The sequence below is a fragment of the Algoriphagus sp. PAP.12 genome, from assembly GCF_026652115.1.
Lineage (GTDB): Bacteria > Bacteroidota > Bacteroidia > Cytophagales > Cyclobacteriaceae > Algoriphagus.
Genome location: NZ_JAPPSQ010000002.1, coordinates 173,014 through 230,684 on the forward strand (window position 1 = coordinate 173,014; position 57,671 = coordinate 230,684).

The 57,671-nt window shown below is 38.5% G+C and carries 52 protein-coding genes (2 of these 52 only partly in view); 21 read left to right on the forward strand and 31 right to left on the reverse strand.

Features of this window, described 5'->3' with window-relative positions; all coding sequences use genetic code 11:
- Positions 1–354, forward strand: partial view of a thiol-activated cytolysin family protein gene (locus O0V13_RS04150; protein ID WP_268033731.1) — the 3' end only. Its footprint begins 1,176 nt before the window's first position; 354 of the gene's 1,530 nt are visible here — the last part of the coding sequence; the start codon falls outside the window, past its left edge; the stop codon is at positions 352–354.
- Position 355: 1 nt separating this feature from the next.
- Here the strand turns inward: O0V13_RS04150 and O0V13_RS04155 are convergent, their stop codons facing one another.
- Positions 356–2,953: a serine/threonine-protein kinase gene (locus tag O0V13_RS04155; RefSeq protein ID WP_268033732.1), complete on the reverse strand. Its 2,598-nt coding sequence runs from the start codon at positions 2,951–2,953 to the stop codon at positions 356–358.
- Positions 2,954–2,962: 9 nt separating this feature from the next.
- Complete coding sequence (locus O0V13_RS04160; protein ID WP_268033733.1) at positions 2,963–3,505, reverse strand: ECF-type sigma factor; 543 nt, start codon at positions 3,503–3,505, stop codon at positions 2,963–2,965.
- 138 nt (positions 3,506–3,643) lie between these two features.
- Here O0V13_RS04160 and O0V13_RS04165 point away from each other — a divergent pair, with 138 nt between their 5' ends.
- The 3 genes from O0V13_RS04165 (at position 3,644) to O0V13_RS04175 (ending at position 7,909) form a co-directional block, all read left to right on the forward strand.
- Positions 3,644–4,096, forward strand: coding sequence for a nuclear transport factor 2 family protein (locus O0V13_RS04165; protein WP_268033734.1), 453 nt, complete (start codon positions 3,644–3,646; stop codon positions 4,094–4,096).
- 26 nt (positions 4,097–4,122) lie between these two features.
- The gene (locus tag O0V13_RS04170; protein WP_268033735.1) at positions 4,123–5,661 is read left to right on the forward strand and encodes a M20/M25/M40 family metallo-hydrolase; all 1,539 of its coding nucleotides are present in this window, start codon (positions 4,123–4,125) and stop codon (positions 5,659–5,661) included.
- A 106-nt stretch (positions 5,662–5,767) separates the two neighbouring features.
- Positions 5,768–7,909, forward strand: coding sequence for a polysaccharide lyase family 8 super-sandwich domain-containing protein (locus O0V13_RS04175; protein WP_268033736.1), 2,142 nt, complete (start codon positions 5,768–5,770; stop codon positions 7,907–7,909).
- Here the strand turns inward: O0V13_RS04175 and O0V13_RS04180 are convergent, their stop codons facing one another.
- Complete coding sequence (locus tag O0V13_RS04180; RefSeq protein ID WP_268033737.1) at positions 7,910–8,614, reverse strand: NUDIX hydrolase; 705 nt, start codon at positions 8,612–8,614, stop codon at positions 7,910–7,912.
- Between the two features lie 81 nt (positions 8,615–8,695).
- Between O0V13_RS04180 and O0V13_RS04185 the strand changes: the two genes are divergently transcribed.
- From O0V13_RS04185 to O0V13_RS04200, 4 genes are all read left to right on the forward strand, one after another.
- Complete coding sequence (locus tag O0V13_RS04185) at positions 8,696–10,333, forward strand: carboxylesterase/lipase family protein (protein WP_268033738.1); 1,638 nt, start codon at positions 8,696–8,698, stop codon at positions 10,331–10,333.
- Between the two features lie 201 nt (positions 10,334–10,534).
- Entirely contained in the window at positions 10,535–11,284 is a 750-nt protein-coding gene (locus O0V13_RS04190; protein ID WP_268033739.1) for a peptidase E, read from the forward strand.
- A gap of 88 nt (positions 11,285–11,372) precedes the next feature.
- Positions 11,373–11,603 (forward strand): hypothetical protein, encoded by a 231-nt coding sequence (locus tag O0V13_RS04195; RefSeq protein ID WP_268033740.1) that lies wholly within the window; start codon positions 11,373–11,375, stop codon positions 11,601–11,603.
- Entirely contained in the window at positions 11,591–11,806 is a 216-nt protein-coding gene (locus O0V13_RS04200) for a hypothetical protein (protein ID WP_268033741.1), read from the forward strand. The genes O0V13_RS04195 and O0V13_RS04200 overlap by 13 nt, the downstream gene beginning before the upstream one ends.
- Positions 11,807–11,918: 112 nt before the next feature.
- Here the strand turns inward: O0V13_RS04200 and O0V13_RS04205 are convergent, their stop codons facing one another.
- Both O0V13_RS04205 and O0V13_RS04210 read right to left on the reverse strand, forming a co-directional pair.
- Positions 11,919–14,177 carry a helix-turn-helix domain-containing protein gene (locus O0V13_RS04205; protein WP_268033742.1) on the reverse strand — a complete coding sequence of 753 codons (2,259 nt, stop codon included), beginning with the start codon at positions 14,175–14,177 and terminating at the stop codon, positions 11,919–11,921.
- Positions 14,178–14,465: 288 nt separating this feature from the next.
- Entirely contained in the window at positions 14,466–16,088 is a 1,623-nt protein-coding gene (locus O0V13_RS04210; protein WP_268033743.1) for a hypothetical protein, read from the reverse strand.
- Between the two features lie 223 nt (positions 16,089–16,311).
- Here O0V13_RS04210 and O0V13_RS04215 point away from each other — a divergent pair, with 223 nt between their 5' ends.
- Positions 16,312–17,178 (forward strand): 3-keto-disaccharide hydrolase, encoded by an 867-nt coding sequence (locus O0V13_RS04215; protein ID WP_268033744.1) that lies wholly within the window; start codon positions 16,312–16,314, stop codon positions 17,176–17,178.
- 76 nt (positions 17,179–17,254) lie between these two features.
- Here O0V13_RS04215 and O0V13_RS04220 read toward each other — a convergent pair whose 3' ends face one another.
- The 17 genes from O0V13_RS04220 to O0V13_RS04300 form a co-directional block, all read right to left on the reverse strand.
- Positions 17,255–18,643, reverse strand: a complete 1,389-nt coding sequence (locus O0V13_RS04220; protein WP_268033745.1) for a Gfo/Idh/MocA family protein — start codon at positions 18,641–18,643, stop codon at positions 17,255–17,257.
- A gap of 133 nt (positions 18,644–18,776) precedes the next feature.
- Entirely contained in the window at positions 18,777–18,989 is a 213-nt protein-coding gene (locus tag O0V13_RS04225) for a YgaP family membrane protein (RefSeq protein ID WP_268033746.1), read from the reverse strand.
- Positions 18,990–19,095: 106 nt separating this feature from the next.
- Positions 19,096–20,076 (reverse strand): glycoside hydrolase family 113, encoded by a 981-nt coding sequence (locus tag O0V13_RS04230; protein WP_268033747.1) that lies wholly within the window; start codon positions 20,074–20,076, stop codon positions 19,096–19,098.
- Between the two features lie 114 nt (positions 20,077–20,190).
- Positions 20,191–20,931, reverse strand: a complete 741-nt coding sequence (locus tag O0V13_RS04235; protein WP_268033748.1) for a DUF6503 family protein — start codon at positions 20,929–20,931, stop codon at positions 20,191–20,193.
- Between the two features lie 15 nt (positions 20,932–20,946).
- On the reverse strand, positions 20,947–21,666 hold the full coding sequence (locus O0V13_RS04240) for a hypothetical protein (protein WP_268033749.1): 720 nt from the start codon (positions 21,664–21,666) through the stop codon (positions 20,947–20,949).
- Positions 21,663–23,009 (reverse strand): glycosyltransferase family 87 protein, encoded by a 1,347-nt coding sequence (locus O0V13_RS04245; RefSeq protein ID WP_268033750.1) that lies wholly within the window; start codon positions 23,007–23,009, stop codon positions 21,663–21,665. The genes O0V13_RS04240 and O0V13_RS04245 overlap by 4 nt, the downstream gene beginning before the upstream one ends.
- A complete protein-coding gene (locus tag O0V13_RS04250; protein ID WP_268033751.1) occupies positions 23,006–23,890 on the reverse strand; it encodes a hypothetical protein in 885 nt (294 codons plus the stop codon). Before O0V13_RS04250 ends, O0V13_RS04245 begins: the two co-directional genes overlap by 4 nt.
- A 39-nt stretch (positions 23,891–23,929) precedes the next feature.
- Positions 23,930–24,619 (reverse strand): glycosyltransferase family 2 protein, encoded by a 690-nt coding sequence (locus tag O0V13_RS04255; RefSeq protein ID WP_268033752.1) that lies wholly within the window; start codon positions 24,617–24,619, stop codon positions 23,930–23,932.
- Between the two features lies 1 nt (position 24,620).
- Positions 24,621–26,093, reverse strand: a complete 1,473-nt coding sequence (locus O0V13_RS04260) for a cellulose synthase family protein (protein ID WP_268033753.1) — start codon at positions 26,091–26,093, stop codon at positions 24,621–24,623.
- Positions 26,086–27,630: a 4Fe-4S binding protein gene (locus tag O0V13_RS04265; protein ID WP_268033754.1), complete on the reverse strand. Its 1,545-nt coding sequence runs from the start codon at positions 27,628–27,630 to the stop codon at positions 26,086–26,088. Before O0V13_RS04265 ends, O0V13_RS04260 begins: the two co-directional genes overlap by 8 nt.
- Positions 27,627–28,979, reverse strand: coding sequence for an NAD(P)/FAD-dependent oxidoreductase (locus O0V13_RS04270; protein WP_268033755.1), 1,353 nt, complete (start codon positions 28,977–28,979; stop codon positions 27,627–27,629). The genes O0V13_RS04265 and O0V13_RS04270 overlap by 4 nt, the downstream gene beginning before the upstream one ends.
- 26 nt (positions 28,980–29,005) lie before the next feature.
- Positions 29,006–29,791, reverse strand: a complete 786-nt coding sequence (locus O0V13_RS04275) for a DUF547 domain-containing protein (RefSeq protein ID WP_268033756.1) — start codon at positions 29,789–29,791, stop codon at positions 29,006–29,008.
- A gap of 22 nt (positions 29,792–29,813) precedes the next feature.
- Complete coding sequence (locus O0V13_RS04280) at positions 29,814–30,329, reverse strand: rhodanese-like domain-containing protein (protein ID WP_268033757.1); 516 nt, start codon at positions 30,327–30,329, stop codon at positions 29,814–29,816.
- A gap of 36 nt (positions 30,330–30,365) precedes the next feature.
- The gene (locus O0V13_RS04285; protein ID WP_268033758.1) at positions 30,366–31,079 is read right to left on the reverse strand and encodes a Crp/Fnr family transcriptional regulator; all 714 of its coding nucleotides are present in this window, start codon (positions 31,077–31,079) and stop codon (positions 30,366–30,368) included.
- Between the two features lie 69 nt (positions 31,080–31,148).
- Positions 31,149–31,532: a type I restriction enzyme HsdR N-terminal domain-containing protein gene (locus tag O0V13_RS04290; protein WP_268033759.1), complete on the reverse strand. Its 384-nt coding sequence runs from the start codon at positions 31,530–31,532 to the stop codon at positions 31,149–31,151.
- Between the two features lie 125 nt (positions 31,533–31,657).
- The gene (locus O0V13_RS04295; RefSeq protein ID WP_268033760.1) at positions 31,658–31,945 is read right to left on the reverse strand and encodes a ComEA family DNA-binding protein; all 288 of its coding nucleotides are present in this window, start codon (positions 31,943–31,945) and stop codon (positions 31,658–31,660) included.
- Between the two features lie 5 nt (positions 31,946–31,950).
- A complete protein-coding gene (locus O0V13_RS04300; RefSeq protein WP_268033761.1) occupies positions 31,951–32,217 on the reverse strand; it encodes a hypothetical protein in 267 nt (88 codons plus the stop codon).
- A gap of 282 nt (positions 32,218–32,499) precedes the next feature.
- Here O0V13_RS04300 and hemA point away from each other — a divergent pair, with 282 nt between their 5' ends.
- Both hemA and O0V13_RS04310 read left to right on the forward strand, forming a co-directional pair.
- Positions 32,500–33,768 carry a glutamyl-tRNA reductase gene (gene hemA / locus O0V13_RS04305; RefSeq protein WP_268033762.1) on the forward strand — a complete coding sequence of 423 codons (1,269 nt, stop codon included), beginning with the start codon at positions 32,500–32,502 and terminating at the stop codon, positions 33,766–33,768.
- A gap of 82 nt (positions 33,769–33,850) precedes the next feature.
- The gene (locus tag O0V13_RS04310) at positions 33,851–35,407 is read left to right on the forward strand and encodes a WG repeat-containing protein (RefSeq protein WP_268033763.1); all 1,557 of its coding nucleotides are present in this window, start codon (positions 33,851–33,853) and stop codon (positions 35,405–35,407) included.
- A 39-nt stretch (positions 35,408–35,446) separates the two neighbouring features.
- Here the strand turns inward: O0V13_RS04310 and floA are convergent, their stop codons facing one another.
- The 3 genes from floA to proS all read right to left on the reverse strand — a co-directional run bounded on the left by floA (position 35,447) and on the right by proS (position 38,488).
- On the reverse strand, positions 35,447–36,451 hold the full coding sequence (floA, locus tag O0V13_RS04315; RefSeq protein ID WP_268033764.1) for a flotillin-like protein FloA: 1,005 nt from the start codon (positions 36,449–36,451) through the stop codon (positions 35,447–35,449).
- A 5-nt stretch (positions 36,452–36,456) separates the two neighbouring features.
- On the reverse strand, positions 36,457–36,915 hold the full coding sequence (locus tag O0V13_RS04320) for an NfeD family protein (protein ID WP_268033765.1): 459 nt from the start codon (positions 36,913–36,915) through the stop codon (positions 36,457–36,459).
- A gap of 91 nt (positions 36,916–37,006) precedes the next feature.
- Positions 37,007–38,488 (reverse strand): proline--tRNA ligase, encoded by a 1,482-nt coding sequence (gene proS, locus O0V13_RS04325; protein ID WP_268033766.1) that lies wholly within the window; start codon positions 38,486–38,488, stop codon positions 37,007–37,009.
- Positions 38,489–38,610: 122 nt separating this feature from the next.
- Between proS and O0V13_RS04330 the strand changes: the two genes are divergently transcribed.
- Together O0V13_RS04330 and O0V13_RS04335 are read left to right on the forward strand one after the other, a co-directional pair.
- Complete coding sequence (locus O0V13_RS04330; protein ID WP_268033767.1) at positions 38,611–39,930, forward strand: hypothetical protein; 1,320 nt, start codon at positions 38,611–38,613, stop codon at positions 39,928–39,930.
- A gap of 80 nt (positions 39,931–40,010) precedes the next feature.
- Positions 40,011–41,525, forward strand: a complete 1,515-nt coding sequence (locus O0V13_RS04335; protein ID WP_268033768.1) for an OmpP1/FadL family transporter — start codon at positions 40,011–40,013, stop codon at positions 41,523–41,525.
- Here O0V13_RS04335 and O0V13_RS04340 read toward each other — a convergent pair.
- From O0V13_RS04340 to O0V13_RS04350, 3 genes are read right to left on the reverse strand one after another with little or no spacing between them, the layout of a single operon-like run.
- Positions 41,515–42,042: a shikimate kinase gene (locus O0V13_RS04340; RefSeq protein WP_326492705.1), complete on the reverse strand. Its 528-nt coding sequence runs from the start codon at positions 42,040–42,042 to the stop codon at positions 41,515–41,517. The two genes, O0V13_RS04335 and O0V13_RS04340, sit on opposite strands and share 11 nt — an antisense overlap.
- Complete coding sequence (locus O0V13_RS04345) at positions 42,042–43,139, reverse strand: BT_3928 family protein (RefSeq protein WP_442780908.1); 1,098 nt, start codon at positions 43,137–43,139, stop codon at positions 42,042–42,044. The genes O0V13_RS04340 and O0V13_RS04345 overlap by 1 nt, the downstream gene beginning before the upstream one ends.
- The gene (locus O0V13_RS04350) at positions 43,132–43,677 is read right to left on the reverse strand and encodes a DUF1599 domain-containing protein (protein ID WP_268033769.1); all 546 of its coding nucleotides are present in this window, start codon (positions 43,675–43,677) and stop codon (positions 43,132–43,134) included. The genes O0V13_RS04345 and O0V13_RS04350 overlap by 8 nt, the downstream gene beginning before the upstream one ends.
- Before the next feature lie 16 nt (positions 43,678–43,693).
- On the opposite strand from O0V13_RS04350, the gene folP reads away from it, so the two are divergent.
- The 3 genes from folP (at position 43,694) to O0V13_RS04365 (ending at position 46,418) form a co-directional block, all read left to right on the forward strand.
- Complete coding sequence (gene folP, locus O0V13_RS04355; RefSeq protein ID WP_268033770.1) at positions 43,694–44,578, forward strand: dihydropteroate synthase; 885 nt, start codon at positions 43,694–43,696, stop codon at positions 44,576–44,578.
- The gene (gene cdaA / locus O0V13_RS04360; RefSeq protein WP_268033771.1) at positions 44,575–45,456 is read left to right on the forward strand and encodes a diadenylate cyclase CdaA; all 882 of its coding nucleotides are present in this window, start codon (positions 44,575–44,577) and stop codon (positions 45,454–45,456) included. The genes folP and cdaA overlap by 4 nt, the downstream gene beginning before the upstream one ends.
- Positions 45,457–45,695: 239 nt before the next feature.
- The gene (locus tag O0V13_RS04365; RefSeq protein ID WP_268033772.1) at positions 45,696–46,418 is read left to right on the forward strand and encodes a DUF5715 family protein; all 723 of its coding nucleotides are present in this window, start codon (positions 45,696–45,698) and stop codon (positions 46,416–46,418) included.
- Positions 46,419–46,493: 75 nt separating this feature from the next.
- Here O0V13_RS04365 and kbl read toward each other — a convergent pair whose 3' ends face one another.
- The gene (kbl, locus tag O0V13_RS04370) at positions 46,494–47,690 is read right to left on the reverse strand and encodes a glycine C-acetyltransferase (protein ID WP_268033773.1); all 1,197 of its coding nucleotides are present in this window, start codon (positions 47,688–47,690) and stop codon (positions 46,494–46,496) included.
- Positions 47,691–47,835: 145 nt separating this feature from the next.
- Between kbl and O0V13_RS04375 the strand changes: the two genes are divergently transcribed.
- The 5 genes from O0V13_RS04375 to O0V13_RS04395 all read left to right on the forward strand — a co-directional run bounded on the left by O0V13_RS04375 (position 47,836) and on the right by O0V13_RS04395 (position 55,373).
- Positions 47,836–48,783, forward strand: a complete 948-nt coding sequence (locus O0V13_RS04375; protein ID WP_268033774.1) for an NAD-dependent epimerase/dehydratase family protein — start codon at positions 47,836–47,838, stop codon at positions 48,781–48,783.
- Between the two features lie 99 nt (positions 48,784–48,882).
- The gene (locus tag O0V13_RS04380) at positions 48,883–51,621 is read left to right on the forward strand and encodes a DUF1553 domain-containing protein (protein WP_268033775.1); all 2,739 of its coding nucleotides are present in this window, start codon (positions 48,883–48,885) and stop codon (positions 51,619–51,621) included.
- 1 nt (position 51,622) lies between these two features.
- The gene (locus O0V13_RS04385) at positions 51,623–53,122 is read left to right on the forward strand and encodes a DUF1501 domain-containing protein (protein WP_268033776.1); all 1,500 of its coding nucleotides are present in this window, start codon (positions 51,623–51,625) and stop codon (positions 53,120–53,122) included.
- A gap of 3 nt (positions 53,123–53,125) precedes the next feature.
- A complete protein-coding gene (locus O0V13_RS04390; protein ID WP_268033777.1) occupies positions 53,126–53,998 on the forward strand; it encodes a sugar phosphate isomerase/epimerase family protein in 873 nt (290 codons plus the stop codon).
- Entirely contained in the window at positions 53,991–55,373 is a 1,383-nt protein-coding gene (locus O0V13_RS04395; protein ID WP_268033778.1) for a c-type cytochrome domain-containing protein, read from the forward strand. The genes O0V13_RS04390 and O0V13_RS04395 overlap by 8 nt, the downstream gene beginning before the upstream one ends.
- On the opposite strand, the gene O0V13_RS04400 is transcribed toward O0V13_RS04395, so the two are convergent.
- Together O0V13_RS04400 and O0V13_RS04405 are read right to left on the reverse strand one after the other, a co-directional pair.
- Positions 55,370–55,723 (reverse strand): Spx/MgsR family RNA polymerase-binding regulatory protein, encoded by a 354-nt coding sequence (locus tag O0V13_RS04400; protein ID WP_268033779.1) that lies wholly within the window; start codon positions 55,721–55,723, stop codon positions 55,370–55,372. The two genes, O0V13_RS04395 and O0V13_RS04400, sit on opposite strands and share 4 nt — an antisense overlap.
- A gap of 93 nt (positions 55,724–55,816) precedes the next feature.
- A protein-coding gene (locus O0V13_RS04405) for a M14 family metallopeptidase (RefSeq protein WP_268033780.1) crosses the window boundary here: on the reverse strand, positions 55,817–57,671 show its 3' portion. The gene runs 905 nt beyond the window's last position; 1,855 of the gene's 2,760 nt are visible here — the last part of the coding sequence; its start codon lies off the right edge, out of view; its stop codon occupies positions 55,817–55,819.

The following is a 57,671-nucleotide window of genomic DNA, read 5'->3' on the forward strand; positions in this document are numbered from 1 at the left end:
ACCACAGAATATCAAGTAAAGACTTGCACTGATGTAAAGTATCCGGCAAAGAATGTTTCATTGAATAATAAAAATGGATTCTTGGGAGTAACTATGAGATTCACTATCGCCTATAAGACTAAATCTGGAGGAAATACATATAATCAAACAATTGCCAGTGGAGACATCTCTACCAATACGAAAAAAGTCAAAACCGTCCCTGCAGGTGCATTTGATATTCGGATCACAGTCGAATACAAAGATGGCTTTAAGTGGAAATTCCTAAGTGATTATGAATACAGCAAACCGACAGAGCTGTGTTTAGAATCAACTCAAACGTTTACATCGGTTACAGTCAGAGGAGTATCTTGCTAAATCATTCATTAGATGCCAAGCCCCGATAATATTCAGCTTTTTCTTTATTATCGGTTGCTTGGTAGGCTGATGCCAAAGATGAATTCAATGAAAGTATTGCCTCTTTGTTCGACTCTTTATCTTCTTGATATGCATCCCGGGCTTTCTCTAAATATTCTATGGCGATAGGATAATCCCCCATTGCTAGCAGGCACTCTCCTACCGTCTGTTGGCTTTGGGCGATATCCGGGTGGCCGTCAGAATAAATACTTTCCCTTATTTCAAGCCCTTTCTTGTAATAAGTGAGGGCTTTTTCATAATTACCTTCTGCTTCTTCAACCTTACCCAAATTGACATATGGCGAAGCTTGCCTTGGGTTATTGGCATCCATGGTTACTTGAAAGTTTTCAGCAGCTTTCAAGTAATATTTTTTAGCACTCGGATAATCTTTTAAACTAAAGTATGCATTTGCTAAAGATCCAGACAATGCGCCAAAATAATAATGACTTTCTCCCATCAAAGAATCTATGATCACCAATGCCTTTTCATAAATGGGAATTGCTTCCTCTGCCTTTCCCAATCGAATCAAAGTTCTGGCGGTATTTCCCATACTAGCAACGGTCTCCACATGGTAGTCTCCCAAAATTGTCCTTCTCTGCCTAAGGGACTCCTGAACGTACCCGAGTGCTATTGAATCCTCCCCTTTTTTCTGATTCAATGTCCCTAGGTAATTATAGGTATAAGCAATTTCTAAATGAGGTTCTTCAAACAATTGCTTTTTCATATTTAAAGCCTCCATCAAATACTTCTCAGATTCATCTAATTCACCCATGTCTATCAAATTTGCACCGATCATATGAAGACTTGTTGCTAAGTCTAAATTGGGAGGATCAAAATAAGTGAGGTATATATCATAAGCTGCTCTGTAGGAAGAATCAGCCTCGGCATTTCTTCCCAAATCATACAAGGAGTTTCCTTTTTGGTATAATGTGATGGCCATCATTTCTGAATTCCCAAGCCCATTTTCTTTGAGCAACTGAACAGATTGATTCACCAAAACCAGGGAGGTATCTATGTTTCCATAGTAATAATACCCACTTGAAAGCTGAGTCAATCGTTCAGCAGTAATCTCTGGATTTGTATTTGAGAGTGAGCTATTGATTTCATATGCTTTTTCAGCAGCCTCCATTCCTTTATCATATTGACCGAGGTTAAAAAAAATCGGAGAAAGCCTGGCTAGCATATCCGCATACAATTCAGGATTGTCACCTGTGTTTTTCTCCAAATCTTCCAACCCTTTATTAAGTAACTGAACAGCAGTAATGGTATCTGCACCGCCTACATTTGGATCAGCAGCCAAGAACACATCCGACATTAAATCTGTAATCTGGTTTGCCCGTTTGGCCTCTTCTTGAGCTATATTTCTTTGCTCAGCTAATTGAACGGTATAATAGACCCCCATAGCCAAAAGCAAAAGAAACGCCCCTCCAAGTGAGGATAACATTGCTCTATTTCTTCGGAAATACTTTTTGCTTTTGTATGACCATGTGGTCTTTTCAGCAAGAACTGGATAATTATTCAAGAAAGCTTTGATATCTCTAGTCATCTCATCCACAGACCCATAGCGCTCCTCTGGATTGATTTGCATGGCTTTGGAACAGATCATTTCCAAATCATCTGCAAAGGGAACATTTCCAAAGTCTGAGAAAAGAGAAAAAGTTAAGCTTTCTCCTTTCAAAATTGCATCCTTCAGGTTTTGTCGTTCATCAAAAAAGTTGTGAAAAGGATGTTCTCCTGACAACAATTCCTGAAAGATTACTCCCAATGTATACAAATCAGAGTTGGTTCCAACGTTTGTCTTTTGAATTTGTTCAGGTGACGCATAGGCCAATGTAAAACTACCCGATTGATCTTCTCCTTCTTCCATCATCTTAGAAACCCCAAAATCCAACAATTTCACCTGCTCACCTTCATGAACGATGATATTTTGAGGCTTTAAATCAAGATGGGCTATTAAAGATTGGTGTGCATATTTGACAGCTTGGCAAACCTGAAGAAATAAGTCAATCCGATTATTTAAACCTAGCTTCTCTGCATTACTATGTTCGATTAGATTTTTACCAGAGACCCATTCCATCGTAAAATAAGGTCTCTCATCATCTGTAAATCCCCCATCATAAAGTCGAGCAATATGTGGATGATTAAGCTTAGCAAGTATCTGTCTTTCCTTTTGAAAAAATTCGCGAAATGAACTATTCATCACAACTGGCTTCATTAATTTTATTGCCACCGTCTGATCAAATTGCCTGTCTATTCTTTTTGCTTTAAAAACGGACCCCATAGCCCCTTGCCCTACCAAAGATTCTAATTCAAAAGCTCCAATTTTTGAACCTACAAGGTCTTGATCATTTTCCAGAACATTAAATATACTTGGCGCAGAAATATTAAAAATAGGATGAGCTTCCCGATCTGCTTCTAATAATAATGTCAATTGACTATAAAGGTCTGGATCTATCTCTTGAATTTCATTCAATAAAAGTACCTGATCCTCTATGGATAAAGCTGTCAGTTTGTGAAAGGCATTTTCCAATACCTTCCACCCCTCTTTCCTCTTACTCATGGTATTTGCCTAGTTTTTTAACTCTTTGCTTAGCCAAGCCTTTGCTAAACGCCAATCTCTACGGATCGTATCTATAGACAGCCCCATCATTTTGGCAATCTCTTCATGCTTGTATCCTCCAAAAAAATGATACTCAACGACCCGACAATGTCTATTATTAATAAATTTTAGACGGGTTAACGCCTCATTGAGATTAATAACCTCTTCTGGAGTAGTAAAAATAGCCTGGTTAACTGCCCCGTAGGTCAGTTGGATCTGATCTCCTCCTCTTTTTTGTCTCTTTTTCTGCCGAGCATAATCCACTAAAAACCTTCTCATCACAATCGCTGCAATGGCCATAAAATGAGATTTATTCTGAAAACCACTTTCATGATTTTCCAATTTCAAATACGCTTCATGCACCAAAGCAGATGTATCCAAAGTGTCTGAATTGTATTCAAACTTCAACTTTTGTCTCGCCATTTTTGATAACTCATCATAGCAAGTCAAAAATTGAGATTTTAAAATTGAAAAATCGGAAGGTCGAGAACTGATAGTAGCAACTGAACTCATATAAATCAAATAAATAGTTTAAAAGAACAACTCTAAAGTACAATTTGAAACAGTAAAAGCCTAATTCACAAGGAATTGAACCCTTTAAAACCGAAAGTCAAGAAAATTATAGAAATTAAGCAGATAAAACACCTCTATATGAACACTCGATTTTTATTAGTTTTTGCTCTTTGTATATTCCTTTGTTCCAATTCCGCATTTGCTCAGATTTGGACAGATGACCAATTAAAGAAAATTGACCGATCTTGGGAAGAAGTGAATCTAAGTCCCGATCCCGACTTTTTGGAGGCTTTTCTTGCAGAGGATTTCATTTGGGTACACAATCATATGTCAATGGTAGACTCCAAGGAAGATGTAGTCAAGAGAGCAAAAAATGCAGTCAAAAATCCTAATAACAATACTCGGTCCCGCGATTCCAGAGATGTGAAAGTCATCATCGATGGATCAACAGCTATCGTCACAGGAATCACCGTAGTTGACCGGGGTCCAAAACCAACCACCTATCATTTCATGAGAACTTATGTTCTCAAGGGGAACCAATGGCAATTGCTTGCCAATCATACCATGGCAATCCCAGACGAAGAAATATAACCACCAAATAGAACCTTTAATCCTTTATGAAAAAACCTTTACTCCTATTAGGCTTACTTATCCCCATACTGGGATATTCCCAAACTCCAACCCAAAAGCAATTGGAGGAACTAACCACTCAAAGTTGGCATCATGGACTTGACCTCCTTAAAGAGATTGTCTCCATGCCAAATGATGCCACTTTCCCAGAACAGATTGAAGTAAATATTGCTTGGTGTGAAGATCAGTTTTCCAAAAGAAACTGGACATCGGAAAGACTGGATACGGGAGGCATACCTCTCCTTCTTGCGGAGAAAAAAGAACCTAATGCGACTAAAACTGCACTTTTGTATTTCCACATTGATGGACAGGCTGTCGACTTATCCAAATGGAATCAAGAAAGTCCCTATAAACCTGAACTCAAATCTCAAGAAAAAGGTGGGGACTGGAAAAGCATTCCAATGTCCCTTTTGGATGAAGAATATGATCCAGACTGGAGAATTTTTGCAAGATCTTCTTCAGATGACAAAGGACCATTTGCTATGTTTTTGACAGCATGGGATGCCATGATTGGAGCAAATTTATCCCCGGATTATAACATCAAAATCATTTTGGATTTCGAAGAAGAACAAGGCTCTCCCCTCCTACCAGCGGCAGTTTCCAAATATAAAAATGAATTGGCATCAGACATGATGCTAATCATGGATGGGCCACGCCATACTTCAAATCTTCCAACATTGAGCTATGGAGCTCGAGGAATTTCTCAAATGACTTTGACTACTTATGGGCCAAAAACTCCTCAGCATAGCGGACATTATGGAAACTATGCTCCCAATCCAGCATTTCTTTTGGCACAGCTATTAGCAAGTATGAAAGATGAGGAAGGAAGAGTGATCATCCCGGAATTTTATGATGGTATCAATTTGACTCAAGCAGAAAAAGAAATACTAAAATCAGTCCCAGATGATGAAATCGCTATCCAAAATCGATTGGGATTGGGAAGAACGGACAAAGTGGGAAATACCTACCAAGAAAGTATTCAGTATCCTTCGCTGAACATTCGAGGTATGGAATCAGCTTGGGTAGGTTCTGAAGCAAGGACAATAGTACCAGCGACTGCTTTGGCAGAAATCGATATGCGTTTAGTTCCTGAATCTGATCCAGTAAGGCTTTTCGAATTGATCAAAGAGCATATTAAAGAGCAAGGATTTCAAATCCTAGATCATGACCCAAGTGATGAGGAAAGAATGAAGTATCCAAAAATCGTAAAAATGGATTACTCAATTTCTTATCAGGCATTCCGGACACCAATGGATTCTGAAACCGGCGAATGGTTGCGCACAGCTATGAGAAGAGCATTTGATGAAGAACCGATCCAAATTAGAATTTCTGGAGGAAGCATTCCGATCTCACCTTTTGTCGATGCTTTAGGAATACCTGCAGTGACAATCCCAACAGTCAATGCAGACAATAATCAACATAGTCCCAATGAAAATATTCGTTTAGGGAATTATCGAGAAGGAATTAAAACCATTTTAAGCATCTTGACGCAACCCTTAGAACCAAAATCTATAGAAAAAAAGTAAACATCTGAAGGAGGTTCAAATGACCTCCTTTTTACTTTAAATCAAATTAGTTAGAATAGTAAGCTGGTATTTTTTAATTTTAATCAGTTCAGAAAAACCAATTGTTATGAAAAACTACAACAGAGTTTTCACTTTTTTCATATTCATTTTTTTGATTTCAATCTCCAACTCTTTCGCACAGGAAGAAAATGAATATGATCAGATTTTAGGGAAAATATATAGAGAATATCAAAGCTCCCCAAGAGTTTCGGATCTAAATAAAGAAGCTAAAATATTAATGGCGTCCCTCAAATCCAATGGATCATGGGAAGGAATTAATTATAAAGACCAAGCTGGAACACGTTGGCAGCCTGACAAGCATTTAAAGCAATTAGGAATCTTGGTCAAAGCCTATACTAGGACAACCAGTGATTTATATGAATCCTCAGATCTTTATGACAAAATAATTACTGCCATGAACTATTGGGTCAACCTAAACCCAGCTCCAAAATCAAGCAATTGGTGGTGGTTGAGTATAAGTGTTCCTAAAGAAATTGGAAATATGTTGGCTTCAATGCGGTTTGGAAAAAAGAAGGTCCCTCAAGATCTTGAAAAAAAGCTTATCGAATGGATGAATAAGACAGTTTCAATTACCAAATCTCCGGGTAAAGATGGGGCCAACCTCACAGATATGGCTCAACATAGGATAATGCAAGCAGCACTCACCAAAAATGAAGAATTATTATCTCAAACGGTCCATTTGACATCTGAATCCATCAAATTCTCCAATGGAGACGGAATCCAAAAGGATTATTCTTTTCATGCGCATGGTCCCGAATTGTATATCCATGGTTATGGAATGGAATATTTATCGGGCATTCGAAATATTCAAGTCTATGTTCAAGGAACCAGGTTTTCCTATACAACTGAGCAAATGGATTTGATCTCAGATTTTGTAAAAAAAGGGTACCTCCAAGTAATCCGAGGAAAATACCTTGACTACAGTGTCATAGGAAGGGGGATCGCAAGAAATAATGCCAGTCGAACAAATTCTACTTTAATCAAAAACTTGAAAGCGATAGTTCCAGACGGGGACAATCCAGCCTATGAAAATGCCATCAAAAGAATAGATGGTGATGAACCTCCTAATTTTGGAGTAGAGCCCTCAAATACACATTATTGGAGATCGGATTATACCGTACATAATCGGCCGGGATTTATGGCAACAGTAAATATTGCATCAAATAGGAGCATAAGAACGGAATCTGGTAATGGAGAAAATCTTGTAGGACAATTTTTGACAGAGGGGGCTATGTATTTAGCAACAGGAGGAAATGAATACTTCAATATTTTTCCTGTATGGAAATGGTATATGATTCCTGGCACCACTACGCCAGCAGTAAAAAATCTGAAAAAAAGAACCAATTGGGTAGCTGTTAAAGGATTAGCTGACTTTGTAGGTGGAGTTAGTGATGGACTAAATGGTGTCACAACTTTTGCAATGGATGCTTATGAAACCAAAGCTAAAAAAGGCTGGTTTTTCTTTGATGATAAAGTCATTTGCTTAGGCGCTGAGATTTCAGCAAACCGAGATGAACCAATTTATACCACAATCAATCAATCTCTCCAAAAAGGGGATGTTCAATATTCTGAAAATGTAATTTTTGAAAAATTAACTGAACCAGAGCATCATTTCAAACAAGGTATAAAGTGGGCATTTCACGATGAGATCGCCTACTTCTTTCCTCAATCCCAGGACATTTGGTTATCTGCAAAGTCTCAATCTGGTTCTTGGAAAGAAATTAATTCCAATTCCTCAGATAAAGTGATTGAAATGGATGTTTTTTCTCTTTGGATCGATCACGGTAAAAACCCTAAAAATGATAGTTACGAATACATTATCATTCCTGGTATTGAATCTCCAGATGCTATTTCATCTGCTTCTGTTTCATCAATAGAAATTGTAGAAAACTCCTCCGATATTCAGGCTGTTTGGGATAATTCTAACAAGCTTTTGGGAGTAGTATTTTATAAAAAGGGCAAATTGGAATGGGATGGAAATACTATAAGCATAGACCAACCGGGCGTAGTCCTTGCCTGCCAAACAAATGATAATGAATGGACCATAAATTATGCTGATCCTACCCAAAAACTTACTGGATCTGTAAAAGCAGAAATAAAAATTGATTCGAACTCAGAAAGTCTAAATTTCCAATTACCTACAGGAAATATGGCGGGATCTACAGTTTCTGAAAAAGTAAGTTTCTAATTATTCTCCTTTAAAGCTATACAAATACGGAGCTTTGTGAGATCCTCCTGAAAAGAGCTTTTCATGTCTTTCCAAAATCCCCAAACCAAGCATCTTCCTTTGGAAATTGGCTCTGTTTAGGTTTTCTCCCAAGATCGCTTCGTAAACTGTTTGTAATTCTTTCATCGTAAATCTTTCTGGCAACAGATTTACTGAAAGCAGCTTTTGATCCAAATGAGTCCTCAAATGCTCTAAAGCCTTTTCTACAATAAAATTGTGATCAAAAATCAATTCAGGGATTTGATCTATTGCATACCAACCTATTGAATCAGAGAGCATGTCCTTTTTAGGCTCAACTTTTTCATAATCTATCAATGCATAGTAAGCCACTGAAATAAATCGATCCAACATCCAGTAATCATCCGGAACATCTTGATTTCTGGCTTTAAAAATCTTCTTCATGACCTCTGGCTTCACTCGCTCCATAGATCCAAAAGTGTGAAACTGCTCTAAATAAACTTCGTCCAATCCAGTTCTTTCTCTAAGCCCTCTTTGTACTGCATTATCCAAAGCCTCATCTATTTTCACAAAACCACCTGGCAACGCAAACCAACCAGTATTATGGTATTCCATCAACAAGATCTTGAGTTGATCTCCCGAAAATCCAAATACAACTGAATCATAAGCAATGTGGGGAAGAAAGTCTTTTGGGTCTGGCTTGTTCATGGGCTTTTTCTAATAAATAATCTAGGATTTCAATCGAATTGCTAGTACTATTGTCTCTATTCGAAACAATAATCCCAATCTATGAAATCATATCTAGTTTTCTTTCTAATTATGGTGATTTTACAAGCAAGTTCAATAGAAACTTCTGCTCAGATCAATAACTCCTTTGATGTCCAAACGAAAATCAAAAATGGAACGATTGAAGGAATGTATGACACCAAAACCGGAGTACAAAAATATCTAGGTATTCCATTTGCGCAACCGCCTGTAGGTGATTTAAGATGGAAAGCTCCACTTCCGGCAAAAAATTGGTCTGGAATCAAAGAGACAAAGCACTTTGGTCCTCGTGCGATGCAAGCTCCTGTTTTCGGGGATATGAATTTCCGTTCCGATGGAATCAGTGAGGATTGTCTGTACCTCAATGTCTGGACTCCTGTGAAAAGGAACACTAAAGACCTACCAGTTCTAGTCTACTTCTATGGTGGTGGATATGTCGCTGGAGATGGTTCAGAACCTCGATATGATGGTGAAAGTATGGCCCAAAAAGGTATCGTAGTAGTAACAGTGAATTACAGATTGGGAATTTTTGGATTCTATTCACATCCTGAATTAAGTGCAGAAAGCAACTACAAAGGATCTGGAAATTACGGTTTGCTGGACCAAAACATGGCATTGCAATGGGTGAAAGAAAACATTGCTGCATTTGGTGGAGATCCTAAAAAAGTAACCATAGCAGGAGAATCTGCAGGTTCGATTTCTGTCAGCTATCAGATGGCTTCTCCCCTTTCCAGAGATCTGATAGCAGGAGCAATTGGAGAAAGTGGTGCAGGAATCAACCCTACCTTGGCTCCTATGCCATTGAACGAAGCTGAAGTAGTGGGGAAAGAGTTTGCCGAAAATGCTGGCATCAATTCCTTGGCAGAATTAAGAGCAATGTCCACTAAAGAAATCTATGAAATCTACAATGAATCCGGCAGATTTGGGTTTCCCGTTACTATTGATGGGTATTTCCTTCCAAAAACATTGCCCGAGATTTTTGAAGCAAAAGAGCAGGCCCAAGTCCCATTGATGGCTGGATGGAACTCCGCTGAGATTCCTGGAATGGCTTTTATGCAGGGAAAACCTTATACCAAAGAGGCATTTATAGAAAAGGTCAAAGAAACCTATCCGGAGCAGTGGGAAGAAGTATTGGCTTTACATCCTCATCAATCTCCTGAAGAAGTAGAATGGGCAGCGACGAATTTAGCAGCTGATAGATTTATCGCATATTCTACCTGGAAGTGGTTGGATTTGCAGGCAAAAAATTCAGATCAACCTGTTTATCGCTATTTGTATAGCAAACTCAGACCTGAGTTGAAAAATCAAGATCTGATTCCTGGACTGGCGGGAGGAACAATGGAGAGAAATGGTCAAGAGGCTCCAAAGGCTTTGGGAGCTCCCCATGCTTGCGAAATAGAATATGCAATGGGCAACCTACCTTTGGTGCATGAGTATGCTTGGACAGCGGATGACTATGCAGTATCCAAACAATTCCAAAATTACTTTGCAAACTTTATCAAAACAGGCAATCCAAATGGAGAAGGTTTAGTAAATTGGAACCCTGTAAAAGGAAATGATCCCCACCCACCCTATTTGGTCATCGATGTGGTGAGTGAAGAAAAGAAATCAGAAGTAGAGCCGAGATATCAATTTCACGACCTATACTTCAATAAAAAATAAACCAGCTACCCGATTCATTTATAGGGTACGGGCCATCCAGAAATGGGTGGCCTTTCTTTTTTTCAAGGTTAAAATTGAAAAATTCTTTTCGAAACTTATAGAACTAAACAACTGACTAAAAGACCATTTGAAGAATATTAGCTAAACAAAACGTCCACATTCGTATATTCAGTCTTCCACAAACCAGCAACCTTTACTAAGATGAAAAAGTCTCTACTCCTATTAATCTTTTCTGTTCTTTTCTTCGCAGCTTCCTATGCTCAAGACCAGTACATTTTCCCTTTTGGAAGTGGCCCCAATAAGTTGTTTATCAATGAAATCATCAAGCTAACGGGCAAAGAAAAACCTAAGATTTGTTTCTTGCCAACAGCCTCAGGCGATAGTGAAAGAAACATCATTCGCTGGTATGAACTGGTTTCTGATCTATCGGTAGAACCTTCTGTTCAACGAGTTTGGATTAGTTCTTACAATCAAAAGCAGACATTCGAAGAGGTGCTATTGAATGTGGATGCAATTGTAGTAGGAGGAGGAAACACACTAAATATGATGGCAATTTGGAAAGCCCAGGGAATCGATGTGGTACTAAAAAAAGCCTTAGAAAAGGGAATTGTTTTGGCCGGAGGAAGTGCCGGATCTCTTTGTTGGTTTGAAAATGGAACCACAGATTCTCGTCCAATTGAACTGAGTGTGGTGGAAGGGTTGGGTTTTCTACCCTATAGCCATAGCCCACATTATGATGCGGAAGAGTATCGAAGACCTCTATATGAGAAAAACATCGCCAATGGCATTTTCAAAGCCGGCTATGCCATGGACAATAATGCAGGAATCATTTTCAAAAATGGAAAGCCTTTCAAAGTAGTTTCCATTGACGAAAATCATAACAGTTACTTCGTTTCTATCAAAGATGGCAAAGTTGTAGAGGAGAAATTGGAAGCTGTTATTTTGAGGTAGGTTTTGTATGGAATAGCCCCTGAATTCCCAAATTAATAATTTTCGGAATTCAAAATTTCACTTTTTGAATAATTTGATTTTAATGCCTATGAATGAAATAGAATTAATATATGCGGAATTGATTTTCAGTTTATTAAAATCAAAATGGGTTTATAATGAGCAAATATTGATAGATGATATCAAATCAAAGGCAAAAATAGATGGAACCCCAAATATCCAGGAAATGAAGCACCTAATTTCATTTAAGCAGGAAATGAATATTGTTAAAAGAAATGTTTTTGGATCTAAAACTCATGTTTCATTGCAATGGAAGCATTGAAATTCTCATCTTTTAATCAAGCCAAAACACACTTTGATATTATAAACAATAAAAAATCAAAGATGATTGATCTAGAAATTAAAAGAGCGGAGAACGATATTTGGTGGGGAACTTGGGGAAAACTAGTCTCTATAATTGGTACATTTTTAGGAATAATACTTGGTGCAATTGCAAATCAATATAATTGGTTTGGGCTATTTTAAACACAAAGTGACTTTGGTTAATAAATAAACCAATATATTATTCTATATTTTTTCATATTATTTTTGAATAAAAAGGTTTTTGATGTCACAAATCTGAACCCCTCTTCAATTTTCAAATATCCCTATTCCCTGCAAAAACCATCTTGAGGGTTCCGTAGTCATACTTGTTTTGAAAGTGCTCACGAAGCTCCTTTATAGTCTTAAACTTCTCCAAGCTTGCCATAATCTCTATGATCACTTCCTGAGGCAAGCAATCCTCCAATTCAAATCTTCCTGCAGCAATTGCTTCTGCCATATGGCTTTTGATCGTAGAAGGTGCCAGTCCTCTTTCCATGGCAATTGCCTCAATATTTTTACCGGATTCGAAGAGTTGGAAGGTCACTTCTTGAGAATCTCCTTTTTGTCTTTTAGGTGATGCAGCTCCCTTTTTTCGCTTGCCGGTTTTGGATTTAATAGCCTTGAGTTTTTCTTCAGAAATCTCTTTTGCACGCAAGAAAAACTGCTTTCGTAGATCCTGAATTGCCTGCTCCACATTTTGCATTTTCCCAGGAACTTCTCCATTGCTGACAGCATTGACGATGTTTCTTATTTTACTGATATCCAAATACTTTCGCAATATCAACTCTTCAATAGCTTCCAATTCTTCTTGAATCTTTTGAGTCTTGGTAAAACTGGAAACCATCGTCAATTGAAGTGCTATTTCCTGCAATCGGTTGGCTAAGAAATTCCGGTAGTACTCCCCTCCTTTATCCAATCTTTCATTGAGTTTTTCAAAGTCCCCCTCATGCAATAAATACAACAATTGTCTGCTAAACTTCTGAGTTACCTCCGATTCTCCTCGAAATTTCTCCAACATCTTCGGCATCGTAGCCTGCATATCCTCATCTTCAAATTCCATGGTTCCATGCTGGTCCTTGGTATGCTGACTGAGTTCACGGATAATCGGCGTAAAGTTAAACGTCAATTCCAGCAACTGATGAAGGTATCTTTTCTGATGAATCTGAAGCAATTCTCCCAGCTTTTGATGGGCTTTAGAACCAGAAGAAAACTCAACAACCTGCTGATCGGAATGCACCAAATTGGATTGTATTCTACTTCTCAGGAATAGCCCATCCAAACTTCTCAATCTACTCAATGCCACATACACCTGTCCCGGAGCAAAAGCTTTCCCCACATCAATGATTGCCTTATCAAATGTCAAACCCTGGCTTTTGTGAACAGTTACCGCCCAGGCGAGTTTGACAGGGAAATGAGAATAGGTTCCCACCACTTCTTCATCCAATTCCTTCGTATCTGGATTCAATACATACTTTTTGTTTTCCCAGGTTTCCTTTCTCAGCACATACTCTCTATCCTCATCCTTCATGATAACAGTGACTGAGTCTTTGGACAATTCAGTGACAGTGGCCAGTTTTCCATTGAAATAAGATGCCATTCCGGAGCTGTCATTTTTGACAAACATGATCTGAGCACCTTCTCTTAGTTCCAATGTTTCAGGCAATGGATAAAGCGATTCTGGAAAATCTCCTTCCACCTCAGCTCGATAAAAGAAAGTCTTACTTTCCAAGGCATCCAACTCACTTTGATTGATTTGATCTGCTTTATAATTATGGGTGGTAATCGTGATGCAGTCTTTTTCAGCCTGAATCTCAGCGGCACTTTTATAATGTCTATTCAAAAGGCGGACATCCTCATCTGTCAGTTGATTATCCCTCAAGTGATTGAGCAAATCAATAAACACATGATCCTGCTGACGGAAAATCTTGTCCAACTCCAGATAGACCAAACCTGAATTCTGAAGAGCTTTCGCCTCAAAGAAATGAATGCTGTTATAAAAACGATTTAAAACTCCCCATTCTTGGTCTCTCACAATCGGAGGCAACTGATACAAATCGCCAATCAGAAGAACCTGAACCCCTCCAAATGGCTCATTGAAATTACCTTTAACACTCTTCAAGCGATAATCAATCGCATCCAGTACATCGGCTCTCAGCATACTGACCTCATCAATCACCAACAAATCAATGGCTCTGAGTACTGATTTCCTCACTTTATTGAGCGGATGTTTTCTTCCCAAAGTATGCTGGGTAAAGAATCCATATTGATCGGTATAATTGCCTTCTGGCTCACGAACAGGCAGAAAACTACCCAAAGGCAATAAGAACTGAGAATGAATTGTCACACCTCTTGCATGCAAAGCAGCTATACCTGTTGGAGCCACCACCACATAATTTTTATGAGTTTCCTTGGCTAGATTTCTCAGAAAAGTCGTCTTCCCCGTTCCTGCTTTCCCTGTCAAAAAAATCGGAGCTGAGGTACTATTTACAAATTGAGCTGCAAGCTTGAGTTTGTCGGTGGTAATGTCGGTCATTTGGTAATCTTTGAAAAAATCCGTCTGGATTAAAGAACAAAACTAAAAGGAATAAACCTTGAAGCCATTAATCTCACAATTTTAAATAGTGTTGAATTATTCCAGCAATGAATCTATATAAGATAATAATAGTCCTATGGCTTTAACTAAAATCAATTAAATAATTAGGTTGAAGCCGGGTCAAAAAGTTTTTTTGTGATCCACTAGGTAAAGCAGGTGGCTTTCCAATCTATTTTGTCCAATATTATATCTCTCTTCTTCTATCTCGAATCCTTAATCTCTTTTTTCCTAGTCCCCTTTTTTAAAATCCTTCCCTCGCCCTGATAGTAATTTTACAACCCCACCAGGAGTGATATCCATTAAGCCGGTTTTGGTAGTTTCCCAGATGAAATTGAATGGCCCTCGGTATTGATTTCTGGTTGAGTGAAACCTCGCTATTCGGTGGTTATTCTTTCCAGGAATATTGTCAGAGCGAATGGCAATATTGGCTAAAAATGAAGCAGTCCCATGTTTCTGTCCTCTTAATTGCCCTGGTTTTCTAATTTCAAGTTTCAGGTCTTCATAGTCAAATTCCACAGTGGAATAAGCTGAGTTTTCTCTAGAATCCATATTCAATCTTAACCTTCTCATAGTACCTGACTCAATGGAGATGTTCGCCAAAGGAAGTAATATTGGGTTCAGCTCTGATAGATTTATTCTGGATACATCCAAATCCAATGAAAAGTATTCTTGATTATAAGGAACAATAAAATGTGCTGAAACTGGAGAAATACCCATAAAATCAGCCTTTACATCCATAGTCAAATGATTCTGTTTTTGGAGAGAATCGATCGTGATTAGGCCTGCCACTTTTGCATTCAATTGATCAAAAAGAATTTCACCTCCAACTTGGTTACCTTCTGGAATTTCTATGTAGGTAAACTTTGAATTTCTTATCTCCAGGCTATCTATATCCAAAGGAAAAGGAATTCGCGAAAGCATCCCAGCAAACATAGGTTTTTGCTCATCATCGCCTCTGACCTTATTTTTATTTCTCAGGTCCACCATCACTAGGCTATCGATCAACATCTTATGAGAAATCACCGACCAGTTTCCATATACATCACTGGTTGTATCTAGTTGATCAAACCTGACTTCTTTGATCCCTATTTCAAATAAATCTGCCTGGTAGTCCAACTGATGGGAATAGTCCAGTATTTCATCGTCAAACTTCAAAGAAATATCATGAAGGGACAAGTAGGATTCTGAATAATTAAAGTCAACTTCACCTACCTTAAACTCCTGTTTATCTGATAATCGAATCCTCAAATTCTTGACGCCAGTTCTGATTTTATCCAATTGAAAAGGAACCATATTGGTAACCAAAACGGAGTCAGTTTCGATTCCTTCTGCATAAATGGTCAAATCGGTAAAACTTCCAAAGCGCCTCAAACTATCACCTTTCATCAGAAGTTCTGCATTTCCCCCTTCGACAACAAAGTTTCTTATAATTCCTCTCCTGATAATATCTCCAAACACATCTTGAAATGCTTTTGAACTCTGTTTGACATTGGTCAAGCTATCTTTTCGTATTAATCTAAAGGAGGGATTTTCCAGTCTTAGTTCTCCGATTTCAATATCCTTTTTAAAAATATATTCCAGCAATTTCACATTGCTCATTTTCATCCGGTCCATGGACCCCTCCAATTCAAAAGGCAAATTATCCTGAAGAGGAACCAATAAAATATGATTTAAATCTACTTTACCCAGCAATAATTTGACATCCACACTCTCAAACACCAAGTCATAGTTTCTAGATTCTCTGGTATTTAAAGAGTTTTTGATTTTATAAGCAATCCAGTATTCAGCACCGAAAAAAAGCAGGGCAAAAACTCCGATTAAGAAAATGGAAATAAAAAAGATTTTTTTCATAGATACAGGATAGAAAGATAATGATATCTCCAAACATCACGGTCTTCCAATCCCGCCAATTCCCACATATTGAAAAACTTTCAATTCAAAAACCCCAGATTCTTAACCGATTGCATAGAATTACTTGGCTATTCAAATAATCATACCAAAATTGTCTTAAAGAAGATTCCTATCTTCCGATTGAAAATGAATCTCAACCTTTCAACATTTTAGAATTCAAACCATGAAATACCCTGCAATTTTTGCCTTATCCTTATTTGCACTTACTTCTTGCCAAAAAGGCTCCAGCACCGAAGAAACAGCTGATTCTACCCCAGTAGAATGGATTCAGTTGTTCAATGGAAAAGACATGGACGATTGGAAAATCAAAATTAGAACCCATGAATTGGGAGATAATTATGCCAATACTTTTCGAGTGGAAGACGGAATGATGCAAGTCCGATACGATGGGTATGAGGCATTTGATCAACAGTATGGGCATATTTTTTACAAAGACCCCTTTTCTTATTACTTACTACAGGTAGAATATAGATTCACTGGAGAGCAAGCTCCAGAAGGTGAAGGATGGGCTTGGAGAAATAGTGGAGCCATGCTTCATTCCCAAGATCCGAAAACCATGTTGAAGGATCAAAACTTCCCGATTTCTGTTGAAGCACAATTCTTAGGAGGAAATGGTACTGATAAAAGATCAACTTGTAATCTTTGCACCCCAGGAACCAATGTGGTCTTAGCTGACACCCTATTTACTCCTCATTGCATCAATTCCAGCTCTGAAACTTACCATGGAGATCAGTGGGTTCAGGCGAATTTCATTGTTTTAGGAGACGAAGTGATTCATCATTTGGTAGGTACTGATACTGTTTTCAGTTACAACCAACCTCAAATCGGAGGAGGAAGCGTGGACCCTTATGATGAAAAAGTAAAAATTGACGGAAAACTTTTGGATTCAGGATACATTTCCTTGCAAAGTGAATCCCATCCAGTTGATTTTAGAAAAGTGGCTTTGATCGATCTGAGCCCATACAAAAATGATCCAGCTAAAATGAAAGAAATCGTAGATGAAGCTTTTGCAACTACAGTGATGAAATAATCTCTTCAATCCAAAAAGAATGGGACGGTGAATAATCATCGTCCCATTTTTATTTTCATCTAAAAGATAATTTCCATTAACCTCTCAAAGTGATTGGAACTGGTTTGTTTGTTTTCCAGCTTCCTCCTGTAAAATCAGGTACATCAATCGAGTTAGCTCTGTTAGCAACAGACCACTCACTCAATGGTGAAATACAGCTCCAAAGTGCTGCATCATACACATCCTGATCCAAAGGCAAACCATTTCTCAAGCAGTCGATCAATCTCCAATCCATCATGAAGTCCATTCCTCCATGACCTCCCACTTGCTTGGCCAATTCACCTACTTTCAAGACGATTTCAGGAGTATATTTCTTTTCAAGCTCCTTCATTTCTTCCTCTTTCAGCCATCCATGACCTTTTGCAACACCCGGCTTTGGATATTTCTGAGCATATCCTTCCGTTCCACTCACTACGTGAAGACGACTATAAGGTCTTGGTGAGGTCACGTCATGCTGAATCATGATTGATTTACCATTCTTGGTTTTCACCATGGTAGTGTTCATATTTCCTCTAAAGCTCTTAGCAGCGAACTGACCAAAGAAATTATCAGTTTCAGCTAATTTTTGAGCTTCTTTCTTCATTTGAAAATCATTAGAGCTCAAAGAAGATAAATAATCCATCTGATCACCACGGTTGATATTCAAAATCTGGCAAATCGGTCCTAAACCATGAGTCGGGTAAAGATTACCATCACGATAGTTCTCTTTCAATCTCCACATTCCTTGATAGCCTTCTTTGTTGAAATTAAGGGCTAACAAATCGTGAATATATGCTCCTTCTGCATGAAGTACTTCTCCGAAATAACCCTCACGAGCCATTTTCAAAGTCATCAATTCAAAGAAGTCATAGCAACAGTTTTCTAACTGCATACAATGCTTTTTAGTACGCTCTGAAGTCTCAACCAATTGCCAGCACTCATCCAAAGTTCTAGCAGCAGGAACTTCAACAGCAGCGTGCTTTCCAGCTTCCATGGCATAAACAGCCATCGGAGTATGCCATTCCCAAGGCGTAGCGATATAGATCAAGTCCAAATCCTCTCTATCGCACATTTCTTTCCATGCATAAACACTTCCTGAATAACCAACTGGTCTATGGTCAGTGTCTTTTGCTAGTAATTCCTTTTGCTTTTCTACTCTTTCAGGAAGAAGGTCGCACAATGCTTTGATTTCTACTCCCTCAACTTTACTTAGGCGGTTTACAGCACCGGGACCTCGCATTCCCAATCCAACAATACCTACTCTTACTGTATCCAATTTTGGCGCTGCAAAACCAGACATATTAAAATGTTGTACTCTGGAGGCTCCATATTTTGCCTCTAATGGTAAAATATTTGACTCGCTGGCAGTCGCCGCTCCAGCTCCAAAAATCCCAAGTCCAAGGAGACCTGTTGATTTCAAAAACTCTCTTCTGGGGTTATTCTTCATTTGTAAATATTGTTCAATTTCGAACCCCTAGTTTACCAAAATTTTTAAAGAAGAAAGGCATAAATTAGATAATTTGCTCAAAAAAAAACCGGAAGCATTACTTCCGGCTTTTCCCAAACTATTACGCATTATTCTATTTTGTATGCGGTTTTGGGCATGTATTGAACCCAACCAATGTGTAAAGCGGGCAGAACCCCACCAATGTGGTCAATGTAAATATTCCAGCTACAACCATCCCGATGATACCGATGGTACCTGTCAATGTTCCGGAAAAGTAAAGTGCTACAAGGACAGCGGCGATGATTAAACGAATCAACCTATCTGTATTTCCCATGTTCTTTTTCATGATTTCTGCGTCTTAGTTTTAGAAAGGACTGTTTGATTAATATGAACTAAAACTAAGCACATCAGATGGAAACATCCATGACATAAGTCACATAACAGACTGATTTTCAATCAGCCAAAAAATATTGCTTCATTACGTTTTCAGCTTTCAAACCTTGAGGGCTGAAATCAGGATCTCTGTGTTTGCCTTCAGGATACCATTTCCAAAAATATGCGCCGGCCATCCAGGTTTTGTCCCAAACACTCTCAAAAAATGACTCATAACATAAGGCCTGAATCTCCTCAGAAATCTGAGCTTCTCCCCTTTCATTTGGCCAAACCCAAGGTTCTTTTGCCGCATCATGCGTATTGCAATAGCCAATTTCAGTGAATATGACTGGCTTTTGAAATTTCTTAACCACAGATTCAATATCCTTCAAATGAGCTTTCCAAGCCTGATTCATATGATTCAGGGTTGGCACTTCTTTATCAGACAAAGGAAAATAAGCCTGAATACCAATGAAGTCCAATGCATCCCAAAACTGGATATGCTCAAACTCGGTAAAATTGGCAGCATAGACGATTTTACCCTTGTAAACCTGTCTTACTGCTGCAATTATTTTTCTCCAGTCCTCTTCACGACCTGAAGACTTTTCCAATTCTGTCCCTATGCACAAATAAGGAATAGAAATTCTTTCGGCGAGCGTGGCATAATCAAGAATGAAGGTTTCATAATTTTCAAACCATTGATCCCAGTCTTCCTCAGATTTCATTTCAATTTCTCCTGGCCAACTTCCTCTCACCCATAGGTGAGGCTTCAGCATATTGGAAATTTGATGCGATTCAGCAGAATCTAGTGTCACTTGGATACCCGTTCCAGATTCTCCCCACCATTGTCGATCTCCCTCTACTTGCCATCGGATCCCAGGGCTGTCTGTCCCCTCCTGCCAGCCAAACGGAGTTTGGGAAATCGCATTGGCTCCAGTAGCTTTCAAGGTTGCGAACTCCCCTCCTGATAGAGGCTTCCTACTTCCCACCCAACAAACGCCCTTGAGTTTTTGAGACCAAACAGGCATTTCCCCTTCGGGAAAAAACCAGATGAATCCCATGATCAAAAAAATAAGACCAACAGAGCTGAATAAATAAGTAAAATGAGATTTCCTCAAGGTCATTCGGGTATTTAAATAACATCAAAGACCTTGGCTCACAACCCTTTTAAAAACCTATTCTTCTAGTGGTTTCACTTGGATGTTATCCAAATTGATCTCTGACAACAATTCCAATTTACCGTTTTCAAAGAGTTCTTGCATACTTTCAACAGGAGTATTTTTATCTTCTGGCTTGAGATTCAGATAATTTTGGAACCTAATCCCTCCAACTTTCTGAACTTTGCTCACTTCTCGCATTCTAACGCCACCACCATCGGTATGGTAACTATAGGCCATGAAATCAACAAAATGATCATCAGAACCTATCCAGTATAAAAATTCATCATCAAAATCATCTCCTCCCCCTTCTTGGTGAAACGTCACTTTGATCATTTCATAATTTTCACCATTGATTTCAGTAGTACCCAGATGAGACTTTATTGCTGCAGCGTCATTCAGTCCATAGGGTAAAAATGCAAAATAGGCCACCGAATTAACTGAGCGTGAAAATGCGCCAATCCTTTCTTCTGTCAGTGTATCGATCTTTATGTCATTGACAGTTCGGACAAATCCTTCATTATTTAATACATCTTTTACATTTCCAGTAGAGTCAGAAAACTCCCGGATGTATTCAAAACCTGAAGCTGATTTATAAATCGAATAATGTATATTCCTGAAGTCGAATTCAATTTTAGAGTTCTTGTATGCTTCTCCTCCATGTGCTTGGATGGCCAAATCAACAATTTTTTCAGCCTCAGATTTACTTTCACAAGAAATCAAATAAAAACTTAAAACAACTAGTATCAAATATCTCATTATCAATTATTTATTTTATTTCAATTGGAAATCAGAATAACTATAAACTGCTCTAAGATACAATTTGTTTCCATTCTCATCTACACGGTAACTTTCTCTTTGACCGTAAAATATAAAAGGCAAAATTTGGCTAAAACTCAAATTCTCTATCTGGCTTCTATGATCTTTTAACTGAACTTCATTTCCTGCCATCAGATTAGAATTTGGATCAAAATAATACCACCAAACATCTTGATCAGGTCCATATTCTACTTGAATTGATTTGACAGTTTTAGAAAAAACCTCTTTCTCTCCTTCATAAATCAGCTTAGCTCCTTCATCTTGAAGTAACTTCCAAGGTTGAGCTACCACATAATATGCCGCATCAAACTCCTTCTTTTTGGCTTCCAGAAAATCAACATTCTGAACAGAGTTTCTTCCCAAAGAATAAAAGGTTTTCTCTCCATCAAATTCAATCACATGGCTTAGGCTATCCTTTTCCCAAGTGATTTTCCCAGTGAGTTGAGGCTTTAATTGAAATTGAATCATTTGGTCCGTTTCTGACTCAACTTCTCCGTTTTCATCAAGCAATTGAGTCCACTTTCTAAATTGGATTTCATTCAGATCTTCGAAAGCTTTCTCCCCGCCATGGGCTTCAATGGATTTTTCCAAAAGATCTATTGCCTCTCTTTCCTCCTTGGGTTTACAAGAGAACGCGGTGATAAATAGAATGATGAAATACGAGGTGATTCTCATTTAGAAACTGATTTTTTCAGAAAATTAAATGTTTGAGGCCGATAATCCCACAGCAATCCAATAAGGACAATGCAATATTCCATTGTCAAGAAAATTGGATGTTCAAAATTAGTTTGATTTCCATAGGCTTGGTAAGAAAATATTGCTGAAAAACTCCATAATAGGAAAGTTACTCGTCCGGTAATCACACTCAAACCCAATCCTGGGATCAAGTACCAAGGATGAACAATCGGCTGGATCAATAAGTAAAGCAAATAAATCCCAATCCATAAATCAGTCAATTTGAACAAGGATTGTGGCTTAGATTTCCATGACATATACCAAACTCCAATGACTAAGACTATTGCCAATAGTTTGGTCAAATAACCAATCGTATTGTAACCTTCGATCCAATATCCTACTTCTCTCAGTAGGTAGTAAACCGAGGCATTGAATTCGAATTTTCCCTGATAAAGTTTCAAACTTTCAAAAAAATTTACCCACGCATCATCCCAAACCAATGGAACAAAAGCTACAATCAATGCCAATAAAGTACCGATCCAGAAAAAGGGGCTTGCCTTGATTTTTCGAAAGAAAAACCAAGCAGGAAATAGAATCAAGGGCAATAATTTCATTCCGATTGCCATTCCCCAACTGATTCCTGAGATAAACTTTTTGTTTTTGGAATAGGCAATCAAAGAAAACAAAAGGAAAAAAAGCACTACCCCCTCAAAATGGAGATTTCCAGTGATTTCAAGTATCACAAATGGATTGAGCCAGTATAAGACTAAATGACGAATGGGTACTTCAAATCGCCTCATTAGCTTCAATAGGGAAAAGAAAGTCAATACGTCAAAGAGGATCAAAATCGATCTCAAAGTGTAATATCCATTCCAAACAAAACCATTCATTGCTTTGGCTGAAACCCAAAAAATGAGCTGATTGAGAGGTGGATAAACTGAGAAATAACCTGGAGAATTCATCACCTCAAAAAGCTGAGTTTGTAAAGCGGTGACGTCCCCCTTTTCCTCAACCCATTCTGATGGTTTTAGCTTATAGGGGTCTTCACCCAATCTCACTAATTCTCCATCCCACAAAAATCTCACGTAATCCTCTGACAAATTGGGAACAGCCAACATCAACAAAAGCCTCAAACCCAATCCTGCCAATAAGATTTTCTTCCAGGAATTATCCGATTTTGAATAGGAAAAATAGATGGCTAGCATCCCAGCAAAAGCCAGTGTAAAAGAGATAAAAAGAGATAAAAATTGCTCTCTAAATACCTGGTACCCTATCCAATAGATCCCAAGAATTAAAGCTATAATTCCAACTGGTTTACCAGCTTTTATCAACCAGGAATTCAAAGTCCTAGGTCCTTTCTTAGAGGTTCAAATACCTTTTCATTTTTGTTCCAATAATCTGACAATTCCAGTTTTCTTCGAACAGCCTTTGTCACTTCCTGGTCTCCATTGGCCTTGGTTTGGATCTCCTCCCAGGATAAAATTTCATAGGGAAAAAAGCTCTTGTACTGGATTTTAAGAGTCCTTTTCAAGCTTGGATAATCGACTACCAATTCAGAGCTATTATTCCCAATATCTTCTTTTGAGATTTTCGCTCGGTAATCATTCATTTCCACATGTGCAAAGCGTTGATATACCAAACTCGGAATCAATCGTGCATCTCCTTCAGGAATCAATTCTGGATTGATTCGAATCAAATTAAAGAGCTCATCCTCAGCTTGTGCTTCAATGTTTAGTTCCTGATCACCTTCGGATTCGAAATAAGAAAAAGACTGAATCTGATACTTTGAGTTCTTCCAGTTCATCTGGGTAAAAGCTTGACCACACCATTCGGTCACAGTAGAAACCAGTTTATAAGAATTGACCTCATCATTGACCGGTGTAAAAACAGATAACATCGTATGATAAGGATATATCCCAGTTACAAACTCACGGGTCATATTCAATTTTAGAACTTTTCTGGCATCGGCTCCTACTCCTGAAGGATCATCGAGTTTCACCTGCTTTCTTCTCGAAAAATCTTCTGTCACAAAGATCATTACAGCATTCCCTTCCCTTACTTCCCCATAGCGGCTTTGCTGTAGGTCAAAGACATTGATTTCTGCTTTTCCTTGAAACCAATAAGAAGAAAATTGATCCAAATCCACTCCATCCCTGCTTTTTGGAGTACAAGAGGCTATCAAAAACATGAAACTTGAGATAATAAGGTAGGAAAGCCTTTTCATAGGGAGATTGTTAGAAAATCGAGACTAAGGACGACAAATTTACCAATACTTGAAAATCGTCAAAATGATCTTATATCCAGCACCAAAAACACCTTTGACTGTTCCACTGACTTTGGACACACCGATGCGTTTTCTATAATTTACTGGGACTTCCAGGTATTTCATACCTGCTTGATGAGCTTTGATCTGCATTTCGATTGTCCAGCCATAATTTTGATCTACCATATTCAGGCTCAACAGTTTTGGCCAATCAATCGCTCTAAAAGGACCTAAATCAGAAAACTTGGCACCTTGTATGTATTTCATCATCGTGGTTGCCAACCAATTTCCAAAAACCTGAGGGACAGTCATGGACCCACTTTCTCTTTCTCCCAAAGCCCTGGAACCAATCACCATATCGGCTTTTCCTTCCAGAATAGGCTGAACCAAATCAGTCAATTCCTCTGGATAATCACTGTAATCCCCATCCAAGAAGACAACAATATCTGGATGTACCTCTTGATTTTTGATCCAATCCATTGCTGTCAAACAGGCCTTCCCATACCCTTTTTGTCCTTCAAACACCACTACTGCTCCTGCCTTTTCGGCAACCGCAGCTGTTTGATCGGTGGAATTATTGTTAGCCACTACTACATGCCTAACAAATTTGGGAATATCATGAATGACTTTTGGAATGGATTTCTCCTCATTGAATGCAGGAATAATGACGTCAATGATGGCTTGGGACATATTATCGGCCTAATGCGTAGGAATTAAATGAAGTGATAAATACAAGGGTGTAGCCAAATGCGAGCATCAGGTGGAAGGGTAAGAATAGATAGTTATGATGCAAAATCGCCAACACAACCATCGCTATAAATACAAGGGCCAAGAGACCTTCAAACCAAGTGGTTACAGGCATTTTAAATGTGAGATACAAATTGTTTTTCAGTTTGCTTTTCCCTCCTTCCAGATTGAATTTGGGAGTTCTGATAAAAGGTGATTTTTTACCTGTTAGCCCTTCCCATACAGCCTGGGCATTGTGGAGCCCCAGCCCCATGGAAACCGATAAGAAAATTGGTAATAGTACTATGGCTTCAAGCAAACTTTTGGATTTCTTTTCCTCTCGATAAACATAAGAAAACAGGTAAACCAAGGCAATGATGGCAAATCCAATCAAGAATATCCCCGCTATTTTCAGGCTTTCCCTTGGCAAGAGACCTTGATCTCCCATCCACCAAACACCCAAACTAGACAAGCTTACCAAAAGTACCGCAATAAATATGGTGCTATTGAATAGATGTGCCATTGCATGAAACTTCACTACGAAAGGGTGTTTTTCTCGAAGGACATTTCCGGCATGCTTGGCAGCGCATTCAGCTCCTCCTTTCGTCCATCGAAATTGCTGAGATTTGATCGCAGACATCACAGGTGGTAATTCGGCAGGAGATTCGATTTCAGGTCTATAAACGAATTCCCAGCCTTTTCTTTGCGCCCTATAGCTCAGGTCCAAGTCTTCAGTCAATGTGTCATCATGCCAGTTCCCTGCATCCAGAATACATTTTTTCCTCCAAACTCCTCCAGTCCCATTGAAATTGATGAATGCTCCCTGATGATTTCTTCCAGTTTGTTCGATCAAGAAATGAGCATCCAATGCAAATGCCTGAAGCCTCGTCAATAAGGAATATTTTTCATTCAAATGAGTCCATCTTGACTGGACCATACCGATATTATCACTTGAAAAATAAGGCAAAGTATGAAGTAGAAACTCAGGCTCCGGAATAAAATCCGCATCAAAAATTGCTATAAAATCTCCCGATGCTTTTTCTAAACCTTCACGCAAAGCCCCAGCTTTAAAACCCTGTCTATCAAACCTATGAATGTATTGAAAGTTGATATTTGGGAACTCTTTAATCTTTTCCTGAATGATCTGAACAGTTTCATCGGTACTGTCATCTAAAATCTGGATTTCCAGTTTATCAGTTGGATAATTCAATTTGGCTACAGACTCAATCAACCTCTCCACAACAAACAATTCATTGAAAATAGGTAGCTGGACTGTTACCATTGGGAAGTCGTTCTTCAGGAGTTTTAATTCTGATTTATTCCTCCTTGCTTTCAAAAAATGTAGCAATAAATGTCCTTGGGCTAGACTATACACAAAAATGAAAGTCATCCCTAGAAGATAAATTCCCAATAAAAGGTATGCGATAAATTCAGGCATTAATTTTCACAGAGTCATTTCCGATAATAATCGGTAATTCATTGATTCGACCTTCCTCTGGGCCATTTTCTAATTTCAAAACTCCTCTTGGGCAAACAGCTGAACAAACGCCACATCCCACACAAGAAGATCTGACAATATTTTGTCCTCTTTGGGCATACCATCTTACATCAATCCCCATTTCACAATAAGTAGAGCAATTTCCGCATGAAATACACTGTCCTCCATTGGTGGTGATTCTAAAACGGGATTTAAAGCGCTGTACTATTCCCAAATAAGCGGCCAAAGGACAACCAAATCGGCACCATACTCGATTTCCCATAAATGGATAAAATCCTGTTCCAACTACGCCCGCAAAGGCAGAACCGATAGCAAAACCATAAAAGGAATGTAATTGGTTGGTGGCCTCGCCTAATAGCCAGAAGTCAGAGAAGTAATTGGCAATGGTTAGGATTGTCATGACAACAGCCAAAACCAAGACTCCATTAATCAGATATCTTTCAATTTTCCAGGATTTGACACTTTTATCAGATAACTGGCGATAGGGATCACCTACTGTTTCTGCCAATCCCCCACAGCCACATACCCAAGAGCAGTACCATCTTTTCCCAAAGAAATAAGTAAAAACAGGTACTCCGATGATGATCAATAAAATACCCCAAATCAGCATAAACATCCCCACAGAACCACCAGACAAAAAGCTATCCAACTGATAGGAATAGAAAAAGTCATAATCCAAAGGCCAGATATTCTTGAAATCAAAATAGGGCTGGTTCAAAAGAACCAAAATTTCTGGAATCAAAAAGGCGAAGGCGGTTTGGAAAAACATAACCGAAGCCGTTCGAAGCTGCTGATACTTGTTTCCACGGTATTTTCTAAACATTCGAATCCCCATCACAATGATGGCCAGCGTATAGACAAAGCCATACAAAAACCACTGACTAGCAGGATTTCCGGAAAGTATCATGCTCAAGGGATCAACCATCGCAACCAAATTCACCAGGTAAGCAGGAAACCAATAAAGAATGACATAGAACAAAATCAAATAAGAACCAGTCAACATACCTAACCAGCCTCGATTCTTCATTTTAGAATGAAAAATCCCATTGTTTTTGATTCCTTCAGGTTCGTCCTTGTATTTGGGGAGGTTGTACAAAAGACCTCCCAAAACAGCCAAACCAATGGAAAGAAACATCCATAGCCAAGGATTATCCTTGACAGGACTTGACAATGCAGCTTTCCCCAAAGAAAAACTATAGTCATCCCAAATCACTTCATCCCATTTCGCTTCTGCTTTCAAAGCATCATTGTAAGTGCCAAATTCCTGATTAAATTCACTTAAAAACTGGAAATTGGAAGAATAAGACTGATCATAGATTGGAGTCAAAATCTCCAACATTTTCTCCTCATGAATATCCTTGGTATTGGCTGACACCATTTCCTGGCTCAATTTATAAGTTCCCAGGAAAGGAATAGCAGTAAAAACACCCAAACCGATCAAGAACAAAATCAGCCCAATTTTCTGAATCACTTTCATACGCTGGCTCCAAATAGTTTTTGAATAAACGACCTCTTTTCAGGCTTAAAACCTCCTCCATACTCCTTCAAAAATGCTTTTTGAATTTCAATATAAAACGGCGCAAAAAACTCAGGATCAAAATTGGCCTTCTCCAATTTGGAGATTACTTTTTGACCTGTCCATTTCTCTTTGATAGCCTTATCAAAAAATTCATGTCTGAGTCGGAAACCAAAATTATTTACTCCTACAATGTTGCCATTAGAATCCATCAACATTCTGAATGCAACTTTATTTGACCTATGTTCCCAGTAAAAACTTTGGAACTCATCCCCATCCCAATCAGCTGGAACGGTTCCATATGTTTGGTATTCCACATCCAAAAACTTAGCAGAATTAAACCAGACACCAGGTTGATAGTCTGTGGCTTGACCAGTCAAAGTTAAAGCCAAAGTTTCGCCATGCATTCTGCCTGTATACCAGACTTGCTCAATGTTTTTTCGGTCAGCTGCAGGCTTCTCCTTAAACTCAGCACAATCTCCGATTGAGTATACATCTGGGATATTGGTTTCAAATTTAGAGTTCACCACCACCCCACGATTCACTTCTAATTTCGAATTTCTCAGGAAGTCAACATTTGGTGTCACGCCAGCAGTTAAGCCTACAAACTCACAAGGAATTTCTTCTCCATGATTGGTTTTGATAGCCTTTACCTTACCGTTTCCATCATCATTTATTTCGACCAACTCGGTTTCCAATCTTAAATCGATATGATGTTCTCGGACATGCTTGCTGATCAATTCAGATTCTTCCTTAGGCAACACATTCCTCCAAAAGCCCTTTTCTCTAACCAAAAAAGTGACAGGAATCTTCTTATAAGCCAACATCTCAGCCATTTCAATTCCAATCAAACCTCCTCCAACTATCACTGCTCTTCTTACATCTTTGGTATTCTCTTCCATGAGCTCCAAATCCTGTTTGGAATATAAACCTTGGACGCCTTTCAATTCTTGACCTGGCCAACCAAACTTATTAGGTTTGGAACCAGTAGCAATCACCAATTGATCGTAGGTTAAGGTTTCACCAGATTGGAACTTGGCACTTTTCTGAGCAAAGTCAACAGACTCAATCCACTCTTCTATTAACTCAATTCGGTTTTTTCCCCAGAAAAAGTTCTCATACGGTTGTGTATGCTCAAATTTCATGTGTCCCATAAACACATACATCAAGGCTGTTCGGGAGAAAAAATACTTGCTCTCACCGGAAACCAAAGTGATCTTCACCGAAGAATCCCGTTTCCGAATGTGTCTGGCAAGTGTCACTCCTGCTATGCCATTACCGATGATAAGAATGTGTCTATTTGGGTCCATAAATCAAAAGAATCTTCAAATTAAGACTATTCGTTTAGACTCCAATTGTAATCCAGATAACTAACCTTGGCGTTTTTTGAAATTTGAATCTTGCTGTAACGATTCAAGAAATCGATGATTGAACCATCTTTTGTGAAATCCCCTGAAAACCAAGAAAAAATAGATGAAATTTCAACTTTATCTTTTTGAATTTTATTTCGGAGAGTATCATTAATGAATTTTACGGAAACCGATTCTAGTTGGGATTCCAATTGATCTGATGTAAATGCAAAAGGCTGTAAAGGAGGGCAAGAAATCGATGCACAATTGATCGCAAAATGGATTCTAGGCTCGTTAAATTCCTTTCTCAATATCCCATGCTCTATTTCATCCAAGCTAGTTTCGACACCTCCAATTTGAAAAAACTTATAGTGCCAGACATCATTAACCAGTGGAATTTTCAGTTTTGGTCCAAGATCCCGAATACTTTCCACAGGATAATGATCTACAATCAATTTGACGGTAAAAGCATTGTAGGCATTGATCCAATAAGCCAACTGCTCTTCTTTCGACCAAGTTTTCCGATCAGGAGCATGAGTTGACAAAAGATCAAGATAGGTTTCCAATTGACTTTTGTCCTTGACAAAGCCTTTGTAATCCACCATTCCATTAGATTTGACATGTTTTTCGAGCAATTGATTCCAAAGTTCATGACTTGGTGGAGTACTTCCTTCTTTACCCAAAGATGAATTGCCACATGCAAATAACACGAGTGAAAAAGCAAGGAGAATAAATGACTTAAGTGGAGAAAAAGATGCTTTTGAAAAATTCATTCTATGAAATTATAGCTTTTAATCAATAAACTTTTTCTCCTTTTTTCAACCAAATACCCCAAGATTGAGAATAGGTATGCACTTGGTTGGTCATGGAACTTTCATTGAATACTGGATGATTTTCATTGACCCAATGGATGATTCCGCCATAGAGATTGTAGACTTGAAAACCTTCCTTTTGAAGTTTTTGCCCTATTTCTTGAGACCGAGCTCCAACTGTACAATAGACTAAAACTGGTTTGTTTTTATCCAACTCTTCAACATCAAACTCAGGGAATGAATTGAATCCAGCCCAATGTGCTCCTTCAATATGACTCACCTCATATTCCTCCTTTTCTCTGGTATCTAAGATTTGAAAATTATCTAAGCTTTTCAATTCACCTGGTTTCAAAACAGGAAACTCTTCGTCATAAAGGACTGACAACAAGGATTTGTAAGCTACAGACTGACCGTAAACCTCATTGGAAAGAAAGAATACGAAGAATAGACCTAGCAAGGGGAATCGCAAGGCAGAAATGATTCTTTTGGGTGATATCATGATGGTAGAACTTGAAAACCTACCTTAGGGTTCTGATTAAGCGTAAAAATCAGAAAGTCGGGCTAATCCACGCTTGTCCTTAATGATGATTTTCTTTCCTTCAAATTCGATCAAATCATCTTTTTTGAATTCAGAAAGTAGGCGAATCACTGATTCAGTTGCAGTACCAACAATACCCGCAATCTCCTCTCTACTCAAAATCAAGTCAATTTTCTGGCTTTCTCCTCCTTCTACACCATAGCAACTAGCCAAATGAAGTAGTACATAAGCCAATCTTTCTCTAACACTTTTCTGTGTAGCGTCGGTCAATTTCTCTTCCATCACTCCTAACTCATGACTCAATTCTTTGGTTACTCTTTTAAAAAATTCAGAATTTGTCATCAATGTCTTTAAGAATGCCTCTTTTGGAATAAAACAAATTTTGGCATCCTCTACAATCATGGCAGAATTGGTATAATTTTCTTCTCCCAACAATGCCGCATATCCCAAAAAGTCCCCCTTCTGAGCTAAATGGACAATTTGTTCTTTGCCATTAGAGGCAGTTTTATAGACTTTAACCACACCTGAATTAATACAAAAAATACCCAATGGCTTGGTTCCTTCGTAATACAGGATTTGTCCTTTTCTATGCGAAATAAGATTCTTATGATCAGAAATAGTGCAGATCTGGGTGTCTGTCAATCCTGACATCATCGAAAATTTGCGACTAGCGCAAAGTTCGCATGGAGTATTATGTGGAGAACTGGACATGCTAAGTAGGTATGATTATTCGGTGATTGAAGATAAAAAATGACTGATTAATATCATAAAACATTGGAATCAATTTGGTATTGGAGGGAAGCTTTTTATTTGTTCAAACCTCTTTTCATCTAAAATCCATTGCAAACATAAATGGTTCATTCCATTCGATAATATTAAATATTCAGATTGAAGTTGACTATGATATAAACACGCTTGCTCCACCGTTTTTTGTGACAAAGGAATTTTTGGGGCTTTACATTCAATTAATAGATGAACCTCGCCGGATGTATTATAAACCAATAAATCGGTTCTTTTCTGCAACTGATTGTATTTCAATCCTTTTTCCAAGGAAAGAAGTCCCTTTGGATAATTTTGCTCTTTGATCAAAAATGAAATCCAATGCTGCCTTACCCATTCTTCTGGGGTTAAAACAAGATCTTTTTTTCGAAGAGAATCAAACACCCATAGTTTCCCTTCTTTCTGAGAAAGCCTGGGTTCAATATCAGGAAGATTAAGTTTGGGCAATTTTATTCCTTCTCCATGAGGTATCATCCCTCAAATATCTAATGAATTTGAATAAATAAGGTCTAAAAATCGAGATATGGTGAAATTTTATTTATCCAATCTGGGGTAAATATTTTCACGTTCAATAAATCATCGGCATTTGTATACTTTCCATGCTGATTTCTATATGCGACAATAACTTTAGCTTCTCCATAACCGATATAGGGATGTTTTGCAAGTTCACTCACATCCCATTCATTGATTTGTACTTTCTTCAATATCCCACTTTCAAAATCGAAATATTCCCAAATTCCCTTAGCAACTTCTTCTTTTAACCCATAAACATCCTGAAGCTGATTTTTGGAATGCATACCGCCTAAAGATACTTGATAATTCTGGACGCCATTGCTGGACCTATACCAGGAACAATTTGAAGTGTAATAGAATCAGCTTCCGAAAAAGGAATCCTTTTCAAAGAACTTTGGTTAATGGGTGGAGCAGTATCTAAAGGTGCTTGAATCGGCATTGGAGATTTCACAAATTCAAATCCTACTTGATCCAGAGAATCTATTAACATTTGAATTTCACCACTTTGAGCTACCCGAGATTTCGCATTGATCTTTTGAATCAACTGTGGAATCATAGCGAGAATTAAAAGGACAGGAATCAGTAGAACAAAACCTTTAGACTCCTAATTTGTAAAGCCCAGATACTGTTTGAGTTGGTAAAAAAATCTACGGTACATAAGCAAAAGCTAATAGATAAAATCAATAACTGATAATTTAAGAATATTGGACTTGAATAACAATTTTCAAGACCTTTGTAAAAACAGTTATTTAGACATATTCTAAATTCATATTAAGCTTATATAAAAACAGGCATTAGAGTACATTGTCTGTTAAATTTGCGTTGCAAGACTAAATCTATGCAGAATAAGTTTAGAGCCTTAAGTTTATCCCACAAGACTGCTCCCGTTCAAATCCGGGAATTGATTGCGCTAGATGATCAATCAATTCATAGCATCCTATTGAAGCTAAAAGAGTTTTTTAGCCTTCAAGATGCACTCATTCTATCTACCTGTAATAGAACTGAGGTGTACTATAGTCATGAATTGGAACTGAGTACTGAAATCATCAAATTGATCGGATTGGAAAAGGGAATGATGGATGTAGTGAACTACATTGATTATTTTGAGATTTTCAGTGAAGATCATTCTGCCATTAACCATCTTTTCAGAGTATCCATGGGATTGGAAGCTCAAGTGGTTGGAGATATCCAAATTTCAAATCAGGTAAAAAGAGCTTATCAAGCTTCTGCTGATTTGGACATGGCTGGTCCATTTTTGCATCGACTGATGCACACGGTCTTCTTCACCAATAAAAGAATCGTTCAAGAAACTGCATTTAGGGATGGAGCCGCTTCATTATCGTATGCATCTATTGAATTAATAGAAAGTTTGACCTCAAACACCTATCAACCAAGAATTCTGTTGATTGGCGTAGGAGAAATAGGTGAAGATGTAGCCAAAAACATGGTCTATCTTCCTGAGGCGAAAGTCAAAATTACCAATAGAACACAATCTAAGGCTGAAGCAATCGCAGCAGAGCTTGGATTTGAGGTAGTTCCTTTTGAAAATTGTTTCGAAGCTATGCAGGAAGCTGATGTGATTGTCAGTTCCATTCATAGATCTGAGCCATTTATTACCAAGAAAATGGTTAGTCAATTTGAGATCCAATCCTACAAGCTATTAGTTGATCTTTCTGTACCAAGATCCATTGAAACCACTGTTGAGGATGTTCCAGGAGTGATTCTCTACAATGTGGACAATATTAAGAGCAAAGCTTCTGAAGCATTGGAAAAAAGATTGGCTTCAGTTCCTCAAGTAGAAACTATCATTGAAGAAACCATACATGAATTTTCCAGCTGGAAAAAAGAAATGATGGTCTCTCCTACTATCAATAAGCTAAAGCAATCCTTAGAGCAAATCCGTCAGGAGGAGTTGGCTAGATTCTTAAAGAATTCAACAGCTGAAGAATTTGCTGTGGTAGACAAAATCACCAAAAGCATGATGCAAAAGGTATTGAAAGTACCGGTTGTTCAACTTAAAGCTGCTTGCAAAAGAGATGAAGCCGAGGAAATGATAGAGTTTATCTCGGATCTTTTTGACTTAGATAGGGTTCAAGAAGAAAAATAAGGGCAAATCAAAACATTTTTAATGCCCAAAAGGGGAATTCCTCTTTTGGGCATTTTATATTCGGGCTTTAATAAGATTATCGATGTTTCGAAAAAGCCCATTATTAGTACTGTTCTTTACTATTTCTTCCCTTCTCCAAGCCCAAACCTATGAGGTCTATGATTATGACATGAATCTCAAAACTCGGTTGGTTTATAAATCAATCGCACTTTTGAGTGAGTCTGTCAAGATTGGAAGTAATGAAGAAGGATTATTTCTCCTTTCCAATGATTTTAAGCCTGCTGTTAATTTAGAAGGCGATGAGATTTATCAATTTTTAGAGCCATGGATATTAATAAAAGGTCCGAACGGAATCGGAGCTTTTCACGAATACGGGCAAAAGGTTTTAGATCTTGAGTATGATGAGATTGAAACCTATTTCAATTTTCTTTTGGCAAGAAAAGACAATGAATATTGGTTATACAAAAGAGGAAAAGGTACCACAACTTACCTCGGAGAATTGGAATCAGCTGAGATCACGAATGTCGGTCAAATCATAGCTAAGCGAAACAACGAATATTTTCTTCCTTTGGGAGAAAACCCTGACGAAACTTTCGAATATCTGGAAGGAAATGAAGGAGAATACATTTTGGTTAAAACGCCAACAGGTTTTGGCTTAATCAATATGGAAGGAAAGATCGTACTGGATCCTGTCATTTCAGAACTCGAACATAATCGAGGTAATTTTTATTATGGGTTTGATCAAGACCAGTATCTATTGATCGAAGGAGATCCTATTAGGGCCAATATCCGCTATAACTCATTTCATAAAATCACTTTTGAAAATGACTTGATGCTGGAATACATCCATGGCAAACTCAGAAGAGTCATGGAGGAGGACGGAATTTTATTGGATGCTGTAGGAATGACAGAAGTCAATCTTATGGAGAGAGATCTATATCAGATAAAATTCAGAGATGGCAAACTGGGACTTTTAGGTAAAAAGGGATGGATTGTCCAACCAACGGATAGTTTGGAGTGGATCAACAATGGAAATGAAGGCTATTTCGCAGCAAAGAAAAATGGAGCTTTCGGCTATGTGAATAAAGACGGAAGTTGGCTAATTACTCCCTCTTTCCAGGAGGCAGGACCTTTTTCTGAAAACTTCGCAAGCATCAAATCAGGTCTTTATTCTGGACTCATTAATTCCAATGGCCAAATGGTATTGAGTCCAGAATGGGATGAAATCAAAGCATTTCAAAACGGTTGGGGAGTTGGAAAGAAAGACAATAAACTTTTCCTCATCAATGCTTCAGGGGAAATCAAAAACCCAGAAGGATACACTAAGGTATGCAGAACAGAATCTGGTCAATTTCTGGTGGAATCCAATGAAAAAGTCGGACTCTTAAGTTCTAATGGTGACATCATCCTCAATCCTGAATATGACTTCTTAAAACATGAAAGAAGCAATTGGGTGTTGGCCATCAAAGACAGCAAGAGCGGTTTGATTCAGGAAGATGGAGAGGTTATCATTCCCTTTGATTACGAAGAAATCATTGTAGATAATCAAAACCGTCAAATCTTAGTAAAAAGCAATTATGAACCTGTTTTGGTCATCGAACCAGAACCAGAAGGAAAGAAAAAGAAAAGGGGCCAATAATGATGTGCCCCTTTTTTATTTTTCCAACTATGTCGCCTTTTACTTCTTATCACTTTTTCCTTTGGAATCACTATCAGAATCAGATTTAGCGATAGAATCCCTCATGGATGTATCAGATTTAATGTTTTCCATTCTATAATAATCCATCACCCCTAATTGACCAGATCGGAAAGCTTCTGCTAGTGCTTTAGGAACTTCTGCTTCTGCTTCTACTACTTTCGCACGCATTTCCACATTCTTCGCTTTCATTTCCTGCTCCAAAGCAACCGCCATTGCTCTTCTTTCCTCAGCTTTTGCTTCAGCTACCTTCAAATCAGCTGATGCCTGATCAATTTGTAACTTCGCACCGATGTTGGTTCCGACATCAATATCAGCAATATCAATAGAAAGGATTTCGAAAGCTGTACCAGCATCCAAACCTCTTTGCAACACCAGTTTAGATATTTTATCAGGGTTTTCTAAAACGCTTTTATGTGTATCTGCTGAACCGATTGAAGTCACAATCCCTTCCCCTACTCTAGCCAAAATAGTATCTTCTCCGGCACCACCTACCAATTGGGCAATGTTTGCTCTAACCGTTACTCTTGCTTTTGCTACCAACTGAATCCCATCTGCAGCAACTGCCGCAACACTTGGAGTATTGATTACTTTTGGATTTACAGAAATCTGAACTGCCTCAAACACATCTCTTCCTGCCAAATCAATTGCTGTGGCTTGTTTAAAGGACAAACTAATATTGGCTTTATCGGCAGAAATCAAAGCTCGAATAACATTGGGAACGTTACCACCTGCCAAGTAGTGAGTTTCCAATTCATTGGTCGTCAAGTTCAAACCTGCCTTCGTAGCAGTGATCATGGAATTAACAATTACACTAGGAGGAACTTTCCTTATTCTCATCCCTATTAATTCACCTATTCCAACACGAACATTGGCAAATTGAGCGGTGATCCAGAGATTAACTGGAACAAAATAAAGGAAGATGAAAAGTAATACGATTCCTGCAAACGCAGCAACCAGAATGAACATTGAGCTAGATGGGTCCATAAAACTTATTTAACTAAAATTTGATTATTTTCTACTTTGGTTATAGTGATATCCGAATCTACTGAAATAAAACCAGACTCTGATTTGACTTCATAAATTGATTCTCCAAAAGATGCCTTTCCTATTGGTTTAATATCTGAAATTGCCTTACCGAGCATTCCAGCTTCAAGACCTGCTGTTCTTCCATCAAAAGTCCCTCCCTGAAGTGAAGATTTTAAAGATAGCTTTTGCCAAACTCCAGATTGAAAACTATAAACAACTGCAGCAACATTTAAGACTGCCGCAATGGCTGTAATCCACCAGGCAACATTAGTAGGGAAAGTCAAAAAAGCATAAGCCACACCGGCAAGGCTAATTACCAATCCTAAAACACCCACAATAGTGGTTCCGGGAATAAATAAGGTCTCTGCCATTAAAAGAACCAGACCGATCACCAGTAAGCTTGCTAATATTAGAATCGTCATTTGGGTTTGTGTTTAGATTCCTAAAATACGAGAAACCTAGGAACCATGGATAATAGAAATAAAAAAACCCTGATTTCTCAGGGTTTAAATTTTAATATGCTTTTGCAAAATATACTCGGCCTTTGGAAGCTTTGCCTGTCAAAATACAAGTTCCGTCTTCTTCTTTTTGATCCAAAGGAATACAACGGATAGTAGCCTTGGTCAATTCTTTGATTTTATCTTCTGTCTCTGAAGTTCCATCCCAGTGCGCTGAAACAAACCCACCTTTATTTTCTAGAACATTCTGGAACTCTTCCCAAGTGTTTACCTCGGTAGTTTTTTCAGTTCTGAAGTTTAATGCTTTGTCATAAATTCCTTGTTGAATTTCATCCAGTAATCTTGGAATCATTACTTCAATTGGCTCGGAAGCAAGGTCAAAGCTTGATTTGGTCAAGTTGTCTCTTCTAGCCAATTCAATTGTTCCATTTTCCAAATCTCTAGGACCTATAGCAATTCTCAATGGAACTCCTTTCAATTCATATTCGGCAAATTTCCAACCTGGCTTATGAGTATCTCTATCATCAAATTTGACAGAAACACCAACTTTTCTAAGAGCCGCCATCATTTCATGAGCTTTCTCAGAAATAGCATTCAATTGCTCTTCACCTTTATATATAGGGACAATCACTACTTGAATTGGAGCCAATTTTGGAGGAAGGACCAAACCATTATCATCAGAATGTGCCATGATCAATGCTCCCATCAATCGTGTACTCACACCCCAAGAAGTACCCCACACGTGGTCCAAACCACCTTCTTTGGTTGCAAACTTTACATCAAAAGCCTTTGCAAAATTTTGTCCCAAGAAGTGAGAAGTTCCAGCCTGCAGAGCTTTCCCATCTTGCATCATAGCCTCAATACAAAATGTTTCATCAGCCCCAGCGAAACGTTCGTTTTCAGTTTTTCTTCCTTTCACAACAGGTACTGCCATGAATTCCTCTGCAAACTGCGCATAGACATTCATCATCTGAACCGTTTCAGCCATTGCTTCTTCTTTGGAAGCATGGGCCGTATGTCCTTCTTGCCATAGAAATTCGGCAGTACGAAGGAAAAGTCGGGTTCTCATTTCCCATCTTACCACATTCGCCCACTGGTTTACCAGCAAAGGCAAATCTCTATAAGACTGAATCCAATTTTTATAGGTACTCCAGATAACCGTTTCAGAAGTAGGACGAACAATCAGTTCTTCTTCCAATTTTGCTTCTGGGTCAACAATCACTCCTGAACCATCTTCGGCATTTTTCAACCTGTAGTGTGTTACTACCGCACATTCTTTCGCAAAGCCTTCTACATGAGAGGCCTCCTTACTGAGATAGGACTTGGGGATGAATAGCGGAAAATATGCATTCGTATGACCAGTTTCTTTGAACATTCGGTCAAGTTCAGCCTGCATTTTTTCCCAAATGGAATAACCGTAAGGTTTGATTACCATACAGCCTCTGACTGCAGAGTTTTCTGCCAAATCAGCTTTTTTTACCAACTCATTGTACCAAAGAGAGTAATCCTCACTTCGCTTAGGTAGTCCTTTACTCATTCTATTTTGATTGAATATGAAATGTCTTTATTTTTACTAAATTAAGCGTGGCAAATATAAGGTAAAAATATAACCCTACACCCCGAACAACGTATAACTAAGTAACAACTCAAACTTCAACCATGAAGAAATTATCCGTATTACTTACACCAGCAGTCCTAGGAACACTTGTTCTTGCTTCGTGTAGCTCTTCACAGCTAGCTACAAATGGAGCGAGTGACAATATGTATTTCATGGCTTCTGATGCAAAACTATCTACTGAATACGCTGTACAGAACAACAAACCAGAAACATTTCAAGAATTCAATTCTTTGAATGATGTTCCTGAAGAAAGTTTTTCCAGCAGAAATGTCAATCCTGATTATATCTCCCGATATCAAGCGGACACAGAGGAAACAGGAGATGAAGTAGTTTACTTCGATGAAACTGCTGCAGTTTCTGAGGGTGAGCCAGACATTGATGTTTACAACAATTATTATGTTGGAAATTCAGGAAACAGTTCTTGGGCTAATCCTTCATTTGCTTTCAATATGGGATTCATGTATGGCTTTAACCCTTGGGGATTTGGCTATTATGATCCATTTTATGGACCAAGTTGGGGTTATAGACCAGGTTTCAGCATGAGCATTGGCTTAGGTTGGGGATTTGGTTATGGTTTTGGTTCACCATTCTTCAGGCCAGGTTTTGGTTTCGGAGGATTCTACCCTAGCTATGCTTGGGGAGGAGGATATTATGGTGGAGGATATTATGGTGGATATTATCCAGGTTATGGATTCCCAGGTGGTCCGGTTTATGTCTTACCAGGTGGTGAATATGGAGACAGAAGAGTAGTTAGAGGATCTAGACCTACAAGAGGAGCAACGCTTGCCACTGCTGGAAATAGAGCTGTTGCTAATGCTGCATTGCCAAATACTGCAAGAGCTCAAGCAAGGAGAGATGTTATGAATAACAATAGAAGTATTGTTTCTTCTGACAGAGCTAGAACAAGTTCAAGAGATTTTGGAACCAGTCAAAATGATTACTACAATTCCAATAGGTCCAGAATTGCATCCACGAGAAATTCTAGAACAACTAATTCTGCAGCTATGGACAGATCTTCCTCTGTAAGATCAAGAAGTGCAATGCCATCAGCGAGACCTAGTACTAGATCAATTGGAACTTCAAATAGAGGAGTAAATACAAGAAGTATGGATGCTTATAGAAGATCAACTACTTCAAATCCTTCTTATAGAAGAACTACTACTCCATCTTATAATAGAAGTACGATGCCTGGCAGAACATCCAGCCCAAGCTACAACAGAAGCAATACACCTACAAATCGAACATATACACCATCTAGAAGTTCTTCAGGCAGCATGAGTATGCCAAGTAGAAGCTCTTCGGGAGGTGGAGGGTCCAGAGGCTCAGTCTCATCCGGATCCAGAGGAGGAAGGGGGAATTAATATCCCCCCTTTTTTTTGCCAAAAATTAACCAATCGGCCTTTTCTTATCGTTATAATAGGCAATCAAATGTTATTAATTAATGAAGATTAAAACTTCAATTTTATTACTATCGAGTATTCTTACTGCTCAAGTGGCTTATTCCCAAAGTGGATATTATGAAGATGCTTTAAGGTTTAGCCAAAACATGCCAGCCGGATCAGCTCGAATAATGGGTATTGGAGGCACTCAATGGTCTTTAGGTGGAGATGTCTCAAATATCGCTGGTAATCCAGCTGGATTGGGTTTCTTTAGAAACTCGGAAGCCAGTATTACATTGGGTTATTCTGACTGGGGTGTAGACACATATTATCTTGGCCAAGCCAAATCATATAATACTTCCAATTTCAACCTTCCTAACCTTTCTGTTGTCTTTGCAAATCCTAAAGGAGAGTTTGAAAGAGGAGCTTTTAAAGGAGGTTCATTTGGGATCAGCATCCAAAGAATTGCCAACTTCAATACTGAATATGGATTTTACTCCGATCAACTTGGAGAAACTTCAATCATAGACTTTTACCTTCAGGATGCCTTCGGAATCCCTGAATCTCAAATAGAATCATTCGGGTTGACAGGTTTGGGTTATTTAACCTATCAAATTAACCCAGTTGCCTTTGATGAAAATGGAAACCCAATAAATAACCCTGACACTTATGATTCCTTTGTAACTGGATATCCTTTTCAGGATGAAAATGTAACTCAGGAAGGTTCTGCTAGCCAAATGACATTCTCCTATGGAGGCAATTTCAATCATAAGTTCTTTATTGGAGGATCTATTGGAATTCGTTCTTTGAGTTTTTCTTCTTTGAAAGAATACAACGAGGAATTTCCCGATGGTCCATTAATCAATTCTACCATCAGAGAAAGTTTATATATTAATGGCACTGGCTTCAATGTGAATATGGGCTTGATCTATAAGCCTATTGATTATGTCAATTTGGGTTTCAATTTCCAAAGTCCAACCTGGTATATGTTAAACGAGGAGTATGAGGCCTCTATGTTTGCGAATTATGACAATTATTACTTCGAGGAAGAAGACATTACTTTAGGAAATGTCAGTGCAACTTCCGATTATATTTTAGGGCGATATAACCTTAATTCTCCATTAAAAATCGGAGGTGGAGCCACATTCTTTTTAGGAAAAAATGGATTTATATCTGCTGATGTGGATTGGGTTGATTATAGTGCAGCTCGTTTAAGCTCACGCGACTTCGACGAAGGCCCAGACAATCAAGCCATCAATAACTTATATGGTAGTACGATTAATTTTAGGGTTGGAGCTGAAGCCAGATTGAACCTTTTTAGACTTCGTGCGGGATATGCCCATTTTGGAGACCCTTATACTAATTCTGATTTTGATAGAACCACACAGCAAATTAGCGGTGGTATTGGCGTGAAATTGAATAATTTCTCTATGGACTTTGCTTTAGTCAATCAGAAATACAATGGGCTTTACAGCTCTTATCAAGTATTAGATAATCAAAACAATAATATTGGTCCAGTTACAGAATTGGACAATTCAATAATTAATGGAGTTCTAACGCTTGGGCTTAGTTTCTAAGCCTGTGAATTAACTCAGATACCAAAAGCTCAGTGGAAAAATCAGATCCGCTGAGCTTTATTTTTGACTGGTTGTAATAGGATTCTCTATCAGCTTGAAGGCTTTTCAATTTCAGGATAATTTCCCCTCCTCCCATTCCTTGAAACATGGGTCTATTTTGAATTTTAGTTCCTACCAACCTTTGAGAGATATCTTCTAAAGGAACATCAAGGTAAACAGAAACCGCTTTCTCATTAATTCGGTCCATATTGTCATTGAAGCAAGGACAACCTCCTCCAGATGCCAATACAAAGGACCTATCCCAACTCAAAACCTGTTCTAGGGCTTCAGTCTCCATTTCCCTGAATTTCCCCTCCCCCATTTTTGAAAAAATATCTGGGATTTTCATCTGCTCTTTCTGCTCAATCTGAGTGTCCAGATCATAAAATGGAAAGTCTAAAGCCTGAGCCAATTGTTTGCCAAATGTACTTTTCCCTGAGCCTGGAAGGCCTACTAGGACAACTTTTAGAAATTCCATTATTGAATAAAATAGTCTAAAACTTGAGATGCTTCAGGTGTATTGTTGTGATGGAATTTGGCTAGAACAGTTCCATCTTTTAAAAGCATTAGGCCCGGATTAGAACGAATCATAGTCTTTACAACAGTTGCATCGGCTTGTACAGCCAAAATATCCCAGCCTCTTGAGGTCAAAAGATTATTTATTTCTTCTTCAGAAGCAGCTGCAGCCAAAACCACTTGAATTGGAGAATTAGATAAACTTTGAATCAATGCATCGATTTCATCCAAATTTGCATCACTCATTTTGGAATAATTACTCACTAAAACCACCAATTTGTTCCCCACAAACATCTCTTCAGAATAATCACCATCATTGTTCCAAACTGCAAAATCAGAGATTTTAGGTAGGTTCTCAGGATTCTTCAAATTCATCTCCACAAATTCATAGCTTTTATCTGTAGGGTATTGATCCAAAATTATCTCTTGCCCATCTTTTTTCATCACATAAGAATATTGCAATGGAGCAGATGGCTGCATATTCTCAGGAATATTCACTCCAACTTTATAAGCTCTAAAATCAATGAATGGCAAATTTCTAATTGCTGTAATAGAAAGAACAAAAGATAAAATACCAATGACCGTTACCACCCTTTTTGCCCAAGAAGGAGATGATTCAGGAAGAAATTTTCTTAATGCAAAAATCCCCGCAATCATGACCATCAAAATCACATCTTTATAAAAGGATTCCCATGGGGTCAATTTGATCGCATCTCCAAAGCAACCACAATCAGTCACTTTATTAAAATATGCAGAATAGAAGGTAAGGAAGGTGAAAAACAAAATCATCAGACCTAAAGCCCAAACAGTGAATTTGGACCTAACTCCAAGAATAAGCATTACTCCTAAAACCACTTCAACTACCACTAGAAATACCCCGATATAAAGAGCAAAAGGCTTGAGGTAATAAAAGAATCCCGCAATATCATTGGAAAATACATCGAAGTATTCTTCCAGTTTAATAGCCGTTCCAACTGGGTCATTTACTTTGATTAACCCAGAAAAAATAAAAAGACCTCCAACTAGAAGTCTCAAAATCCATAGTAATGCTTTACCCATGATATCCTAGCTTGATTAGACAGAAAACAGAATAATTGATCATATCTTGATAGTTGGCTTCGATCCCTTCCGAAACCAAAGTCTGACCTTCATTATCTTCAATTTGCTTAACTCTCAGTAATTTCATCAAAATGATGTCAGTCATTGAACTCACTCTCATTTCTCTCCAAGCTTCGCCATAATCGTGATTCTTGTTTTCTAACAGTCCCTTTGTATCACTCACCCATTTATCATAAACAGGCTCCAAATCATCAAAAGGGATTTCCATCCTTTCATCTTTTGAAAAACTAATCTGTAACAAGGCAATTAGGCAATAGTTGATGATACCAACGAATTCATCAACTATTGGGTCTCCAACTTTTTGATTTCCTTTCTCTTGAATGGATCGAATTCGTTGCGCCTTGATAAAAATCTGGTCTGTAATGGATGATAATCTTAAAATCCTCCATGCTGTACCATAATCTATAGTTTTCTTGCGAAATAGTTCTTTACAACGGGCAATAACTTGCGTATATTCGTTACTGGTTTTCGTTTCCAATCTTAGTTTAATTTTAATGTTGTCGGCTGCGAGTGCATCTTCCTCGATCGAAGATAATTTATTTCCCCAAAAATATACACTTCAAATTAAGGGAAGGCTTATTGAATGGGAAAAGCCGCAAATAATGGGGATAATCAATACTACTCCTGATTCATTTTTTGAGCAAAGCAGGGTTTTTCCAGAAAAAGAAGCAATTCTCCTTCAAACAGAAAAAATGATTCATGATGGCGCCTCTATATTGGATATTGGAGGTTATAGTAGTAGACCAGGGGCAAAAGATGTGAGTGAAGAGGAAGAATTGGATCGAGTTTTACCAGCTGTCCATTGGATCAATCATGCATTTCCGGAAGTTTTGATTTCCGTGGATACATTTCGATCTAAAGTGGCAAAAGATGCCGTAAATGAAGGTGCCCATATTGTAAATGACATTTCAGGTGGAGAATTGGATTCAGATCTGATACCAACAGTAGCCGAACTGGGAGTTCCGTACATTTTGATGCATATGAGAGGAAATCCTCAAACTATGCAGGCAAAAACGGGGTATTTTGATTTTCTTCCTGAAATATTGAACTATTTCGCTGAAAAACTGGATGTAATAGTAAAGTTTGGCATCAAAGATGTAATTATTGATCCGGGTTTTGGTTTTTCTAAAAATCTCGATCAGAATTACTTTCTTTTGAAAAATCTGGATGTTTTGAAATCGTTAGGTCTGCCAATTTTGGCTGGTCTTTCCAGAAAATCTATGATTTATAAACTATTGGAATGTGAACCATCAGAAGCTTTGATTGGTACCACTGCCCTGAACATGGTGGCACTTCAAAAAGGTGCTAACATCTTGAGAGTACATGACGTTAAAGAAGCAAACGAAACCCTGAAATTATATAACCAACTTTACGCTTGACCTTACTTTTTAAAATAGGATTCCTGGATGTATCCATCGTCAATATGATAGATATTGCGTTGGTGTCATTTCTATTGTACCAGGTTTACAAACTCTTGAAGGGAAGTGTTGCAATCAAGATTTTCCTTGGATTCCTCTCCATTTATTTGATGTATCTTTTGGTGAGAGCACTTCGAATGGAATTACTGTCATCCATTTTAGGTCAATTCATGGGAGTCGGTGTGATTGCAGCTATTATCATTTTCGCACCAGAGATCCGAAAGTTCCTCCTAATGATCGGTAGATCTTCTTTGCTGTCCGATGACAATGCCTGGAAAGATGTACTTTTCTTCTGGAGAAAAAAGGACAATGAATCTTTTAACATCACTCCTATAATTGATGCTTCCAAAACGCTGGCTGGATCTAATACAGGTGCTTTGATGGTTATCTCCAGAAGTACCGAACTTAAATTCTATGCTGAAAGTGGGGATATATTGGATGCAGAATTATCAAAAAGACTCCTTGTATCTATTTTTAACAAATACAGTCCGCTTCATGATGGTGCGGTGATCATTCACAATGGCAAAATCAAGGCTGCAAGATGTATTCTTCCAGTCACAGAAAGAGAAGTTCCTGCCCAATTTGGATTAAGACACCGAGCTGGGATAGGAATGTCAGAAGCCACTGACTCTATTATTTTAATTGTTTCTGAGGAAACTGGTCAGATTTCCATGGCTAAGAATGGAAAGATCCTGCACAACATGTCTTTCCAAGAAGTTCGCGAAACATTGAATGATTACTTAAACAGTCATGATGTGGATGCGAGATTTGAGAATCTGGAAGATTACCAGCAAAAGAAAAAGAAGAAACTGGCAGCTATGACAAGTAAGTCTTCATAAAAATCACTTATTTTATTAGGTGAAACACTCAAATTAAAGCTCGACCATCTGTATTTTTTTTATCCCGATAAGACTAATTACCTAGCCTAATTTGTAAAAATTAGCCAAGTTCAATTATCTATCTTATTTAACAGAATCACCCTTCAAGTATTAAAAAACTAGTAGCAAAGTGGATTAATCTTTGCTATCACAGCGTTAAGATTATCAGTACCCCTGACAAATCACCCCCACTCTTAACAATGAAAAAACCAAATAGAATTCAAATTGCCATTTTATTGATTCTTTTTTCGGCAGGAGCCTGGGCTACCCAAGCTTATATGCCTGAAATCAAAAAGCAATTGAAAGACACTTATTCTTCATTGGTAGAACCAGATGAGGAAACTATTCGAGCAGAAATAATTCAAACGATTGAAATAGAAGTTCCAGAGCCAAGAATTACACCTCCCGTTCCCAAAGAGCTAATCACTAAAGAATATGACAAGCATTTATTCGCGGCAGAATACAATGGCTTCGGGCTGATTGAAAGTGAAGATCATTACAATAGTTTGGTCAAAGACGGGAAATTAGTTCTTATTGATAAAGGAACTGGATACGAAGTAATGCCTTTAACGCATAGCCAACCTTACATCACTCCCTACTCAAAGACGGTTTTGGAAGAAATCGGAATCGCTTTTCAAAGTCTAACAGACTCCAAAAGCTATATCACACTCACCTCAGTTACCAGAACTCCAGAACAACAAAAGAGCCTAAGAAAAAGAAATACAAATGCAACTAACGGGGTTAGTTCTCATTCCTATGGAGTGTCTTTTGACATTTCATACATCCGATTCAATGGTAAAAAGAATTGGAGCCGAAAGAATCAAAAAAAGCTTGAGAAAATCTTAAAGGAATTTGAAGCTGAAAATAAAATCTTCTTTATCAAAGAAAGAAAGCAGAGCTGCTACCACGTGACAGTCAGGTAAATTTCTTTCAGGTATAAAACAAAAGCCAGAATTCAATATTGAACTCTGGCTTTTGTCATTTATAAAGAGAGAGGATTATTTGATCACTCCCAATTCTTTTCCAACCTGCGTAAAGGCTTGAATAGCCTGATCCAAATGCTCTCTTTCATGCCCTGCAGAAATCTGAACACGGATTCTAGCCTGTCCCTTTGGTACCACAGGGTAATAGAAACCAATCACATAGATTCCTTTTTCCAAAAGTTTCTCAGCCATTTGTTGAGAAAGAACTGCATCATATAACATCACTGGAACAATCGGATGTGTACCCGGCTTGATATCAAAACCTGCAGCCGTCATTTTCTCACGGAAGTATTGAGTATTGACCTCCAATTTATCTCTCAACTCAGTGGTCTCAGTCAACAAATCAAAAACAGCAATAGATGCTCCGGTTATTGATGGCGCCAAAGTATTGGAGAACAAATAAGGCCTGGATCTTTGACGAAGCAATTCGATAATTTCTTTTCTACCTGAAGTAAAGCCTCCAGATGCTCCACCCAAAGCTTTCCCCAAAGTACCAGTAATAATATCCATTTTGCCCATGACATTACAATGCTCATGAACTCCTCGCCCTGTTTTACCCATAAAGCCTGTAGAATGACACTCATCGGACATTACCAACGCTTCATATTTCTCAGCTAGAGCTACAATCTTATCCAACTGGGCAATGGTACCGTCCATGGAAAAAACTCCGTCAGTAACGATGATCTTTTGCTTGGCTCCTTTTTCGACAGCATCCTTCAATTGAGCTTCCAAATCCTCCATATCATTATGCTGGTAACGGAATCTCATTGCTTTACAAAGTCTGACACCGTCAATAATGGATGCATGATTCAATGCATCAGAAATAATAGCGTCTTCAGGACCCAAAATAGGTTCAAATACACCACCATTGGCATCAAAAGCAGCGGCATAAAGAATGGTATCCTCTGTTCCCAAAAATTCGGAAATCTTCTTCTCCAATTCTTTATGAATATCCTGAGTTCCACAAATAAACCTCACAGAAGACATTCCAAAACCATGGGAATCAATCGCAGCTTTTGCCGCATCGATTACTTTAGGGTGAGATGAAAGTCCCAAATAATTATTGGCACAAAAGTTCAAAACTTTCTTTCCGCCAGTTATTGTAATCTCTGCCGCCTGAGGAGAAGTGATGACTCTTTCATTTTTAAAAAGACCCGCGTCCTTGATAGATTGGATTTCCGCTTCCAATTTGGGTTTGATCTGATCGTACATGTTGAGAAGTATTAACTAATAATTTTCGGTTTTCCTTTGGTCAAAAATTCTTTTCGACCCTCTAATTTTTTATACTTTTGCGCAAGCAAATCCAAATATAAACAAAAAGCCTCGGAAGGAAATCGGGCAATTTAATCTCCCATCAATGGAAAAAATTCTTGTAATCGGCGCTGCCGGTCAATTGGGTTCTGAATTAACAAAATCATTAAGTGACATTTATGGCGGTGACAGGGTGATTGCCACGGACTTAAATGAGTCAGCCAGGTCAAAATTCGACTATTGCCAATTCGAAGTATTGGATATCATGGATCAGGCAAAAGCCAAAGAACTGATCCAAAAAGAAAATGTAAAGCAAGTTTATCATTTGGCTGCAGTCCTTTCAGCAACCGGTGAGCAAAAACCGCTTTTTGCGTGGAACTTGAATATGGACAGCTTATTGTTTGTCTTAGAAATGGCTAGAGAATTCAAAATGGAGAAAGTTTATTGGCCTTCTTCCATTGCTGTTTTCGGTCCAAACACTCCTAAAATCAATACTCCTCAGTATTGTGTAAAAGAACCCAACACCGTTTATGGGATTTCTAAGCAAGCTGGTGAAAGATGGTGTGAGTATTATTTCCAAAAATATGGAGTCGATGTACGCTCCTTAAGATACCCAGGTTTGATTGGATACAAATCTTTACCAGGCGGAGGCACCACAGATTACGCGGTAGATATTTATCATAAAGTATTAGCTGGAGAAAAATTCAGCTGTTTCTTGAGAGAAGATAGCTCTCTTCCTATGATGTATATGCCGGATGCCATCAAAGCAACTTTGGATTTGATGCATGCTCCTTCAGAATCGGTAAAAATAAGATCCAGCTACAACTTGGCAGGCATGAGCTTTACTCCAAAAGATATCTACGAAAGCATATTAAAATATTATCCAAATTTTGAAATCGAATACAATCCTGATTTCAGACAAAGCATTGCAGATAGTTGGCCAGATAGTGTTGACGACAGTTGCGCAAGAACTGATTGGGGATGGAAACCAGACTTTGGATTAGATGAAATGACAAAGGATATTCTGGAAAATTTACCAAATTATTCTTTTTAAGTAACTTAAAGACCCGAAAGACACCTTTCGGGTTTTTTGTTGAAAATACCTTTCGAATTTTAGGTCATTTTACCTATTTTTCGAGTTCGCAATAGACTCATGACAAAAGTTAAACTATATAGTGTAATTACTTCCCTGGTTATTTTGGGGATTTTGGCTGCATATTTTTTTGCTCCAAAAAAGAAAGTAGACTTCAGTACGGAAATCAAACCTATCCTTAACAAGCATTGTATAGCATGCCATGGAGGAGTGAAGAAAAGTGGCGGATTTAGTGTATTATTTGAGGACGAAGCTCTCGCTATTACAGAATCAGGACATCCATCCATTATTCCCGGAGACGCTAATAACAGTGAATTAATCAAGCGATTATCAGATCCTGATCCAGAATTAAGAATGCCATATGGCAAACCTGCTCTTGCAAAAGAGGAGATTCAATTATTAAAAGACTGGATCATTGAAGGTGCAAATTGGGGGAAACACTGGGCATACGAGTCAGTTCAGAAACCAGCTGAAGCAAATCAAATCCAATCAGCTGGGATTGGTTCAAGTGATTCCAATTCCCCTTCCAATCCGATTGATTTTTTTGTTGCAGAAAAATTAGAAGAACAAGGTCTAACATTTTCTCCACAAGAAGATCCGAATAAACTTTTAAGAAGAGTATCCTTAGATATAACCGGCTTACCTCCTACTGATTCATTGTTGAACTTATATCAAGGTGGAAAAATCAATTATGAACAAGCAGTTGACTACTTACTTAACCAGCCGAGCTACGGTGAAAATTGGGCGAGTTGGTGGCTGGATTTGGCAAGATACGCTGATACCAAAGGTTATGAGCGGGATGTTTCAAGAACCGTTTGGCCTTATCGTGATTATGTGATCCAATCTCTAAACAAGGACAAGCCTTTTGATGAATTTACTATCGAGCAATTAGCTGGAGATCTTCTTCCAAATCCAACTCAAGAACAACTCACCGCCACTGCTTTCCACCGAAACACCATGAATAATGACGAAGGTGGAACACAGGATGAAGAGTTTCGGGTTGCCGCAGTTTTGGATCGGGTAAATACCACTTATGAAGTTTGGCAAAGTACGACCATGGCCTGTGTCCAATGCCATAGCCATCCCTATGATCCCATCCGACATGAGGAGTTTTATGAATCCATGGCTTTTTTCAACAACACCCGAGATGAAGATACTCATGATGAAGAACCCAAATTGAGATTCTATAATGTTAAGGATCAAATTAATTTAGGTAAAGTAGTCAATTGGGTAGAACAAAATGATTCCAAAGAAGCAGCTAAGAAAAGGGCAGATTTTCTCACTTTTTATGAGCCTAAATATGAATCCCATATTGCCACAGACTTTAATAAAGCTGAACTTATTGACACTAAATGGTTGGGGCTGTGGAATGGGGGTTCAGCCTATTTTAGAAATATAGATACTCAAGGTTCAGACCAAATGCTGCTCAACTACCGAAGTGGCTTGAATGGAACACGAATAACCATCAGAATCGGGGGACCTGATGGAGAAGTATTAACTCAATTCACTTTGAACCAGACTAGAGGGGATGAGATTCATTCCTTTCCTATCAAAAAAATCCAAGGGAAAAACGACCTATATATATCAGCGGTAAGTCCTAGTGCCAAACCCCAACAAAATACTTCGGCATTAGTATGGTTTGCCTTTATCCCAAGTCTTCCAGGGAAATCCGAAGCTGGATTTGCTGAAGTAAAAGATTCTTGGGAATCCATTCTCAAATTCAATGGAACGAAGCTTCCTATTTTAATTGAAAACCCAGAATACATGAAACGTGAAACCAAAATCTTCGAGAGAGGAAATTGGTTAATGTTAGGCGATAAAGTAGATCCTGACACACCTTCTGAATTCAATGAATGGAATCCCCAATGGCCAAGAAACAGGTTAGGCTTTGCATACTGGCTGACCTCTAAGGAAAACCCTTTGACTTCCAGAACGCTTGTCAACAGAATCTGGGCACAACTATTCGGTCGAGGAATTGTGAGTTCTGTTGAAGATATGGGAACCCAATCGGATACTCCTTCACATCCAGAGCTTTTAAACTATTTGGCTTGGACCACGATGAACGATTATGAATGGAGTCTCAAAAAGCTCATTAAATCTATCGTCACTTCTGAAACCTACAAGCAAAACTCATCAGTTTCTCCAGAATTGTATTCTCAGGATCCTCAAAATAAGTGGTATGCTAGAGGCCCAAGAATAAGATTAAGTGCTGAACAAATCAGAGATCAGGCTTTGGCTGTTTCTGGATTGCTTAGCCATAAAATGTACGGCCCTGGAGTCAAGCCACCTCAACCGGAAGGAATCTGGCAAACAGTTTACAATGGAGAATCCTGGAATGAATCAAATGGTGAAGATCGATATCGACGAGGCATTTATACTTTCTTGAAAAGGACCAGCCCTTATCCTTCTTTTATTTCTTTTGATGCTGGAAGTAGGGAGGTTTGCCTGAGTAATAGAATTGTTACCAATACCCCTCTCCAAGCGCTAGTAACCTTAAACGATCCAGTTTACTTAGAAGCCGCAGCCCAATTGGGTAAGTGGATGTTGGATTCTGATTCAGACCCTCAAAAGGGAATCTCGAATGGCTATCAAAAACTGATGCTAACACCAATTTCGAAAGAAAAACTCAAAGCATTGGATGAATTGTATTTGGTATCCTTGAAAGAATTTGAGCAGAATCCAAAATCCCTTCAGGAGTTTATGACTGCCAATTTTGAGCAAATAACCCCTGAATTGGCATCCATGTCTGTGGTGGCCAATGCACTTTTGAACTTGGATGAATTCCTAACTAAACCTTGACATGAAGCATTTAGATAAATTAATTCAAGAGCTTTCCCAGCAACAGCTAGAAAAGAAAACCAGAAGGCATTTTCTAATGGATTGTGTCAGCAAAATGGGAGGACTGGCCTTAGCCCCTCTGATGTTCGGCTGTGGATTGGAATCCAAACCTAAAGGATTGGAGTTAAGCCAAAGAGACTTGAATCCCCTAGCTCCACTTCCACCTCCTTTCAGAGGAAAAGCCAAGTCCATCATTTATTTACATATGGCAGGGGCACCGTCCCAGTTAGAATTATTTGACTACAAGCCAGAATTGGCAAAATACCATAATCAACCTTGTCCAGAGTCCCTTTTGGAAGGAAGGACTTTTGCCTTTATCAGAGGAGTTCCTAATCTATTGGGTCCACAGGCAAACTTCACTCAAAAAGGTGAATCTGGTGCTTGGGTTTCTGACTTTTTACCCCATTTCTCTCAGGTCATTGATGATGTGGCATTCCTAAAAGCTGTTCATACTGATCAATTCAACCATGGACCCGCTCAGCTATTTATGCAAACGGGAAGCCCAAGGTTGGGACGTCCAAGTTTGGGAAGTTGGGTAACATATGGATTGGGTACTGAAAATCAAAACCTACCAGGATTTGTTGTTTTGACTTCTGGAGGTAAAACTCCGGATGCTGGAAAAAGTGTTTGGGGAAGTGGATTTCTTCCTTCCGTTTACCAAGGTGTCCAATGTAGATCCAAAGGAGATCCTGTGTTGTATCTCCAAGATCCTGATGGCATGTCCCGAGATATGAAGAAAAATCTGATCTCGGCTATCAATGATGTCAATAAGGAAGAATTCAACCAATATGGGGATCCAGAAATCCTAGCCAGAATCAATCAATATGAAATGGCTTATAGAATGCAGATTGAGGTACCCGAAGTAATGGACATCAATGATGAACCTGAATACATTCATGAGCTGTATGGAACTCAGCCTGGAAAAGAATCCTTTGCAAACAATTGCCTTCTTGCCCGAAAATTGGTGGAGAAAGGCGTAAGAGTTGTTCAACTTTATGATTGGGGTTGGGATTCTCATGGAACAGATCATGATGGTTCGATTGACATGGGGCTTAGAAATAAGTGCCGTGAAATCGATCGTCCTATGACTGCCTTACTTTTGGATCTCAAACAAAGAGGCTTGTTAGAAGACACTCTTGTAGTTTGGGGAGGTGAGTTTGGAAGAACTCCAATGCAGGAAAATCGGGAAGGAAAACAACAAAGTTTCTTGGGAAGAGATCATCACGGAGATGCCTTTACCATGTGGATGGCCGGAGGAGGTGTGAAAAAAGGCGCTTCTTATGGAATCACAGATGACTTTGGCTTTTCAGGAATTGATGAACGCGTTTCTGTTCATGACATCCATGCCACCATACTTCATTTGATGGGCTTTGATCACGAACAGTTCACGTATGACTTCCAAGGTCGACCTTTCAGACTAACAGATGTGGAAGGAGAATTAATTAGAAAAATTATCGCTTAATACATGCACCCATTTTCCAGATTGCTACTAGCAATTGCTTTTATTTCGATTTCATTCAATTCAATTGCCCAAAAACAAATTCTCTTCTTCCAAACAGATTGGGGGAATGAACTTCCAATCGATGACTTTTTAGCCAAAACCAAAGCAGACGGATACGATGGTATCGAAGTCTGGATGCCTAGGTCCGACGAAGCCAAACAAAAGCTAAAAGAAGGTCTTGAAAAGTATGATTTGAAAGTCCTCTTCCTTCATGGAACGAACAAAGGCTTGCCTTTTGAAGAGTCCTTAAAAGCCTATGAGGAGGGTTTAAGATATATCTTATCCTGGAATCCAGTCAAAGTAAATAGTCATACAGGAAGTGATTTCTGGACCTTGGAGCAAAATCTTGCTTTCATTAAAGCTGGACAAAAAATAGCGCAAGAAGCAGGTATTCCATTAATCCATGAAACCCACAGAGGTAGATTTTCCAATACACTTCCAGCAACCTTGGAAATGATAGATGCATTTCCTGCTTTGAGATTGAATCTGGATATCAGTCATTGGATGGTAGTTCATGAGAAACTGATCCAAAAAGAAGACCCATTCTTAAAAAAGGTTTTGCCTCATATAGATCACATTCATTCTAGAGTTGGATTTGCAGAAGGCCCACAAGTCAATAACCCTGCAGCACCGGAATGGAAGCATGCTGTAGAAGTTCATATGGAGATTTGGAAGGAAATCATCCAAAATTATCCTGAAGATACTTTTACTATCACTACCGAATTTGGTCCTCCCCCATATTTACCAACCGTTCCGTTCTCCAACGTTCCGATTGCTGACCAATGGGAAGCGAATGTTTACATTATGAATTTGATCAAAAAGCATCTAAATGATTGAGTTTATTTTTCCTCTTTTTGGAAGGTTTCATCCCATCCTAGTTCACCTTCCTATTGGCTTTTTAGCATTTGGGATCATCTTAGTTTTCTTGAGTAAAAAAGGAGACAACAAGCACCTAGATTCCATTCGCCTAGCCTTTTTACTTGGAGCTATTTCGGCTGTGCTTTCTTCCATTTCTGGTTTCCTCCAGTATCAATACGAAGGATTCAGCTGGGATTCGGTTCAGTTTCATTTCTATTTTGGAAGTGGTACTGCTCTATTTTCTTTTTGGCTCTTTTATGAAATCAATAAATCAAATGTAATTCCACCTAAGTTTAAGTTGAAGGCGGGGATATTGTTTGCTTTACTCCTATTTACAGGTCACTTGGGAGGGAATATCACCCATGGAGAAACCTATCTAATTGAGCCTTTGCCCGCAGGAATGCAAAACTTCTTAGGCTACGATACATCTGAAAAAAAGGGCTTAGAAATTCCTGAAAATGGATGGGAGGAGTTGGCCTATTTCGAAGAGGTAGTTCAACCCATTCTCAATCAAAACTGTGCAAGTTGCCATAATACCAGAAACAAAAAAGGCGAATTAGACCTATCTAGTTACAATTCCCTACTGGAAGGAGGCGAAGATGGTTTCATTCTAACCAGTGGAAGTCCAGACGACAGTCCGCTTTTTTCAAGGTTGGTACTTCCCAAAGAAGATGAAGATCATATGCCTCCAAAGGAAAAACGTCAAATGCACAAAGAGGAGATTGAGTTGATCCAGAGATGGATTGCCTTGGGAGGAAACACTGAATCCAAATTGGGAGATGCAAATATTGAGGCTGAATTGTTGGAACCCTTTTTCAAACGTGAAGAAATTCCATTCTATCCAACCGCCTCTGTGAATCCAGTTTCAGAAGACGACCTGAATTCAATGAAAGATGAGGGGTTCTTTGCCGAGCCAGTTTCTGAGGAATCAAACTGGATCATGATTTCCTGCATCAACTTACCTTCTTTTTCAGATTCTGATTGGCAAAAATTAAATTCAGTAAAAGATCAATTGGCATTTTTGGACTTATCTAGAACTCAAATTTCTGATCAAAGTCTAGATCAGATTGCTGGCTTTCCCAACTTGACTGTATTGAAATTAAACGAGACGGATATTTCAGGAAGTGGATTGGAAAAGCTTCAAAAAAATGAAAACCTGAAGAACCTCTATTTAAATAAAACTCAAGTGACATTGGAGCTATTGGAATCACTTCAAGATCACCCGAGTTTAGAAAAGGTCTTTGCATTTGATACTCCAGCAGCTGAAAATAGCAACTCCAAAGAGTTTAGCTTTCATTTGGAAAAAGGAAATTACCTTCTTCCCAAATTGCCTACTGATACGATTGTTTTTTAAGAAAGGTGGCTTTCGATTGCTTCCTCATCAAAACCCAGCGTGATACTTCCATCACCGTAAACAATCACCGGTCTTTTGATCATACTGGAGTTTTCTACCAAAATAGATAAAGCTGATTTTTGGGATTCCAATGCAGCTTTTTGAGAATCATCCATCTTTCTGTAGGTCGTCCCCTTTTTATTAACCAACTGCTCCAAAGAAACTTTCTCTAAAAACCCTTCCAATAAATCCTCGGTAGGTTTCTGTTTTTTATAATCGATAAAATCATAGGCTACTCCTTTTTCTTCCAAAAAAGTGAATGCCTTTTTCATGGTATTACAGTTTTTGATTCCGTAAACTTTAACTGACATGGTTTTCGTTTAGATTAAATGATTTCAAGATTCAATGTGAATGTAAAGATACCCGAGATTTCAAAACCTTCGGGTATCTTCCATCTACCAATATTAATCTCCCAAATGATTCCAGTTGATGATGGCATTCCACACTAAAGGAGCATCATGATGATTCAAATAGCGATGAAGCGGATCAAAGGTAAAGGCAACAATTCTACCTTTCCCTACTGGAACATTGAAAATCCCTCCTTGACCAATAATCGTTTGCTCATTTCTCACCATTCCAGATCTCACATAAGGAATAGGCTTTCCTTCACTTTCTTTTTTGAAATCCTTTTCAGGATTTTCCATCCCCATGATTTCTCCTGTATAAGGCTCTTCATCTTTCAAGGGCTTCGTGCCATACTGAAGAACCATCATATCTCTTTTTGCCAAATCGACTCCGTACAATGGACCATTTCCTCTAAAAATGGAGAAAACCTCAGGATAGCCATACAATAATGGACTGCTAGAATCTTTAGCTTTTACAGTAACAACAGATCCTGGATGGAAAAGCCCTCCAGCGTTATGAGGATCTAAATCTCTAGTAATTCCTGTTTCGGCAACCATTCTAGTAGAATTATCCAGGGTAATCACCAAACCTCCAGCTTCCACAAACTTCTTCAAATTATCAATGCCCAAAAAGCCTGGACCTCCAGTCATATCATCCGTAGAATCTGGATACCCATGAGAAGGAAACTCATCAGTTTTGGTATATGGCATGGGTCCAAATCTACTATCAACTCCATGGATAAAAGTGGAGACATCTCCCCTACTTCTTGGAACCAAAATCACATCAAACTTGGATTTCAAATCTCCTGCTTTCAGGTCATCTTTATCAATTGAGGTATATGGAATTCCACGTTGCTCAAAGGTGTATCTGGACCAACCTTCATCTTGGGTATTGAACCAAGTATGGTAAATCGCAATTTTAGGAAGGTCTACAGCATGGACTTCTGAACTATTTGGAGCCTGAGAAGCTCTGGTAATATCCAACTCAAACTTCTCTCCCAACTCTTTCGCTTGAGAAGAAGAAATCCCCTTGATCCAAATAGACCCTGAAGACAGGCTATCGGATCCGGTTTTCAACCCTGATTCCAATACATTGATTTCTAGATCAGAATCTTGCTCTTTTAACCAATACAAAGCTGGTAAAACTGTATTCTGGGCCTTGTAGGAAATGTAATAATTGGAACCGCTCCCATCAACTTTACCGTCATAAGAAGCATCCGAATCAACTAAAGACAAGCTATTTCTATCAAAATCTATAGAGTCCTTTGTTTCCACATCAACTCCATAGAGATAGCTCAAAGTCCAAGCAATATCATCGTACGGAGGGAATTTGGCATCTTTAGGATACTTCTGTTCAGAAAGTAATGTCACAGCCAAGTTTCGGTAAGGTTGATCCAATAATACATAAAAGGCTCCTTCACCATCTTCATGAACTTCAATCGCCTGAGCTCTCAATTGATTCACCAAATAAGCAGCCATGGCTGGATCTCTTTGCTCTGCTGGAATCACATAAGCTCTAGGTCCTTCAGTGCTTCCTTTTCTGATGGAATTCACCCCTTTTTGATAGAAGTTTCTCAACAATTGTTCTCCATTTTGAGCAGCATAGCTCAAAGAAGCCAAAACTCCAGCCTGCATGTAATTCACATTATTTCTAGCGGACCAATAGACTTTTTCAGAAGGTGGATCAGGACGGTACCATTCTCTTGTGGTCGCAGGATCACCTGCATACCTCGCATTGGAAAGATCTCTCAAATAGGTATTTGCGCCAGCATTCCCGAAGGTCTCATAGAAGCGTCCGTTTGAGTTATGGTTATTTGCTACCCAAATCCCATATCCAGGCCACCAGCCATCGTAAAAAGCCCATGTAAAGGCTCCGGGCATTCCCTGAGCCGCCAGAGTGGTGATATCATGATTG

Coding starts and splice junctions, on each gene's coding strand:
- O0V13_RS04155 (WP_268033732.1), bottom strand. CDS start 2,953: ATGAGTAAGAGGAAAGAGGGGTGGAAGGTATTGGAAAATGCCTTTCAC.
- O0V13_RS04160 (WP_268033733.1), bottom strand. CDS start 3,505: ATGAGTTCAGTTGCTACTATCAGTTCTCGACCTTCCGATTTTTCAATT.
- O0V13_RS04165 (WP_268033734.1), top strand. CDS start 3,644: ATGAACACTCGATTTTTATTAGTTTTTGCTCTTTGTATATTCCTTTGT.
- O0V13_RS04170 (WP_268033735.1), top strand. CDS start 4,123: ATGAAAAAACCTTTACTCCTATTAGGCTTACTTATCCCCATACTGGGA.
- O0V13_RS04175 (WP_268033736.1), top strand. CDS start 5,768: ATGAAAAACTACAACAGAGTTTTCACTTTTTTCATATTCATTTTTTTG.
- O0V13_RS04180 (WP_268033737.1), bottom strand. CDS start 8,614: ATGAACAAGCCAGACCCAAAAGACTTTCTTCCCCACATTGCTTATGAT.
- O0V13_RS04185 (WP_268033738.1), top strand. CDS start 8,696: ATGAAATCATATCTAGTTTTCTTTCTAATTATGGTGATTTTACAAGCA.
- O0V13_RS04190 (WP_268033739.1), top strand. CDS start 10,535: ATGAAAAAGTCTCTACTCCTATTAATCTTTTCTGTTCTTTTCTTCGCA.
- O0V13_RS04195 (WP_268033740.1), top strand. CDS start 11,373: ATGAATGAAATAGAATTAATATATGCGGAATTGATTTTCAGTTTATTA.
- O0V13_RS04200 (WP_268033741.1), top strand. CDS start 11,591: ATGGAAGCATTGAAATTCTCATCTTTTAATCAAGCCAAAACACACTTT.
- O0V13_RS04205 (WP_268033742.1), bottom strand. CDS start 14,177: ATGACCGACATTACCACCGACAAACTCAAGCTTGCAGCTCAATTTGTA.
- O0V13_RS04210 (WP_268033743.1), bottom strand. CDS start 16,088: ATGAAAAAAATCTTTTTTATTTCCATTTTCTTAATCGGAGTTTTTGCC.
- O0V13_RS04215 (WP_268033744.1), top strand. CDS start 16,312: ATGAAATACCCTGCAATTTTTGCCTTATCCTTATTTGCACTTACTTCT.
- O0V13_RS04220 (WP_268033745.1), bottom strand. CDS start 18,643: ATGAAGAATAACCCCAGAAGAGAGTTTTTGAAATCAACAGGTCTCCTT.
- O0V13_RS04225 (WP_268033746.1), bottom strand. CDS start 18,989: ATGAAAAAGAACATGGGAAATACAGATAGGTTGATTCGTTTAATCATC.
- O0V13_RS04230 (WP_268033747.1), bottom strand. CDS start 20,076: ATGGGATTCATCTGGTTTTTTCCCGAAGGGGAAATGCCTGTTTGGTCT.
- O0V13_RS04235 (WP_268033748.1), bottom strand. CDS start 20,931: ATGAGATATTTGATACTAGTTGTTTTAAGTTTTTATTTGATTTCTTGT.
- O0V13_RS04240 (WP_268033749.1), bottom strand. CDS start 21,666: ATGAGAATCACCTCGTATTTCATCATTCTATTTATCACCGCGTTCTCT.
- O0V13_RS04250 (WP_268033751.1), bottom strand. CDS start 23,890: ATGAAAAGGCTTTCCTACCTTATTATCTCAAGTTTCATGTTTTTGATA.
- O0V13_RS04255 (WP_268033752.1), bottom strand. CDS start 24,619: ATGTCCCAAGCCATCATTGACGTCATTATTCCTGCATTCAATGAGGAG.
- O0V13_RS04260 (WP_268033753.1), bottom strand. CDS start 26,093: ATGCCTGAATTTATCGCATACCTTTTATTGGGAATTTATCTTCTAGGG.
- O0V13_RS04265 (WP_268033754.1), bottom strand. CDS start 27,630: ATGAAAGTGATTCAGAAAATTGGGCTGATTTTGTTCTTGATCGGTTTG.
- O0V13_RS04270 (WP_268033755.1), bottom strand. CDS start 28,979: ATGGACCCAAATAGACACATTCTTATCATCGGTAATGGCATAGCAGGA.
- O0V13_RS04275 (WP_268033756.1), bottom strand. CDS start 29,791: ATGAATTTTTCAAAAGCATCTTTTTCTCCACTTAAGTCATTTATTCTC.
- O0V13_RS04280 (WP_268033757.1), bottom strand. CDS start 30,329: ATGATATCACCCAAAAGAATCATTTCTGCCTTGCGATTCCCCTTGCTA.
- O0V13_RS04285 (WP_268033758.1), bottom strand. CDS start 31,079: ATGTCCAGTTCTCCACATAATACTCCATGCGAACTTTGCGCTAGTCGC.
- O0V13_RS04295 (WP_268033760.1), bottom strand. CDS start 31,945: ATGCATTCCAAAAATCAGCTTCAGGATGTTTATGGGTTAAAAGAAGAA.
- O0V13_RS04300 (WP_268033761.1), bottom strand. CDS start 32,217: ATGATTCCACAGTTGATTCAAAAGATCAATGCGAAATCTCGGGTAGCT.
- hemA (WP_268033762.1), top strand. CDS start 32,500: ATGCAGAATAAGTTTAGAGCCTTAAGTTTATCCCACAAGACTGCTCCC.
- O0V13_RS04310 (WP_268033763.1), top strand. CDS start 33,851: ATGTTTCGAAAAAGCCCATTATTAGTACTGTTCTTTACTATTTCTTCC.
- floA (WP_268033764.1), bottom strand. CDS start 36,451: ATGGACCCATCTAGCTCAATGTTCATTCTGGTTGCTGCGTTTGCAGGA.
- O0V13_RS04320 (WP_268033765.1), bottom strand. CDS start 36,915: ATGACGATTCTAATATTAGCAAGCTTACTGGTGATCGGTCTGGTTCTT.
- proS (WP_268033766.1), bottom strand. CDS start 38,488: ATGAGTAAAGGACTACCTAAGCGAAGTGAGGATTACTCTCTTTGGTAC.
- O0V13_RS04330 (WP_268033767.1), top strand. CDS start 38,611: ATGAAGAAATTATCCGTATTACTTACACCAGCAGTCCTAGGAACACTT.
- O0V13_RS04335 (WP_268033768.1), top strand. CDS start 40,011: ATGAAGATTAAAACTTCAATTTTATTACTATCGAGTATTCTTACTGCT.
- O0V13_RS04340 (WP_326492705.1), bottom strand. CDS start 42,042: ATGGAATTTCTAAAAGTTGTCCTAGTAGGCCTTCCAGGCTCAGGGAAA.
- O0V13_RS04345 (WP_442780908.1), bottom strand. CDS start 43,139: ATGGGTAAAGCATTACTATGGATTTTGAGACTTCTAGTTGGAGGTCTT.
- folP (WP_268033770.1), top strand. CDS start 43,694: ATGTTGTCGGCTGCGAGTGCATCTTCCTCGATCGAAGATAATTTATTT.
- O0V13_RS04365 (WP_268033772.1), top strand. CDS start 45,696: ATGAAAAAACCAAATAGAATTCAAATTGCCATTTTATTGATTCTTTTT.
- kbl (WP_268033773.1), bottom strand. CDS start 47,690: ATGTACGATCAGATCAAACCCAAATTGGAAGCGGAAATCCAATCTATC.
- O0V13_RS04375 (WP_268033774.1), top strand. CDS start 47,836: ATGGAAAAAATTCTTGTAATCGGCGCTGCCGGTCAATTGGGTTCTGAA.
- O0V13_RS04380 (WP_268033775.1), top strand. CDS start 48,883: ATGACAAAAGTTAAACTATATAGTGTAATTACTTCCCTGGTTATTTTG.
- O0V13_RS04385 (WP_268033776.1), top strand. CDS start 51,623: ATGAAGCATTTAGATAAATTAATTCAAGAGCTTTCCCAGCAACAGCTA.
- O0V13_RS04390 (WP_268033777.1), top strand. CDS start 53,126: ATGCACCCATTTTCCAGATTGCTACTAGCAATTGCTTTTATTTCGATT.
- O0V13_RS04395 (WP_268033778.1), top strand. CDS start 53,991: ATGATTGAGTTTATTTTTCCTCTTTTTGGAAGGTTTCATCCCATCCTA.
- O0V13_RS04400 (WP_268033779.1), bottom strand. CDS start 55,723: ATGTCAGTTAAAGTTTACGGAATCAAAAACTGTAATACCATGAAAAAG.